55 protein-coding genes and 1 tRNA gene (1 of these 56 running past the window's edge) are annotated in these 57671 nt (G+C 39.3%); 17 read left to right on the top strand and 39 right to left on the bottom strand.

Annotated elements, in window-relative coordinates; genetic code table 11:
* Positions 1-722, bottom strand: the 5' portion of a protein-coding gene (locus tag SGI74_08755) for a lysylphosphatidylglycerol synthase transmembrane domain-containing protein (protein ID MDZ4677586.1). It extends 271 nt beyond the left edge of the window; the window shows 722 of its 993 coding nt (coding positions 1-722); its start codon is at positions 720-722; its stop codon lies off the left edge, out of view.
* 98 nt (positions 723-820) lie between these two features.
* Between SGI74_08755 and SGI74_08750 the strand changes: the two genes are divergently transcribed.
* Together SGI74_08750 and SGI74_08745 are read left to right on the top strand one after the other, a co-directional pair.
* Positions 821-2125, top strand: a complete 1305-nt coding sequence (locus tag SGI74_08750) for a UDP-glucose/GDP-mannose dehydrogenase family protein (protein ID MDZ4677585.1) — start codon at positions 821-823, stop codon at positions 2123-2125.
* A complete protein-coding gene (locus tag SGI74_08745; GenBank protein MDZ4677584.1) occupies positions 2122-3057 on the top strand; it encodes a UDP-glucuronic acid decarboxylase family protein in 936 nt (311 codons plus the stop codon). Before SGI74_08750 ends, SGI74_08745 begins: the two co-directional genes overlap by 4 nt.
* A gap of 28 nt (positions 3058-3085) precedes the next feature.
* On the opposite strand, the gene SGI74_08740 is transcribed toward SGI74_08745, so the two are convergent.
* Positions 3086-4492 carry an undecaprenyl-phosphate glucose phosphotransferase gene (locus SGI74_08740; GenBank protein ID MDZ4677583.1) on the bottom strand — a complete coding sequence of 469 codons (1407 nt, stop codon included), beginning with the start codon at positions 4490-4492 and terminating at the stop codon, positions 3086-3088.
* Positions 4485-5606 carry a glycosyltransferase family 9 protein gene (locus SGI74_08735; protein MDZ4677582.1) on the bottom strand — a complete coding sequence of 374 codons (1122 nt, stop codon included), beginning with the start codon at positions 5604-5606 and terminating at the stop codon, positions 4485-4487. Before SGI74_08735 ends, SGI74_08740 begins: the two co-directional genes overlap by 8 nt.
* Before the next feature lie 81 nt (positions 5607-5687).
* Between SGI74_08735 and SGI74_08730 the strand changes: the two genes are divergently transcribed.
* Both SGI74_08730 and SGI74_08725 read left to right on the top strand, forming a co-directional pair.
* Entirely contained in the window at positions 5688-7016 is a 1329-nt protein-coding gene (locus tag SGI74_08730) for a S8 family peptidase (protein MDZ4677581.1), read from the top strand.
* A 48-nt stretch (positions 7017-7064) separates the two neighbouring features.
* On the top strand, positions 7065-8153 hold the full coding sequence (locus tag SGI74_08725; GenBank protein MDZ4677580.1) for a glycosyltransferase family 1 protein: 1089 nt from the start codon (positions 7065-7067) through the stop codon (positions 8151-8153).
* On the opposite strand, the gene SGI74_08720 is transcribed toward SGI74_08725, so the two are convergent.
* Positions 8129-9292 (bottom strand): glycosyltransferase family 9 protein, encoded by a 1164-nt coding sequence (locus tag SGI74_08720; GenBank protein MDZ4677579.1) that lies wholly within the window; start codon positions 9290-9292, stop codon positions 8129-8131. The two genes, SGI74_08725 and SGI74_08720, sit on opposite strands and share 25 nt — an antisense overlap.
* 79 nt (positions 9293-9371) lie before the next feature.
* Here SGI74_08720 and lat point away from each other — a divergent pair, with 79 nt between their 5' ends.
* Positions 9372-10691, top strand: a complete 1320-nt coding sequence (gene lat, locus SGI74_08715; protein MDZ4677578.1) for an L-lysine 6-transaminase — start codon at positions 9372-9374, stop codon at positions 10689-10691.
* Between the two features lie 19 nt (positions 10692-10710).
* Positions 10711-12336, top strand: coding sequence for an aldehyde dehydrogenase family protein (locus tag SGI74_08710; GenBank protein MDZ4677577.1), 1626 nt, complete (start codon positions 10711-10713; stop codon positions 12334-12336).
* On the opposite strand, the gene SGI74_08705 is transcribed toward SGI74_08710, so the two are convergent.
* From SGI74_08705 to nuoB (SGI74_08645), 13 genes are all read right to left on the bottom strand, one after another.
* On the bottom strand, positions 12337-14838 hold the full coding sequence (locus tag SGI74_08705) for a hypothetical protein (protein ID MDZ4677576.1): 2502 nt from the start codon (positions 14836-14838) through the stop codon (positions 12337-12339). It abuts the gene before it with no gap.
* A 228-nt stretch (positions 14839-15066) separates the two neighbouring features.
* Positions 15067-16152 (bottom strand): hypothetical protein, encoded by a 1086-nt coding sequence (locus tag SGI74_08700; GenBank protein ID MDZ4677575.1) that lies wholly within the window; start codon positions 16150-16152, stop codon positions 15067-15069.
* A 119-nt stretch (positions 16153-16271) separates the two neighbouring features.
* Positions 16272-17285, bottom strand: coding sequence for a hypothetical protein (locus SGI74_08695; GenBank protein ID MDZ4677574.1), 1014 nt, complete (start codon positions 17283-17285; stop codon positions 16272-16274).
* Entirely contained in the window at positions 17275-17718 is a 444-nt protein-coding gene (locus SGI74_08690) for a 4Fe-4S binding protein (protein MDZ4677573.1), read from the bottom strand. Before SGI74_08690 ends, SGI74_08695 begins: the two co-directional genes overlap by 11 nt.
* A 2-nt stretch (positions 17719-17720) precedes the next feature.
* On the bottom strand, positions 17721-18761 hold the full coding sequence (locus tag SGI74_08685; GenBank protein ID MDZ4677572.1) for a hypothetical protein: 1041 nt from the start codon (positions 18759-18761) through the stop codon (positions 17721-17723).
* Positions 18761-19042, bottom strand: coding sequence for a hypothetical protein (locus SGI74_08680; protein MDZ4677571.1), 282 nt, complete (start codon positions 19040-19042; stop codon positions 18761-18763). The genes SGI74_08685 and SGI74_08680 overlap by 1 nt, the downstream gene beginning before the upstream one ends.
* A complete protein-coding gene (nuoB, locus tag SGI74_08675) occupies positions 19023-19508 on the bottom strand; it encodes an NADH-quinone oxidoreductase subunit NuoB (protein MDZ4677570.1) in 486 nt (161 codons plus the stop codon). The genes SGI74_08680 and nuoB (SGI74_08675) overlap by 20 nt, the downstream gene beginning before the upstream one ends.
* Positions 19505-20029, bottom strand: coding sequence for an NADH-quinone oxidoreductase subunit I (locus SGI74_08670; GenBank protein MDZ4677569.1), 525 nt, complete (start codon positions 20027-20029; stop codon positions 19505-19507). Before SGI74_08670 ends, nuoB (SGI74_08675) begins: the two co-directional genes overlap by 4 nt.
* Positions 20026-21522: a 2Fe-2S iron-sulfur cluster-binding protein gene (locus SGI74_08665; protein MDZ4677568.1), complete on the bottom strand. Its 1497-nt coding sequence runs from the start codon at positions 21520-21522 to the stop codon at positions 20026-20028. Before SGI74_08665 ends, SGI74_08670 begins: the two co-directional genes overlap by 4 nt.
* Positions 21503-22792, bottom strand: a complete 1290-nt coding sequence (gene nuoF / locus SGI74_08660; GenBank protein ID MDZ4677567.1) for an NADH-quinone oxidoreductase subunit NuoF — start codon at positions 22790-22792, stop codon at positions 21503-21505. The genes SGI74_08665 and nuoF overlap by 20 nt, the downstream gene beginning before the upstream one ends.
* Entirely contained in the window at positions 22792-23271 is a 480-nt protein-coding gene (locus tag SGI74_08655; protein ID MDZ4677566.1) for an NAD(P)H-dependent oxidoreductase subunit E, read from the bottom strand. The genes nuoF and SGI74_08655 overlap by 1 nt, the downstream gene beginning before the upstream one ends.
* Positions 23268-24947 (bottom strand): NADH dehydrogenase (quinone) subunit D, encoded by a 1680-nt coding sequence (gene nuoD, locus SGI74_08650; protein ID MDZ4677565.1) that lies wholly within the window; start codon positions 24945-24947, stop codon positions 23268-23270. Before nuoD ends, SGI74_08655 begins: the two co-directional genes overlap by 4 nt.
* A gap of 13 nt (positions 24948-24960) precedes the next feature.
* A complete protein-coding gene (gene nuoB, locus SGI74_08645) occupies positions 24961-25440 on the bottom strand; it encodes an NADH-quinone oxidoreductase subunit NuoB (GenBank protein MDZ4677564.1) in 480 nt (159 codons plus the stop codon).
* Between the two features lie 266 nt (positions 25441-25706).
* Between nuoB (SGI74_08645) and SGI74_08640 the strand changes: the two genes are divergently transcribed.
* From SGI74_08640 to SGI74_08630, 3 genes are read left to right on the top strand one after another with little or no spacing between them, the layout of a single operon-like run.
* Positions 25707-26030 (top strand): hypothetical protein, encoded by a 324-nt coding sequence (locus SGI74_08640; GenBank protein ID MDZ4677563.1) that lies wholly within the window; start codon positions 25707-25709, stop codon positions 26028-26030.
* A 9-nt stretch (positions 26031-26039) separates the two neighbouring features.
* Positions 26040-27803, top strand: a complete 1764-nt coding sequence (locus SGI74_08635; GenBank protein MDZ4677562.1) for an ABC transporter ATP-binding protein — start codon at positions 26040-26042, stop codon at positions 27801-27803.
* A complete protein-coding gene (locus SGI74_08630) occupies positions 27800-29596 on the top strand; it encodes an ABC transporter ATP-binding protein (protein MDZ4677561.1) in 1797 nt (598 codons plus the stop codon). Before SGI74_08635 ends, SGI74_08630 begins: the two co-directional genes overlap by 4 nt.
* A gap of 3 nt (positions 29597-29599) precedes the next feature.
* On the opposite strand, the gene SGI74_08625 is transcribed toward SGI74_08630, so the two are convergent.
* Positions 29600-30685 carry a hypothetical protein gene (locus SGI74_08625; protein MDZ4677560.1) on the bottom strand — a complete coding sequence of 362 codons (1086 nt, stop codon included), beginning with the start codon at positions 30683-30685 and terminating at the stop codon, positions 29600-29602.
* A gap of 338 nt (positions 30686-31023) precedes the next feature.
* Here SGI74_08625 and SGI74_08620 point away from each other — a divergent pair, with 338 nt between their 5' ends.
* Positions 31024-32388, top strand: a complete 1365-nt coding sequence (locus SGI74_08620; GenBank protein MDZ4677559.1) for a M14 family zinc carboxypeptidase — start codon at positions 31024-31026, stop codon at positions 32386-32388.
* Here the strand turns inward: SGI74_08620 and SGI74_08615 are convergent.
* From SGI74_08615 to SGI74_08605, 3 genes are all read right to left on the bottom strand, one after another.
* The gene (locus SGI74_08615) at positions 32363-33139 is read right to left on the bottom strand and encodes a hypothetical protein (GenBank protein ID MDZ4677558.1); all 777 of its coding nucleotides are present in this window, start codon (positions 33137-33139) and stop codon (positions 32363-32365) included. The genes SGI74_08620 and SGI74_08615 overlap by 26 nt on opposite strands.
* Positions 33140-33301: 162 nt before the next feature.
* Positions 33302-33565, bottom strand: coding sequence for a HigA family addiction module antitoxin (locus SGI74_08610; GenBank protein MDZ4677557.1), 264 nt, complete (start codon positions 33563-33565; stop codon positions 33302-33304).
* A gap of 3 nt (positions 33566-33568) precedes the next feature.
* Entirely contained in the window at positions 33569-33937 is a 369-nt protein-coding gene (locus tag SGI74_08605; protein MDZ4677556.1) for a type II toxin-antitoxin system RelE/ParE family toxin, read from the bottom strand.
* 13 nt (positions 33938-33950) lie between these two features.
* Here SGI74_08605 and SGI74_08600 point away from each other — a divergent pair, with 13 nt between their 5' ends.
* Both SGI74_08600 and SGI74_08595 read left to right on the top strand, forming a co-directional pair.
* Positions 33951-34985, top strand: coding sequence for a hypothetical protein (locus SGI74_08600; protein ID MDZ4677555.1), 1035 nt, complete (start codon positions 33951-33953; stop codon positions 34983-34985).
* A gap of 107 nt (positions 34986-35092) precedes the next feature.
* A complete protein-coding gene (locus tag SGI74_08595; protein ID MDZ4677554.1) occupies positions 35093-35749 on the top strand; it encodes a class I SAM-dependent methyltransferase in 657 nt (218 codons plus the stop codon).
* An 11-nt stretch (positions 35750-35760) separates the two neighbouring features.
* On the opposite strand, the gene ung is transcribed toward SGI74_08595, so the two are convergent.
* The 17 genes from ung to SGI74_08510 all read right to left on the bottom strand — a co-directional run bounded on the left by ung (position 35761) and on the right by SGI74_08510 (position 52912).
* The gene (gene ung / locus SGI74_08590) at positions 35761-36450 is read right to left on the bottom strand and encodes a uracil-DNA glycosylase (protein MDZ4677553.1); all 690 of its coding nucleotides are present in this window, start codon (positions 36448-36450) and stop codon (positions 35761-35763) included.
* Positions 36451-36505: 55 nt separating this feature from the next.
* Positions 36506-37144 carry a hypothetical protein gene (locus SGI74_08585; GenBank protein MDZ4677552.1) on the bottom strand — a complete coding sequence of 213 codons (639 nt, stop codon included), beginning with the start codon at positions 37142-37144 and terminating at the stop codon, positions 36506-36508.
* A 3-nt stretch (positions 37145-37147) separates the two neighbouring features.
* Positions 37148-39562 carry a hypothetical protein gene (locus SGI74_08580; protein MDZ4677551.1) on the bottom strand — a complete coding sequence of 805 codons (2415 nt, stop codon included), beginning with the start codon at positions 39560-39562 and terminating at the stop codon, positions 37148-37150.
* 24 nt (positions 39563-39586) lie between these two features.
* Positions 39587-40429, bottom strand: coding sequence for an outer membrane beta-barrel domain-containing protein (locus SGI74_08575; GenBank protein MDZ4677550.1), 843 nt, complete (start codon positions 40427-40429; stop codon positions 39587-39589).
* A gap of 24 nt (positions 40430-40453) precedes the next feature.
* The gene (locus tag SGI74_08570) at positions 40454-41854 is read right to left on the bottom strand and encodes an AgmX/PglI C-terminal domain-containing protein (GenBank protein MDZ4677549.1); all 1401 of its coding nucleotides are present in this window, start codon (positions 41852-41854) and stop codon (positions 40454-40456) included.
* A gap of 10 nt (positions 41855-41864) precedes the next feature.
* Complete coding sequence (locus tag SGI74_08565) at positions 41865-42116, bottom strand: hypothetical protein (GenBank protein ID MDZ4677548.1); 252 nt, start codon at positions 42114-42116, stop codon at positions 41865-41867.
* Positions 42113-43051, bottom strand: a complete 939-nt coding sequence (locus SGI74_08560) for a tetratricopeptide repeat protein (GenBank protein MDZ4677547.1) — start codon at positions 43049-43051, stop codon at positions 42113-42115. The genes SGI74_08565 and SGI74_08560 overlap by 4 nt, the downstream gene beginning before the upstream one ends.
* Positions 43052-46012, bottom strand: a complete 2961-nt coding sequence (locus SGI74_08555) for a hypothetical protein (protein ID MDZ4677546.1) — start codon at positions 46010-46012, stop codon at positions 43052-43054.
* Positions 46013-46021: 9 nt separating this feature from the next.
* Complete coding sequence (locus SGI74_08550) at positions 46022-46531, bottom strand: biopolymer transporter ExbD (protein ID MDZ4677545.1); 510 nt, start codon at positions 46529-46531, stop codon at positions 46022-46024.
* A gap of 4 nt (positions 46532-46535) precedes the next feature.
* Entirely contained in the window at positions 46536-47066 is a 531-nt protein-coding gene (locus SGI74_08545) for a biopolymer transporter ExbD (GenBank protein MDZ4677544.1), read from the bottom strand.
* Positions 47067-47075: 9 nt separating this feature from the next.
* Positions 47076-47798 (bottom strand): MotA/TolQ/ExbB proton channel family protein, encoded by a 723-nt coding sequence (locus tag SGI74_08540; protein ID MDZ4677543.1) that lies wholly within the window; start codon positions 47796-47798, stop codon positions 47076-47078.
* A 20-nt stretch (positions 47799-47818) separates the two neighbouring features.
* Positions 47819-48817 (bottom strand): VWA domain-containing protein, encoded by a 999-nt coding sequence (locus SGI74_08535; protein MDZ4677542.1) that lies wholly within the window; start codon positions 48815-48817, stop codon positions 47819-47821.
* Positions 48818-48913: 96 nt separating this feature from the next.
* Positions 48914-49756 (bottom strand): GYF domain-containing protein, encoded by an 843-nt coding sequence (locus tag SGI74_08530; protein ID MDZ4677541.1) that lies wholly within the window; start codon positions 49754-49756, stop codon positions 48914-48916.
* Positions 49757-50120: 364 nt separating this feature from the next.
* Positions 50121-50423, bottom strand: coding sequence for a hypothetical protein (locus SGI74_08525; GenBank protein ID MDZ4677540.1), 303 nt, complete (start codon positions 50421-50423; stop codon positions 50121-50123).
* A complete protein-coding gene (phnE, locus tag SGI74_08520; GenBank protein MDZ4677539.1) occupies positions 50420-51289 on the bottom strand; it encodes a phosphonate ABC transporter, permease protein PhnE in 870 nt (289 codons plus the stop codon). Before phnE ends, SGI74_08525 begins: the two co-directional genes overlap by 4 nt.
* Positions 51282-52013, bottom strand: coding sequence for a phosphonate ABC transporter ATP-binding protein (gene phnC / locus SGI74_08515; GenBank protein MDZ4677538.1), 732 nt, complete (start codon positions 52011-52013; stop codon positions 51282-51284). The genes phnE and phnC overlap by 8 nt, the downstream gene beginning before the upstream one ends.
* Positions 52010-52912, bottom strand: coding sequence for a phosphate/phosphite/phosphonate ABC transporter substrate-binding protein (locus SGI74_08510; GenBank protein MDZ4677537.1), 903 nt, complete (start codon positions 52910-52912; stop codon positions 52010-52012). The genes phnC and SGI74_08510 overlap by 4 nt, the downstream gene beginning before the upstream one ends.
* A gap of 91 nt (positions 52913-53003) precedes the next feature.
* On the opposite strand from SGI74_08510, the gene SGI74_08505 reads away from it, so the two are divergent.
* Complete coding sequence (locus SGI74_08505; protein ID MDZ4677536.1) at positions 53004-53741, top strand: HAD family hydrolase; 738 nt, start codon at positions 53004-53006, stop codon at positions 53739-53741.
* A 7-nt stretch (positions 53742-53748) separates the two neighbouring features.
* On the opposite strand, the gene SGI74_08500 is transcribed toward SGI74_08505, so the two are convergent.
* The gene (locus tag SGI74_08500) at positions 53749-54303 is read right to left on the bottom strand and encodes an NUDIX hydrolase (protein MDZ4677535.1); all 555 of its coding nucleotides are present in this window, start codon (positions 54301-54303) and stop codon (positions 53749-53751) included.
* A 74-nt stretch (positions 54304-54377) separates the two neighbouring features.
* Here SGI74_08500 and ttcA point away from each other — a divergent pair, with 74 nt between their 5' ends.
* From ttcA to SGI74_08480, 4 genes are all read left to right on the top strand, one after another.
* Positions 54378-55217: a tRNA 2-thiocytidine(32) synthetase TtcA gene (gene ttcA, locus SGI74_08495; protein ID MDZ4677534.1), complete on the top strand. Its 840-nt coding sequence runs from the start codon at positions 54378-54380 to the stop codon at positions 55215-55217.
* Positions 55214-55864 carry an SAM-dependent methyltransferase gene (locus tag SGI74_08490; GenBank protein MDZ4677533.1) on the top strand — a complete coding sequence of 217 codons (651 nt, stop codon included), beginning with the start codon at positions 55214-55216 and terminating at the stop codon, positions 55862-55864. Before ttcA ends, SGI74_08490 begins: the two co-directional genes overlap by 4 nt.
* A gap of 244 nt (positions 55865-56108) precedes the next feature.
* Positions 56109-56185: transfer RNA gene (locus SGI74_08485), tRNA-Pro, on the top strand.
* Between the two features lie 159 nt (positions 56186-56344).
* Complete coding sequence (locus SGI74_08480) at positions 56345-57448, top strand: Fic family protein (protein ID MDZ4677532.1); 1104 nt, start codon at positions 56345-56347, stop codon at positions 57446-57448.
* Positions 57449-57671: the final 223 nt, after the last annotated feature.

Raw genomic sequence — 57671 nt, 5'->3', positions numbered from 1 at the left:
TCAAAACCCAAAGCTCTAGCTAAAATATAAAGTGAGGTGATGTTAAGACCTTGAACCCCGATACTAAGAAGAATTCCAAGTGCAAATTGTGTTTTTCCATTTCGAAATCCGTGAACGGCATCATAAATGCGTTCTATTAATTTGCCTCCAGGAGTTTTGTCTAAAATTTTATGCATCAAACTGTGGTTACGAACGCGTCTTGAAAAACCAATCATGAAAAAAACCGTGAAGGCTCCAACTAGAGCAATAATAAATAAAGCGAGTATACGAAGCTGGGGAATACTTCCGATTTTTTCATAATTAATAATCACTGAAGTTAAAGCAACAAGCCCCATAGCATAGAGCCCTACAACGCGATCCATCAAAACGCTAGTTGCGGCCCTCAAACGTGTACCCGGTTGCTCTTTCACAATATAAAAGGCCTTAATCACATCGCCACCAACGCTCCCTGGCATGGCGAGATTAAAAAAGAGTCCGATAAATGTAAGAGACAAAGTTTGCTTCACTGAAGATGCGATTTGTTGCCCTTGCAGGAGCAATAACCAACGATAATTATTAATAAAAATAAGACAAAATACCGTGGCAAACATAAACGGTATGAGCCATGGCTTATCCCATAAGCGTAAAAAAGGCTCAGCCGTAATCTTTTCTGTGGCTACGAGCCAATAGATAAGCCCGACTGCTAAAGCAAATTTTAAAAAAGAAGTGATTGTTTTCTTCAAAACCGTTCCCTAAGGCCTTAACGAGTATGGTTGACTTGCACCTTTAAGTGATAGTTTAATTAATCACTCAAGTCAATTATACGATCAAGGAGTTATTTTTGAAAATCTCAGTGTTTGGAACAGGTTATGTAGGTTTAGTTGCAGGAGTTTGTTTTGCAGATGCAGGAAATAACGTCATTGGCATCGACATCGATGCTAAAAAGATTCAAGCCCTGCAAGACGGTATTGTACCTATCTATGAACCGGGGCTTGATGACTTACTTAAAAGCACACTTAAAGCTGGAAGAATTGAATTCACTACTGACGGTAAAAAAGCAGTTAAAGAATCACAAGTTATTTTTATTGCAGTAGGCACTCCCGAAGGAGAAGACGGATCAGCCGATCTTAGTCATGTTCTAAACGTTGCCGAATTTATTGGTCAAAATATGACTGATGAAAAAATTATTGTAATGAAAAGTACAGTTCCAGTGGGTACAGCTGAGAAAATTTCAAAAACAGTTTCAAAATTCACGAAAATTAAATTTGATGTGGTGAGTAACCCTGAGTTTCTTAAAGAGGGTGCTTCCATTGATGATTTTTTGCGTCCTGATCGCGTGGTAATTGGCTGCTCTTCTGATGCTGCACGAAAAGCAATGGAACAAATCTATGCACCGTTTGTTAAAAACGGCAGGCCAATTTTATTCATGTCAAACAAAGCTGCGGAAATTACGAAATACGCTGCAAATGCATTCTTAGCTACCAAAATCAGTTTCATCAATGAGCTTGCACTTTTTTGTGATGCAGTTGGTGCTGACGTTTCTGAAGTTAAAAATGGTTTTACCTCAGATTCACGTATTGGATCAGCGTTCTTTTACCCAGGTGTTGGCTATGGGGGCAGTTGTTTTCCTAAAGACGTTAAGGCACTTGTGAAAACTGCTGATGAGTACGGTGTAAGTCTCAATGTGGTTAAAGCCACAGACACAGCAAATGAAAATCAAAAAACAGTTATAATTAAAAAGATTAAAAAACATTATCCAAAACTATCGGGCTTAACACTTTCACTTTGGGGTTTGGCATTTAAACCCAGAACCGATGATATTCGTGAGGCTCCGGCTGCTGTTATCATCGACGCCCTTCTTAAAGAGGGTGTAAAGATTCAAGCGTATGATCCAGCTGCTATCGATAATATGAAAAAAACTTATGGCGATAAAGTAAACTGGACTGCTGATGCCATGAGTGCTCTTAAAGGGAGCGATGGTCTTGTCATCGTTACTGAATGGAATGAATTTAGAAGCCCTGACTTTAATTCGATGAAAGCTCTTATGAAACAAAAAGTTGTTTTTGATGGGCGAAATATTTATGAACCAGAAAATATGAGAAGCCTTGGTTTTACCTATTTCAGTATTGGTAGAGAAAAAACATGAAAGTTGCTTTAGTCGCCGGTGGTGCTGGCTTTATTGGAAGCCATCTTTGTGAACTTTTGCTTGCAAAAAACTACCGCGTTTATGCCATTGATAATCTTGTCACCGGTAGACGTAGCAATATCGAACATCTTATTAATAATAAAAGTTTTAGTTGGATAGAACACGATATAAACAACCCCCTACACATGAATGTTGCTTGCGATGAAATTTACAACCTTGCAAGCCCAGCAAGCCCCATAGATTTTGAAAAAATTCCTGATTTTATTTTGCGTACCGGTTCTATTGGGCATCTCAATCTTTTACAGTGGGCTCAACAACAAAATGCCCGTATTTTAATCGCTTCTACTTCTGAAGTTTATGGTGATCCCCTAGAACACCCGCAAAAAGAAACATATCTAGGCAATGTTGATTGCACGGGTATTCGCGGTTGTTACGATGAAGCAAAACGATTTGCTGAAGCGATGACCATGGCCTACCATCGACGATACAAAATCGACACAAAGATCATGCGCATTTTTAATACTTATGGTCCACGCATGCGACCTGAAGACGGCCGTGTTATTCCTAACTTTTTTATGCAAGCGTTAAAAAAGCAACCATTTACCATTTATGGTGATGGCAAACAAACGCGCAGTCTTTGTTATGTAACTGATTTAGTTGAAGGTATGCATATGCTTATGCAAAGTTCAATTAACACACCAACTAATATTGGTAATCCTGATGAATATACGATTTTAGATATCGCCAAAAATGTTGGACTTGCTTGTAAGGTTGATTTTAAGACAGAGCATAAACCACTTCCTCCGTCTGATCCTAAACAGCGTCGACCTGACATTACAAAAGCTAAACGCGAATTAAAATGGGAACCAAAAGTTTCATTGCGTGAAGGTTTTGAAAAGACGTTGGAGTATTTTAAATCAACGCTTGTATAAGTAAGCTCCTGTTAGGTGAGAGCCTTTTTTAATACGCGTTCTTAGAAACAAAGCCTTTGAACAAAGTCATGATCATGATTTTGAAATCGAAAAACAAAGACCAATTTGAAATATAATAAAGATCATACTCGATGCGTTTTTCAAGGCTGGTGTCGCCTCTTAAGCCATTCACTTGAGCCCAACCTGTGATTCCAGCTTTTACTTTATGCCTGAGCATATACTTTGGTATATCGTGTTTAAATTTTTGTACAAGTTCGGGCCGCTCAGGACGTGGCCCTACACAACTCATTTCACCCTTAAGCACATTAATAAACTGAGGAAGCTCATCAAGAGAGGTGCGACGTAAGATTTTACCGATCCATGTAACTCTATTATCATTTTTTGTCGCCCACACTGCACCTGTGGCGCTCTCTGCATCTACGCGCATGGTGCGAAACTTCAGCATTTGAAAAACACGACCATCAAGCCCCATACGTTGTTGACGGTGGATGATGGGGCCTGGTGAAAATATTTTTATCGCTAGAGCGATCAAAGCCATCAAGGGCGAAAAAATTAAAAATGCGAGGCTGGCATATAAAATATCAGAAATTCGTTTAGCCACACTATTCCAACCGACAATGGGGCTTTGATTTAGAGAAATAAGGGGCATGCCCTCAAACTCCTCAACATCACAACCTAATGTAATAAATTGATGTAGATCTGGAATAATACGTACATCAACATTTTGCTCCATCACACTTGAAAGAATCATATCGAGTTGATCGCGATCAGCGTTTCGAAGTGCCAAAAATACTTGATCGATTTTATGAAGCGTTAATACCTTCGTTAAATCAGCACAAGTGCCTAATACTTGTAAACCTGTGCGACTTGATTCAGGTAATTCATCCAGACGGATAACCCCCATTACGGCAAGCCCCAATTCAGGATGATAATGTAATCTCTCTAAAAATGCTTTTGCGATTTCATTATCCCCAACGATAAGTACGTTTCGTCGATTAAAACCTTTTCTTCGTAAATTTTTAAGAAAAAATCGAAGTGCGATACGTTCAACTACGAAAAAAACATTTACGAGAACAAAGAAAACAAGCAAAACACCACGGGAAAACATGACCGCTGTAGTTAAAAAAGTGAGTGCAGCAAAAATAATAAAAGCAACTGTTTGTGCACGAGCAAGTGCTAAAAGTTCGGGCCAAAGACTTTGTGTGCGACGAGATTTATAAACACCAGTAAGATTAAAAACGGCATACCAAATAATAACTATAACACCTGTGATGTAAAAATATTCATCATAAAGTGGATAACCTTTACGTACAGGTATTATATCCGCGAGATAAATAAATCGTAGCGGATAAGACAACACCCAGGCGAGTGCTACAATGAACATGTCAAAGAATTGAAAAAACATATTAAAATAACGCTGATGTTCTTTAAGCATTGCTAGCCTCAAAAACCAGTTGTGGAGTCATTATCTTTACACATACAGGGTCAGAACAACCATAGTCATTTCCCCACGTCAAGCAAGGAGCACAAGCCACTGGCGAGTTAAGTGTAAGGCCACCCCAAAGTGGTTTCCAAAGCACAGAATTTGTAGGTCCATTAAGAACAATGACCCGATTACCCAAAAAACTAGCAAGATGCATTATACCTGTGTTTGAAGAATAGACTCGTTTTGCTCTTGTTAAGATCTCAATAAGTTCTTGAAAACTTACTTTTCCAGCAATTGATGTTCCACCGGCTTGGGAAATTGATTGCGCCAATGCCACCTCATAATCGCCCTGCCCTGTAATTAGAATTTCAGTGGGGTTGAATTTCTGGGTGAGCATGATCACCAAATTTTTCCATGAGTCGATAGGCCATTGTCTATAGACTCCATTTTCTCCGCACCCTGGATGTATGACGATAAAATTTTCTGGCAAATGTTTCATTGTGGGTTTGTGGGTAAAAGTTTTCAGCCATTCTTTTTGAACTTTATCGCAATCTTCTTCAAAAGTACTCGTGACTGAATTGCCCAATTTCGTAAGTAGTTTTTTTGTAAGATTCCAAAAATTACTGCCTGTGTGAATGTTTTTTGAAAATTCAACGATCTCATCATGGGCAAAATGTCGATATTGACTAGGTGATTTAAAACCGACACTAAACGAAGTTTTCATAAGTGCGGCAATAATAGCCGTAGTTCTCACCCACTGATCAAAATCTATAACGGCTGTGAAAAATTCTTTACGTAGTTTAAAAATATTTTTAATCGAAAATGTTTCAAACTTAGAAATCATGGGAACACTCAGACACATTTCTTTATTAGAAGAACTTCCCAAAAAAACAATTTCACTATCAGGATATTGATTTTTTAAAAGTCTGAGTGCAGGCAGCATCACAACCACATCACCAAGGGCAGATAATTTAATAATAAGAAATCGTTTTTTACCTTGAGGCTCTAGACCTTGGACAAGTTTCAACAAAGGCCGAATGCAGCTTAATAAAAAGACAAGCAGGATTCCAATTTTTCTATCTAAAAATTTTGGTAAATCGCTTTGACGATTGTCCAGTTTCAACGAAATGCTCCCTCAGTCGGATGAGTCGTTGTTATGATAAGGCGACGGGTAGCCAAGAGCAATCTTAAATAAGGGGGATCCGTGCTCGCGAGTGCCATTTATATGGTAGTGCTTATTGCAATGCTGCCTGCTTATGCTTTAAGTAAAAGCTACTCACATGAAGGTTTTTTCGTAAAACTTGAGAGTGGTAAAAAAGCAGACATCCTCAAAATAAATGGCATCAAAAGCATTGAATCCTTCACTTATGCCACTGGTCTTTATTACGTTGAGCTAGCTTCAAGCACAACACTTGAAGAAACTAAAAATCAACTTACAAAATTACAAGGCATTCAATACACTTCGTATAATTACTTTCGCACTGTAGATACAAAAGCTATCTCTACAAAATCTACCGAGGCTCCCTACCCAATAGAAAAACCCCAAACACAAGCAAAATGGATTGATGATCCAAACGGGCCCGTGCAAGCGGCGTTGATGTCTTCGGTTCCAGATATTTGGGAGAAATACACAATTGGCGATTCAAAAATCATTATTGCCGATATTGATACAGGTGTTGATTACAATCATAAAGATTTGGCAGCAAATATGTGGAGAAACTCTGGAGAAGAAGGTTTAGATCAACAGGGTAACGATAAACGTAAAAATAAAACCGATGATGATAAAAATGGTTACATCGATGATTTCATTGGTTGGAATTATGTCGATAAAAACAATCTTCCCTGGGATGACCACGGCCATGGCACACACACGTCTGGCGTTGCAGCAGCTGTGGGGGGAAATGGATTTGGCATCAGCGGCGTTTGCCCTCGGTGCTCAATAATGCCCCTTAGATTCATTGGTGCTAACGGAAGTGGCGAAGACATAGACGCTGTTCGCTCAGTTGAATATGCCATTAAGATGAAAGCCCAAATAATTAATTGTTCATGGGGCGGAAAAGAAGAAAGCCTCCCCCTATTAGAAATTTTTCAAGCTGCAGATCGCGCAGGAATAATTTTAGCCGTGGCTGCTGGCAATGCGGGTACAGATATTAATCTCTCAGGATATTATCCTGCAGGGTTTGATTTACCAAATCAATTAACCACAGCAGCTCTCTACACGACTGATGTTTATCTTCCTTGGTGGTCAAATTATGGGAATATAAAAGTACATACCTCAATTGCTGGCGACATGATTGAAAGCACAATACCAGGTGATGAGTTTTCACCCATGAGTGGCACCAGTATGGCTGCTCCCGGTATTGCCGGAACGGCTGGGTTAATTTTAAGTTACAGACCCAATTTATCGGGCATTGAAATAAAAGCACTGATGAAAAAGTACAATATTCCGGATAAAGGAAGTGTGAGTAAAGTTGCGTTTAAAGGCAGGCCTGACACTAAAAAAATCATCAAAGAGCTCTCTGAACTAAGATAAAAAGTTTTTGGTTGCACGTAAGAATCAAGACACGTCATATTGTGGTCTATGATAAATAATTTTCGAATTTTAATCGATGCCCGCATGGTTTATCAAAATACCCATGGTATTGGCCGCTATGTTGTGAATCTTGTGCAGGGGCTTTCACTTTTGGGCCAAAACGTTTCTATATTAACTAATTCAATGCAGACCAAAGAAATAATTGGCGAAAAATTTATAACCGACGTCATCACTTGCAAAAAAGATTTTGTAAGCCCACTCGCCCCCCTTGATCTCAGCATAGCACTTCGAAAAAAGAAGTTTGATATCATTCATTTCCCTTCATTTGATTTACCTTTGGTTATGCCTGAGAATTGTGTTGTTACATTGCATGACATGACTCATCTGCATAAACCCGCTAAACCCCGTAATATTCTTTATTATAGCTCTATTGTTCGCCACGGTTTGAGTCGTGCCAAAAAAGTAATCGCTGTTTCTGAATGGACAAAAAATGAAATTCATAAATATTTAAAAACCCCTTTAGATAAAATCTCTGTTGTGCGAAACGGGCTTGAAGAAAAATGGTTTGAAAGTGACCAGCAAAACAAATCTTTGTATAATTCAAAACTTACCCTCAGTAATTCTTACTTTTTATGCCTCAGTAATCCCAAACCTCATAAAAACGTGATTACTTTGATTCGCTCTTGTCAAAAACTTTGGAGTGATGGAAAAGATTTTTCTTTAGTACTTTCATTAGGAGGAGAAAAAATTCCTGACGATTGGGATCTCACTCCATCACAATTGAAAAAAATAGTTTTACTCAATCAAGCATCTGATCAAGAACTCATGACCTATTATAAAAATTCAGTGGCACTTATTAGCCCTAGTCTACTTGAAGGGTATAACTACCCCGTTGCTGAAGCGCTTGCAGTGGGATGCCCCGCAATTGTTGCAGATACTTCGGCGAATGCTGAATTTCGTGGGGGTAATATTGCATTTTACAGGCCTGCTGAAAGTTCTGATGCTCTGACAAAACTTATGATACACGCATTAGATAATCAGCATTCCAAAAATGAAAATACAAATCACAATGTAATCACGAGGCAGAAAATGGCTGAAGAAACTTTGGCGATTTATGCTGGGAACTTTGCGATTTGAGCAAGCGCTTGCCATACATGTTGTGGCGAAATAGATTTCACACAAACATTATCACTACAACTCCAATTAAAATTTCCATCATCTTTATAACATGGCGAGCATGGTATTTGAGCATCAAGACAAATTACGGTTTTTCCTAAACCAGGAGGATGATTTGTCTTTGAACTTGTGGGCCCATGAATAACAACGGAGGGCACACCCACAGCACCAGCAACATGACTCAAACCTGAGTCACACCCTACAAAAGCATACGCCTCACCGATAATCGATAAAGCTTCTTCACGGGTTGTGCTTCCGACCCATGAAAAAATACGCCCCGGCTCTATATGCATGAGTGGCGGCACAAGATCACGGTCTGTTTCACCGCCAAGAAGTAAAATAGGTAATCCCGTTTTTTGACAAAATAGTCGTAAGAACTCAGAAAAATAAGTCCAACGTTTGTGATAAAATTTTCGTTGAGCATTTTCTCCGCCACCGGGACTCACCACCAAGTAGCCTTTTGATCTTAGGCCCTCACCTGCTAAGCGAAGCATGACTTCATCATGCACACCTTGTCTGACTTTTAGTTTGAAATTGAGTTTTTCAGGCTTCACATCAATGGCGGCTAAAACATCAAGATAGCGATCCATTTCACTGACATTTTTTCGAAGTAAAACAGGCTTATCAAATGCATGAAATTTTTCTGTTAATTCTTTGGGGACTAAAGAAAAAAGTGGATTAAGCATACTTGGGAGATGCCTTGCCAACGAATCTTTTGGTGTAACGGCATCCTCTCGAATAAGGCCCACTGTATGTTTCACACCAGCTGCCTTCATAAGTACTGCAAAATGCCATGAATTATGAAGACTGATTCCTAGATCAAAATTTCTTTGTTTAATTTTAAATACAAGTGACGCCGACTCCGCCGCCTGTTGTAGGGGGCTTTTGGAATAAAAGAGTTTGTCGTTTACCAAAATCACATCGTCATAGTGAAGAGAACTTGCCCAATCTGAAAGGGACTTACCCAGAAGCAAGGTGATCTTTGCCTCAGGGTATTTTTCTTTAAGTGCTGGCGCCACAAAGCTTGAAAGCACCGTGTCAGCCCAGCCTCCAAGCTTTATAACCAATATGCTTTTTACGACACCACTTTTGGCCGTCATTATAGGTACCCTCAGGGGTTGTATTTTTGAAGCTCACCCATCATAATGATCGGCTACATTAACTAAGGAGTCAAAGCCCATGGCCGAAAAAATCACGGCGACGAACACTATTGATGTCTTGCGTCGTCACATCCTCGTAGATGGCTACCCCGTTGTCGTCGATTTTGAGAAAAGCAAAGGTTCACATCTAATTGATGCCCAAAGTGGTAAAAAGTATTTCGACTTCTTTAGTTTTTTTGCCAGTAACCCACTTGGTTACAACCATCCCCGCATGAATGAACCTGAATTTATAAAAACACTCACACGTGTCGCAAAAATTAAACCCGTACTAGCTGATATCTACACGCCTGAGTATGCCCAATTTGTTGAAACATTTGCGCAAAGTGCAGGACAAAATCATTTTTCAAAATATTTCTTCGTTGAGGGTGGTGCACTTGCGGTTGAAAATGCCATCAAAGCGGCCTTTGACTGGAAAGTTAGAAAAAACCTGGCAAAGGGGAAGGGCGAAAAAGGAATGCAAGTCATTCACTTTGAACAGGCCTTTCATGGTCGAAGTGGATACACAATGTCTTTGACCAATACTGATCCTAAAAAAATTATGTATTTCCCGAAATTTAAATGGCCACGCATAACAAATCCAAAACTTACATTTCCACTCACTGAAACAGTTCGCAAACAAGTGATTGAAAATGAGAACAAAGCACTTAAACAAATTAAAGATGCCTTTGAACAAAATCCTGACGACATTGCCTGTATACTCATTGAGCCCATTCAATCTGAAGGTGGTGATAACCACTTTAGACCTGAATTTTTGCAAGCACTTCGAAAGGCTTGTGATGAAAACGAAGCACTTTTGATTTTTGATGAAGTGCAAACTGGGTTTTGTCTTACAGGTTCGTTTTGGGCTTATGAACAATTTGGTGTAAAACCTGATTTGATTGCGTTTGGCAAAAAAGCCCAAGTCGGCGGTATCGCCACTTCTGAAAAAATCAATGAGGTTGATAGCGTATTTAAAATTTCAAGTCGCATTAATTCAACATTTGGCGGCAATCTCACCGACATGGTTAGATGCACCCAGTATTTAAAAATTATTAAAGATGAGAAATTAGAAAAAAACGCAGCGATGCAAGGTGAGTACATCTTAAGCCAGTTTCATGAGTTAAGTAAAAAATATCCACAAATGACCAATATTCGCGGTCGTGGATTACTCATCGCTTTTGATTTACCCACGACACAAGAGCGAGATCACTATCGGCGAGTTGCCTGGGATCTCGGTCTTCTAGTTTTAGTCTGTGGAGATAAATCAATTCGACTGCGCCCTGTGCTTGATATTTCTAAAAATGATATTGATGAAGCAATGGGACTCTTTGAAGATACGTTTAAAAAACTTCAAAAATAATTTTTGAAAGGTACAAACAATGAAATTTACTGAGAACACCGAAAAAGGTCGCAAATACGGAAAAACCCTTGTGGGTGCCAATATCATTGGCGGCCAAGAAGATACAAATGGTGAAATATTTAAAGCACTCAACGCTTCAGATAATAATGATGTTGTTGGAACTTTCCCCATCGCAGGTGAAAATGAAATTCTTAGAAGTGTTGAAGCCGCACGTAAAGCTTATGAAAAATGGAGCAATACTCCTGCACCTATTCGCGGTGAAATCATTGGTCGCTTTGGGCAACTGCTTACACAAAATAAAGAAGAATTAGCCTGGGTTGTCACTCGTGAAATCGGAAAAACAAAACGCGAAGCCTTAGGTTCAGTGCAAGAGGTTATTGACACTGCACAGTTTTTTCAAAGTGAAGGTCGAAGACTCTACGGGCAAACTGTTTGGTCTGAGATGCGTAATAAAGAATGCATGACCTATCGAAGACCTTATGGTGTTGTGGGCATTATCACAGCGGGTAACTTCCCGATTGCTGTACCAAGTTGGAAAATTATTCCAGCTCTTCTTTGTGGTAATACAGTTGTTTGGAAACCCTCAGAAGATGCACCAACAATTGCTTACCTTTTTGCTAAACTTTTTGAAGAAGCTGGTTTACCAGCGGGCGCAATCAATGTCGTCAATGGCTTTGGAGCAAAAAGCACTGGCGAAATGATGATCAAAGGAATTGATAAAGGTTATTTTCAAAAATTCAGTTTCACTGGCAGTACAGCCATCGGCCGTATTATTGGTGAGGCCTGTGGCCGCCAATTGCAAGTTCCATCACTTGAACTCGGCGGAAAAAACCCACTTGTGATTATGGAAGATGCCAATTTGACAAAAGCCGTTGAAGCCACTCTTTTTTCTTGTTACGGAACCGGTGGCCAACGCTGCACAAGTACAGGAAACATCATCATTCACGAAAAGGTTTATGATAAATTTTTAAGCGACTTCGCCAGCGGTGCTGAAAAATTAAGAATAGGTAATCCTTGTTTAGACAGCAAAGCTTACTATGGCCCATTGATTAACGAACGCTTTGGCCAACGATTTGTTGAGCATTTTGAGATGGCTAAAAAAGACGGCGCTGAAATGGTTATGGGTAAAGGTCGAATCACTGATCAAAATAAGCCAAAAGATTTCGTAGGTGATGTAAATTCAGGTTACTACGTGTATCCAACTTTATGGACAAACGTGAATATGAAAATGAATATTGCACAAACAGAAGTTTTTGGCCCTACAGTTAATATTGTAAAAGTAAAAGGCTTTGAAGAGGCTCTCACCGCTGCAAATAATGTAGCCTACGGTTTATCAAGTGCGATCTTCACAAATAATCCACAGTACATGTATCTCTTTAAAAACGGTATTGATGCGGGCATGACCTCAATCAATAACTCAACAACAGGTGCAGAAGCACATCTCCCCTTTGGCGGCACAAAAGGTTCAGGTAATGGAACCCGTGAATCAGGAGTTTGGGTAATTGATGCTTACACAAAATGGCAGGCGGTGAATGTTGATATGAGCGGGCAATTACAACTTGCACAAATTGATACTGAACAAGCTCATAGCCAGTCTACAGGGGCTAGTGTTTTGAAAGATTATTTCACGCCAACTTGGAATTAATTAAAAGGGCGGCAACGGCACAGGTGGCAATGCCAATTTAGGAAATGCAATAGCTTTAAATATTTCTTTGCCATTTTCACCTGTGTATTTTATTACGGCATCCCCACGATCAGACCCAGTGTAAACACCACGGATATAACCTTGACCTTTTGGATTCGGAATCAAAACCGTTTCTCCAACAGAGATTTCTATTCGTTGGAATGTTTTTCCCAATGACTTCACGGGTGCGCTGATTTTATCGTACGGAATTTGTTTCCCACCAATACTAAATATCGGCATTTTTGTACCAGTATATAAAACTCGTCCATTGTACATACCATTTACAACCGTACCATCGGGCAAGACATAACTTGCAGCCTCAAAAACATGAGCGTTACCTGATACACCCTCGGTAACAGGGCCGTCAGATTTTCGCATCGCTGCTGCAAGATCATCAGCGATTTGCTTTTGGTTATCAGTATACTCAACTCTTGTTCGTTCACCGGGGCCTCTGACAAAAGTCCCTGGTTTACCAGGTGCATCACTTGAGTCTATATTTTTTGCAGGTCTTATTTTAGCGGCATTTGCCTTAGCCGCCGCTTCATCATTTAATTTTAATTCTGCCAAAGTTTTTTGAAATTTTATTTCAGCTTCAGTTAATTTTTTTGGTGAAACATAGGGTTCAACGATCTTAATACGATAACCAGGTTCAATCACCACTCTACTATAAATACCACCCACATTAGACTCGCCACTTAGCGGGGGAATTTGGCGTAACAACGTATTACCATTTTGATCTACTCCATCTAAGTAACCCTCGCCGACTAGTTTATTTGAACGATTGTAAATTCTGACTTTGTCTAAATTCGCAGGTATTAACTTAAAAGCTCCCGGTACTTTACCACCAGGGGGTATCACGATTCCGTTTGGTCCACTCATTCGATGACTTCCTGGATAAAGCCCTTTTTCGAGAGTATAAATTACGCCACTTTCATCGGTATATCTTCTCCCAGCTAGGGGCATACTTGGCGTGGAACTTTTGTTAGCTCGCGCTATTTGAACCAATTCTTCTGGCACATTATTTACTGACAAGCGTGCTGCATTAACTGCATCATCTGCAACCGCAGGATTAAGTGGAGCAACTGGAGCTTTTATATTACTTACTTTAAGTGCATTACCCAGACCACCCGCAGTTTGTACTGCAAGTGGAGCTGCAATGAGTGCAAATTCCCCTGCAGCTTCGAGTATACAGTTGCGAGATTCGTTCATGCTTCGATATAGCTCAAGACTTTTGCTTGAACACCCCACACTGCTTACGCCTTTAATTTGTAGATCGAAGTTGCGATTTAAGGAATCACACTTTGCATAATTTTTTCCTATTTCATTTGCTGCATATGCACCAAGACCCAAGTTTGCTAAAGTTAATGAAACTCCAACAGGGCCCGCCACAAAACCACTTGCCACTGTAAAAGCACTCATACCAACAGCGACTCCAATAGTTTTGATACTTTGCTTTCGCTCGCGTTTTGCATTGAGTTTACCCGACTTACAAGCAGAGTATTTCATATGGTCTCGAATATCACCGCCAGCTGACGATAATTTATCAAGGTCAGAGAGATTTACATCTGGTGTAGATGCCAATGTATTGGAAAATGTATCAATTCCAGCGCAATCCCCTGAAGGGGTTCCTGGTTTTTCATTAAGACAGGATTTAGCTTGGCGATAATCATGAAATACGCGCCTAGCAAGTTTTTCTCTCTCAATATTTAGTTCTGTACTCGTTGCATTTAACAAAACTTCGTTTAACAAAGCCTCGCTTGCATAGCTGGTAAGATCTTTTTTTCTTAGTGAATCAAATGAACGACCTACAACCCAAGGAACAACACTTAAGATAGCCCGATCTGAATCATTTAACTTTTCAGCTGTTTGGGCATCTAATGCATTGGCATTGATTGAACCTTTTTCTTTATAGGACACTTTTGTATTTCGTAATTTTTCTCGAACCCGTTCATTATGTTGAAGTTTCTCTAATGCCTGTTTTGTTTGTTTAACAAAACTATTCATCAATTCTTTTCTGTGATTGTTGTTACAACTTGAATCATTGGCATATTTATTTATGCGTGCTTCTAATTGTGGGTTGTCAGGACTAATATTTGATTTGATTCCACGGAGTGGCTTAATACCAAGGGCAATATCTAATGTCGCAATCTCATCGACTGTTCGAAGTTCTCCCTGATTGATTCTATTCATGTAGTAATAATAATCTGCCACAATAGTATTTGTACTTTGTCTCTCGCAATATTCTTTTGCATAACTAACTGGAGGATTTTGCCCAACAGAAAAAATAGCACTTTGTCTTAATTGACATTCAAAACGTGGGGAATATATAGAGGAACTATCTGTAATTGAATTTGGCTTGCAACTCGTGTCAGCAGATTCTTCACTTAACTTGCCTAAAAAACTTGATGAACATTTGAGACCATTTTTTTGACGCTCTAACATTTCATCATTTAGACTGTTCATGCAATTTATGTCTGAAACGCCATTGTTTATGGCAGAAGATTGCGAGCGCGCTCGATTTTCTGCATGCACTTTCGTGCAAAGTAGAACGTGAGCCACTGTGAAAACTAAAATCAAAGTATGAATTGCCCGTAACCGCATACAGACTTATCGGTGTTTATTAAATAAAATCAATAGCTTGGAATCAATTTTATATCTCATAAACCATTGAAATATTTAATGATTATGTAATTACTTAGGATTTATTGAAAATTTGGGCATATCTTGAGAATAAGCGACTCCACAGGCGCGTACTTCGCGAGTATTTTCAATGATTTTGCCAACACAGCCAATTGCCTTTCGCAGCCCTGGTTGGCGAAAAAATCTTACGACTCTATCACGATTAGGAGGGTGCACAAAATTAGTTGACTCACTTGTGATGCCGTCACAGAAAAATTTCACAGCATTTTGAGCATATCTTTTTTTATTCAATGCATCTGCAATTCTTAACAGTCGTTGTTCTAAAATTATTGAAGCCACCCAATCGGCAAATTCTTCCATTTGAAATGAGCCAAGATAATGTGACTGTGCAAAACATCTAATTGATTCAATTGGCCAAAAAACTTTTTGTACTCTGTAATCTTTATTTATATTGATAGGATCCAAATGATGCCCAATTTCATGGGCTAAAACAAAAAACAAAGTAGCTTCAGAAAGCAAAGGTTCATTGAGCATGGCAGTACTACCTAATACGGTTTGAGACTCTGGATGATAATAGGCTCCTGGGCTTATATTTTGATGATTATGTTTTAGATTTTTGCATCTAAGCGCATGATCAATGTGCCAAAATTTTTCTTGGATTCTTTGCGAGAAATTTTTCTCTCCATTATCCAGAAAATAATTATTAAATTCGCGACTACTTAAACCAAGTTCAGCGAGTCGACGATTTAACGCGGATCTATTTTCTGGAACAAGTCGAGTAAATAAATAAACATACTCTTGATTGACACTTTTATAGATTTGATTGAAACGACGAGCACCTTCTATTGATATCAATTCTTCTTGAGGTTTTTTATAAGACCGGTAATTTTGCCTTTCACGAAGTTGTAAATACGTAAAGCCAATACCGGTACTGTCAAAAGTTGTTGGTGTACGAAAACCACCTTCACCACAAACGCGCCTAAGCACTTCTTCGTTGTCGCATTGCTGTTCTATGAAGTTTTCATTTACTGAAATCGGTGTTGGTTGAAAATTACGTGAATCGATATTAGCAAGGCTACTACTTGCTAAAATTTGAATAAATATAAAAACATATCCCCAACCTATTTGATTCCACATCCCGAATCTTAATAAAGCATAATCCATACCGCCTAAAAACTTCTATACTGTGGATGACAAGATTATGGAGATAAAAATTCCATAGTTTTTTGAGAGTCAGGATAATTTAGTTAACAGATTTATTTGAAATTAGAAATTTTACGAAGTTCAGAGACACACTTTAAAAGCTGTGTTGAAAATGCAGCATTATGAAGTGTTTTGAGTGGAACAATCAGACTAGTTTGCACCATTTCTATACTAATACCTGTTGGTGGAAGCCAGTTATTCAAATAGGGGCTGTTCCAACTACAAGCTGCACCCGTCATTGTTTCAAAACCTAATTCTTTGAGTTTATGTAACAACGCATCACCATTCACTCCATTGATAAATAATACAGCTCGATCAAAAATTCTCGCACACGCGTCGGGTAACAAAACAACCGTATTGTTTAATGATTTACTTAGATCTTTTTCAAATCTTTGTACCAAGGTTTTATCTTCAGTTTGAGACGATTCTTCACCTCGGCCTGACATAAGCGTATCACCTAATAGCTTAATACCTTCTTCAGAGAAATGCACAACTCCCCAAAGTAACCCCTCACCCTGACAACGCTCACCTTTTAAGACCAACGACAATGTATGCTCTTCATCCCAAAGTGGATCAGCGACTATTCCCTCCCAAGGAGTACTTGGTAGGATAAATTTTTTCTTTAAAGCATCAGGAGAATAATACATGAGTGAAAAAATATTTTTCTTAGGCGCTTCACGCCGAATCCATTCAAAAGGATAAATGCAACCTGTGAGTGGTTCTACCGCAGAACCCAATACAAAAAGTGTGTCTTTTTTTAATTTTTCCCAGGCTTCCGCTAATGGTTTTTCATCTGGATTCATAAATGAAACAGGAAGTTCCTGAATCACAAACCCTTCCGTACTAAAACCTTTAATAATATCTTTTATGGGTTGTGGTTGAGGCCCTAAAATAGCGATAGAAATTTTATGCGGATGAAGTTGCGCTACTGAACGTGTCAGTTCATTGAGTCCGTGTACAAGATCAAGAGCAACTTCAATTTGCACATTCTCAGGAATATGTAATTTTTCACGAAGATTGAATTTATGTTGTTCAAGCTTCTCAAACGGATAAAGATTAATCTTCATAACCTTGATCTTTTCTCAAGGCACGTGGGCGATGAACAAGGTCTATTTTTAAATGGCGCTCATCTTGTCTTGGGGTAATAAAGGTGCGCTCGTTGGTTAAACTACCCGTTGGGCAAATTCCAACACACAAACCACAATTCACACATTGATTAAAATCAATCACATAACTTGTGACTCGCTTTTCAAACAAAACGCCTTTTGATGTGCGAGGAACTTTTTCTTGAGTAGGAAAATTCTCAGAAGTAATATCGATACACTGAACAGGGCATACAGCTTCACACTTAAGACACCCTATACATTCTGAAAAATTATTTCGTAAACTCACCCGCGCACCTTGCGGTGCATGTCGAATCGCATACGGAAACTCAACTGTAGCTGATGGTTCTTGGCTAAGTGCTTTGAGGCGATTTGCAATGATACGACTTAAACGCATGATCAAAGTTCAGCCTCCTCAGGATCTAATCCTAAAGATGCTAATGCCAATTGAAAATCTTCGACTCTTGTACCTTCAAACATCTCATCGATAGTGGGCCACACTCTTTGACCCGAAGTAAAGAGTCTAACCGAAGCGATGACACCCTTATCTGTAACTTCAAGAGCACTAATCACAGGCCCCTTTGCTGATTCAGCAGAGCCAAAATAAAAACCTGGAGAGAAAGTTTTATACTCAGGAGTAGGTTCAATTTCTGATGGAATTATGCGCAACAAGTTTTCAATAATCGAAAGACTATTATTAATTTCATCTATCGCAACTTCAAAGCGAGAATGTGCATCGCTTGCACTACGTGTAGGAATTGTAAAATCAATAAAAGGATAAGCCCCATGAGGACGATGGCGACGACTATCGTAATTTACACCACCCGCCTTACCCACTACTCCCCACCAAGACATGCGCTCGATATATTCATGAGGAATCACGAGTAACCCAGTGAGACGACTACGTACGAGCGGATCATCGGCTACAAGATTGAGCCATTTCTCCCATGAAAATCTTAAGCCCTGAATGAATTGTCTAACTTTTTGCACATCACCAATAGCAAGCTCTCGACGACATCCACCCAAATTAAACGCTTGAGGAAGAATTCTTCCACCGGTGAGCTCTTCTTGTCTTTGATAAACTTGTTCACGTAAAAGAAGAGCATGTTGAGTCAAACCACGTTGACCTAAAGCATGAGTAAAACGGCCCAGGTAAGTCGTAAGCCATACAAGTCGATTGATCTCGCACAATATGGTGCGCACAAACTGTGCGCGTTTCGGAATTTTAATTTTTGCTGAAGCTTCAAGCGCTTGGCAAAGTGCCCATTCACTTGCGATCGGACACAGACTATCAAATCGATCAGCCCATAAAATCATATGTTCAGGGTGAAGGGATTCCATCTTGGCCCATAGTGGGCGAATATTTGCACCGCGCTTAATTTGAACAGAAGCAATCAGATCACCATCATATGCTAATGAGGCATTGATTGAATCTAACATCAATAAACTCCCTGCACTGGCATGACGAGTTCTAAGGTTTCAAATGTTCGAGTTAAAGCTTTTGAAGCTTCTGATCCGATAACTAAAAAAGCGATGTCTTTATTAAAACGCGGAGAAAATAATAATATCAGCATTCCTTTTGTCGTCATCATAGCACCCAGATAACTACTCACATCATGTTCTACGCGCCATTTTTTTAAAAAGGCGGTGAGCTCATTGATATTCACCTCAATTGGCTTTTGAACAGTTACTTCATTAAAATCAACCTCGGAGGGCTTCATGTAAGACCTCTCTAGCGGACGGACCGGGTTTTAGTTTTTTCTGCAATTCTAGTATCGCAGATAAAATAGCCTCAGGTCTTGGAGGACAACCCACAACATTAATGTCGACAGGAACAAGATCAGACGCCCTGATGACCTCTGATTTATTGCGTGTTAAACTATAGGGGCTGCCTGAAAGTACACATGCTCCAATAGCAATTACAGATGTTGGTTTTCGCATTTGATCGTAGATAAATTTAATTTCTTCAGCGCGTTTTTCGTTGATCCATCCAGCAATGAGAAGAAGGTTAGACTGACTTGGGTCTGTGGCAATGTCATCAACACCTAATCGTTGCCAGTCGTATGTTGCCAGCCCTGCATTTTCTAATTCAGTTGTGCAACAACCTTCTGACATTACCCAAGGAAAGTGATGTTTGTTTTCAAGACGTGTGACAATGGTTTCATACCGCGTTGTCAGCCAGCTCATAGGCCTTTCTTACGACGTTCCTCATCATCTACCTTACTCAAAGTTCCACCCTTGAGTTGTGGTCGATACGCGAGGCGATTGATATCATAGATGAAATTTTCTCCAGCAATAGCTGCTGTTTGGTGCTCAGGGCCCATGCGAATCGCATCCACGGGGCAAGCTTCTTCACAAAGCCCACAAAATACACATCGCAAAATATCGATTTCATATGAAATAGGATATTTTTCAACATTAGGATCATCATGCTCAGCCGCAGTAATTGAAATACATTCTGCTGGGCAATATGTCGCACACAACATGCAAGCCGTACAACGAAGTGAACCATCTTTTTTAACAGTGAGAATATGATTCCCTTTAAAGCGATCACTGTAGGGATATCTTTCTTCAGGGTACTCAATAGTAAAGATATCTTTTCTGTGCGTGAGATTAAAAATCATGTGCTTCATTGTAATGGCCATACCAGTGAGAATACCTGGGAGGTACCACTTTGATTTTGCACTCGGCCTTTTGACTACGCTCATTGAGCTACTCCCATACTTTCTTTCAAGCCTGCGGCCACTTCTTTTAATGAAATGGCACTTGGAATAATTTTTACGCCGGCTTTAATTTTTTGTTCAATTCCTTTGAAGTTTACAAAAGTTCCTTCTTTTTCAACAAAACTCTTCATGGGGATTTGCCATTTAAAATCATTAAATTTTTCATTCTTACAACTCGTGAGCCAAACCATTTCACCTGCTTTTTTAAATACAGGTAATTTAGCCTCTAAATCAGAATAGACCTCTTGATCTTCGGGGCCCGCAACAACAGTCATTTTTATTTCACCACTAGCGACTGCTTTTTCAAAATCTTGCCATGACCCTTTAATTTTATGCTGCGACATTACTTTCATGAGGCCATTGGTATTAGGATTTTTATCGCCCCTGAGTAATAGTCCGTCAAATGCATCAAAGGACTCTTCGTTATTCTTCCAGTAGTAAAATCGATTTACTTTTAATTTCTGACTGAAAAACTCAACAAAGGTTTCTAATTCTTCAACAGTGTATTGAGCTGTTAAGACGATGGCTACACTTTCAGAACCATGTTGAGAAATGTGATTTTTCATACTCTTTGCGATTTCTTGAATCGCTTGAGCTACGGGTTTACCTTTAACTGAGGCTCCCCCTAACTCATGATTTTTTTCAACAACCTGATCAAGACGGTATTCTTTATTGGTGTGTTTATAAACATCGCGTCCTAGATCACACATCCAAAAGCCATTTACTTCGTGATTTACTTTTGGTTTTACTCTGAAAACGCCATTTTGATTATAGCTAACAGTCACATTGCAACCTGTGGAGCACCGATTACAAACGGAATCAAATTCTTTTAAAAACCAAACGCGTTGTTTAAATCTAAAATCTTTACTCGTGAGTGCTCCCACAGGGCAAATATCAACGGTATTTACGCTGTAATTATTATTGAGCGGGCGATTTTCAAATGTGCCAATAACACTTCGATCACCACGATTAAAAATACCGAGTTCGTGAGTTTTAGAAACTTCTGACGTAAATCTCACGCAACGTGAGCAAAGAATGCAACGCTCTTGATCTAAAACAACGCGATCACCTAAACCGATGACTTTTTCTTTTTTAACTTTATCCTGATTCATCTCAGGTGTGTAAAGACCATAGGTCATGTAATAGTCTTGAAGTTTACACTCACCGGCTTGATCACAAATTGGGCAATCAAGTGGATGATTGATCAAATGAAAATCAAGGGCCCATTTAACAGCGTCTTTAACTTTTTCAGTATCTGTACGAACAATCATTCCATCAGTGATGGGAGTATTGCAGGCCACTTGGAGTTTTGGCATTTTCTCAACTTCAACCATACACATGCGGCAAGCACCAGCGATGCTCAAGCCCTCATGCCAACAGTAGTGAGCAATGGGAATATTTAATTTTTGTGCTGCCTGAATAACCATCCATCCATTGGGGACTTCGACGGTTTGATCGTTAATGGTGATTTTGGGCATGACATGTTCCCTTCACTTTGCAACGCTTCTCGTGAATATGAAATTCAAACTCATCACGAAACTTTGAGACAAAACTTATAACAGGCATAGCCGCTGCATCAGACAAGGCACAAATTGTTGTACCCATCATGTGCCTAGCCACTTTGTCGAGTAATGTTACTTCTGCTAATTTTGCTTTTCCGGTACCAATAGATGTAGTTAATTTTTCAAGCCAGCCTGTGCCTTCGCGACAAGGTGTGCATTGCCCACAGCTTTCATGATGATAAAATTTCATCAATATTGAGAGCAGATCCACCATGCACTGTTTGTCATCGATAACAATAACACCACCTGAGCCCAGCATTGAACCCATTGTCTGCATGCATTCGTAATCCATGGTGGCACGCATGGCTTCTTCAGCAGTAAGCACCGGACACGATGGCCCTCCAGGAATGAGTGCTTTTAATTTATAGCCAGGCTTCATCCCACCGCATTCATTTTCTAAAAGATCTTTAAATGGATAAGCCAGTGGAACCTCATAAACACCTGGTTTATTCACATTTCCGCTGACTGAATAAAGTTTTGAACCTGTTGATTTTTCGGTGCCATATTTTCTGAAAGCTTGAGCACCGTTATTGAGAATCCAAGTAACCGTTGCAAGAGTTTCAACATTGTTAACAATTGTAGGTTTAGTTAAATAACCTTTAACAGCAGGAAATGGCGGTTTTAATTTTGGCTGACCCTTTTTACCTTCAAGAGAACTGATAAGGGCTGTCTCTTCACCGACGATGTAGGCACCAGCGCCTCGGTATACATCCATATCGTGGTCAAAACCTGAACCTAAAATATTTTTACCCAAATAACCTGCGTCGTAAGCTTCTTGAAGTGCTTTTTCAATAATTTTGTAACAGTGATAATATTCACCGCGAATATAGATGTAAGATTTTTTAGATGAAATTGCATAAGCTGAAATGATCATGCCTTCAATTAATTGATGGGGAGCACGCTCCATCATCATGCGGTCTTTAAATGTGCCTGGCTCTCCTTCATCAGCATTACAAAGTAAATAACGAGGTTCATCATTTTTAGGTAAAAATCCCCATTTCATACCCGTCATAAAACCAGCACCACCGCGACCGCGAAGCCCTGAGGCTTTTACTTCCGCAATTACTTCTTCAGGCTTCATCTTGAATGCTTTTTTAATGGCCGTGTAGCCATCGTTTTTCTTGTAGCCTTCAAGGGTTACAAATTGTGGATTTTCGTAATGTTCAGAGAGAAGTTTTGTTTCCATTATTTAAGCTTCTCCAATAATTTATCGATTTTTTCATGAGTTAAATTCTCATGATACTCATCATTGATTTGTGCCATAGGAGCTGTTCCGCATGAACCCAAACATTCAACTGCTGAAACGGTGAATCGCCCATCATTACTAATTTCTTCAGGCTTACTGCCTGTTTTTTCACAAATATAATCCATTGTTTCTCGAGCACCGACCATGGCACAACTGATGTTTGTACAAACTTGAATATGAAATTTGCCCACAGGTTTTTTATTAAACATCGTGTAGAAATTTGCCACTTCAGAAATCCGTGCTTGAGGGATGTCCATTTCCATAGCCAAAATATCGATGACCTCAGGTGTGATATGCCCAAATACTTTTTGCGCTTCAAAAAGTGCAGGTATTAATGCTGACTCACGCACTTCGTAACGCTTTAATTCTTTTTGAATATAAGTTTTACTTTTTAAAGGTAACTCTGACTTTTGTGTCATCGATCTAATTCTCCAGCTACAATATTAAGACTTCCCAGAGCCGCAACAACGTCGGCCACATAGGAGCCCTTCATCATCGCGGGGAAAGATTGATAAATCGGAAAACACGGCGGTCGCACTTTTAAGCGATACGGTTTGGGGCCACCATCGCTGATGAGATAAAAACCCAACTCACCATTTGCGGCTTCGGTGTAATCATAAATTTCACCAACCGGAGGTCTCACACCCTTAATGACAAGCATGAAGTGATTCATCAGACCTTCGATATTTCCCCAAACATCTTTTTTGTCAGGCAATACAATATTTTTATCGCGAATTGTGTAATCACCTGCGGGCATGTTTTTACAAACTTGCTCGACGATTTTAAGTGATTGGCGCATTTCTTCCATACGAACAAGATAGCGATCATAGGTGTCGCCGTTTGTTCCGATGGGAACATCAAAATCAAGTTGATCATAACCGTAATAAGGTTCAGCTTTTCTTAAATCTAAATTAACACCACTTGCGCGTAAGCAGGGGCCTGTGTAGCCGTATGCGATGGCGTCTTCAGCTGAGATTTTCCCAACACCTTGTGTACGGCCAATAAAAATTTTATTTTCTGTGAGAAGATTGTCTAATTCTTCAACAGCTTTTTTGATTCCAGCTACGGTCTCAAGACATTCTTTTTCCCAGCCAGGAGGATTATCATAAGCCATCCCGCCAATACGTGTGAGTGCTACTGTGAGGCGCGCACCACAAAGTTTTTCAAACAAAGTGTAAACCCGTTCGCGCTGTTCAAAGATATACCAAAAAACAGTGAGTGCACCCAAATCAACAGCGTTGGTACCAATGCAAACCAGATGATCAATCACACGGGAAAGTTCAGAGAGTACTACTCTCATGGCAATTGCTTTTGGTGGAAGCTCAACATCAAGCATACGCTCAACTGTTTTACAAAAACCAACATTGTTCATAGGAGCTGAGCAGTAATTCAAACGATCTGTGTATGGAATAATTTGGTTATACAGATGTGTCTCAGCCATTTTTTCAAAACAGCGGTGAAGATAACCAATTTCCACGTTACAGCGAGTGACAGTTTCTCCGTCGAGCTCTGCCATAATTCTAAGTGTGCCGTGTGTTGCCGGATGACTTGGGCCAATATTAATCGGCACCAACGGTTTTTCAGGATCAAATTTATATTCTGGATCCGGGTTAAACCAAATAGGTTCAACTGAATTTGTCGATTGCTGATGATTGGCGTCGTAATCTTTTCTTAACGGATGACCAACGAAATTTTGATGGGTGAGAAGTTTTCTTAAATTGGGATGATTTTTAAATATCAAACCAAACATGTCGTAAGCTTCACGCTCAAACCAATTTGCGCCCTTCCAAACAGTGCAAATAGAATCAATGGTTTCATTTTCACCAACTTCAGTCTTTAGGCGCACACGGGCTTTTGTAGACGGAGCATAGAGGTGATAAACCACATCAAATCGTTTTGTTCTATTGGGGTAATCAACGCCGCAGAGATCGAGCATAAAATCAAATTTATGGCGCTCTTTAAGATACTTCATCAAGGGTACAACTTTTTCTTTGGGAAAGTTGATTACAAAATCGCCAAAGGATTCTGAAAATTTCAATTCCTGTTGAAAATTTCGCGATAGATCTTCTTGGATTCTTTTTAAAATCTCTTTCATTTCTACCCTTTACTTATGATCTTGCGTAGGAACGTTTTTTACCTGAGCCAATGAGTTCTTGAATTTTCATAATGCCATCTATAACAGCTTCAGGAGTCGGTGGACACCCGGGGACATAAACATCAACTGGAATAATTTTATCTGCTCCCTGAAGAACATGGTATGCACGATAAAAACCGCCACTCGAAGCACAAGCTCCCATACTCAAAACCCATTTAGGGTCGAGCATTTGATCGTAGATAAGTTTAAGTACAGGTGCCATTTTTTCAGTAATGGTTCCTGCGACAATAAGCAGATCACTTTGGCGAGGAGAAAACCTAACAACCTCTGCACCAAAACGAGCAACGTCATAGCGAGGTCCAACAACTGACATGAATTCGATTCCGCAACAGGCAGTACCAAAAGGGAGTGGCCAAAGTGCGTTTTTTCTTCCCCAACTAATAAACTGCTGGGCCTTAGTCGTGAGAACCCCTGTATTTAACATTTGATCCATGTCATTTGGGTTCACTTCAATTTGAATATTATTTGTCGTATTCTGTACTGGCACTTGTCTTACCTTTTTGAATTGCCGTGCATTACTTATATACCCTACACGCTTAGTGTTTTCGAAATATGATGTATCGACTTACTTTGACATAGACCTATCTTTCTAGACCACTGAAATCTTAGTAACGCTGGGAGTTATTTTTAACTCTTAAACCGGTCTTGTACTGATGTTTAGTGCCCCTTCATAATTGAGAATAAGCCGAGGAATAATGTATGAGCAAAATTGCAGAAAAATCTAAATCGCCCGCTCAAAAGGCCGTCGAGGCAAAGCCACTCTCCGACGGACCACATCATAGTACTAAAAGAAAAAAATCAAAGACCCAAGATTCATCAGAATCAGCCACCAGCCCCGCTTTCGTCGTCGCAGTGAGTAAACAAGAAAAAACTCAAGATGAACAACCTACAGGCACCAAACAATTAAAACATGATCCCGAAGAACAACGCGCCAAGGCTCGCAGCCTTTTAAAAAGTACGGTAATATCTCCAGAAGATCGCAAAGTTTTAGAACAAATTTTAGGACCAGACAAAGAGACTTAATTCACATCTATGCAATATTACAGATACTTACGTTTTTATATGGCACTTTATGGCCGCTATTTTTGGATCGGTATAGGTTTTCTCGTCCTTACCAATATCCTTGATGTGCTACCTCCGCTGATCATCATGCGTGGAGTTGATCAAATCACAAATAAAGCACCTCTTAATGAATTGGGAAAAACCGCAGCACTTTTTGCCATAATTACTTTTGCTTTGGCCATTGTGAGATTTCATTGGCGCATGCAATTTGGAAAATTTCATCAAAACCTCGCAAAAGATTTGCGTGAGCGGGTATTTAAAAAACTCACAGAATTAGGGCCAACATTTTATTCTAAAAATCCAATTGGTGAACTCATGAGTTTAGTCACCAATGATGTTGAAACTATTCGCATGGGAATGGGTCCGGGGCTTTTGGTACTCACCGATGCATTTCTTTATTTTTTAACTATACCACCAATCATGATGGCGCTATCGATTCCACTGACTTTTAAAACTTTAGCGCTCTTGCCGATTCTTCCATTTTTTATTCATTGGTTAGGAAACGTGATTCACCGACGATTTCTCGAAGTTCAAGAAAGATTCAGTGAATTATCAGGCATCACGCAAGAAGGTATAACCGGAATTCGTATCATTAAAAGTTATGTTCAAGAAGAAAATCAGGTGAAGGTATTTAATACCGCAAGTTGCAAGTGGCAAGATCATAGCCAGACGGTCGCTTGGGCTGAGAGCTTTATGCACCCCGTGATGGAATTTTGCGTATCAGTTGGTGTTGTTGTTTTACTTTATCTTGGTTCAAAAGATGTTCTCGGCGGTGTTCTCACCATTGGTGGGTTTGTCGCATTCCAACGTTACATCATAAAAATGGTTTGGCCAATGACGGCTGTAGGTTGGGGGTTTTCACTTATCTCACAAGCACGCGCTAGTCTTGAGCGCATCGATGAGTTTTTAAATACAGCACCTGATGTTCAACTACACGCGCATAAACTTAACAATTCAATGCCGACTGTTAAAATCGATCAAGTTGTTGAGCCTCAATTAAATGGTCTCATTGAAATTAAAAATTTAAATTTTAGTTACCCCTACTCAACTCGATTAGCACTTAAAGATATTTCTTTGAATATTTACCCAGGGGACACATTAGGAATTGTCGGCCCCGTGGGTTCTGGAAAAACAACAATAGCACAACTTCTATGCCATCTCTATGCCGTTGAGCGCGGAAAAATTTTTATTAACTCAATCGATATCAATGACATTTCACTTCAAACTTTGAGACGACATATTTCTCTGGTTCCACAAGACACATTTTTATTTAGCGCAAGTATCACAGAAAATATGTCATTTGGAATGGAAGCCACTGCATCGGTTGATCACCTCACACGTGTTGCTCAAATTGCAAAACTTGAAGATGAAATCGAAGCCCTTCCTCAGCGTTACGACACAATGCTTGGTGAAAGGGGTGTAAATTTATCGGGTGGGCAAAAACAACGCATGACCATTACCCGAGCACTTTTACGTAAAAGCCCGGTCATTATTTTTGATGATTCACTTTCTGCTGTTGACGCCGAAACTGAAACCCTGATTTTGCGTCGTCTTAAAGAAGAAACGCAAAAACACACAACAATTATTATTAGTCATCGCCTGAGCACACTCTCACTTTGTAATCGCATTATGGTTTTAAAAGATGGAGCCATTGAAGGTTTTGGCACACCAGAAGAACTGCGCACTACAAGTAGTACATATCGTGAACTCCTTCAACTTCAGGGGTACACATGAGCGAACAAAATAGCGGCATGCAAGAAGACGTACTTTCTGCACGTACACGCTACAAAGATTTAGTCGTACGTATTTGGCCTTACATTGCTGAGTATAAATGGCACCTTCTTTTTGTAACGGGCCTTGTGATTGTTCACACTATCGTTGGCCGTATATTACCAAATCTTGTTGGTTATGCCGTCGATAATGTAATCTTGCCCAAAAATTTAGAACTTCTCTGGAAAATTTGTGCCGTATATTTTTCTTTAGAAGTCTTAAGACTTTTGATGGTTATTGCAGAAACTTATTTCTTTCAAGTTTTAGGTCTTAAAGTCATATATGATCTGCGCTCAAACGTTTACTCACATATTCAAAAACTACCCATCAGATTTTTTGATCGTACCCCGGTGGGTAGACTTGTGACTCGCGTAACAAATGATTTTAGTTCACTTGCTGATCTTTTTACTGCGGGTCTAGTGAGCGTATTTACAGATTCAATCAGCCTTATAGCTATCGTTGGTGCCATGGCTTTTATCAGTGTGAAACTCACGTTGGTTGTTTTGGCAATTTCTCCTGTGATGCTTTGGGTTTCAATTTGGCTGAGTCAAAAAGCGCGAGACACTTTACGTCGCCTTAAAAAACGTCTAGCCATGATTAATTCTTTTGTCGCAGAAAATATTTCTGGAATGAAAGTCATTCAACTCTACGTTCAAGAAAATCGGCACATCGATAGATTTAAAAAACTCAATACCGATTATCGAGACGTGCAATTAGAAAACTTAAAGTATCTGGCATGGCTAAACCCCGTGCTTAGCGGGTTTAATGCTATAACTGTGACAGTTGCACTTTATTATGGCGGAATGCTCAATGATCAATCAGCAATTGCTGTTGGGTCTTTGATTGCATTTTTGATGCACGTACAAGATTTTTTATCACCGTTAAGAAATATTTTAGAAAAATACCAAACCTTTCAAGCAAGCCTTGCCAGTGCAGAAAGAATCTTTACTGTACTTGATGAAAAACAAGAACGCATTGATGGTAAACTCATGCCGGCAAAAGTCATGGGGCACATTGAATTTAAAAATGTTCACTTTGCCTACACAAGTGATGTGGGCAATGTTCTTGAGGAAATTAATTTTTCAATAAAGCCTGGGCAAAGCATTGCCATCGTAGGAGCAACTGGAAGTGGCAAAAGCACTATCGTGAGTTTACTACAAGGATTTTATGAACTCGACACTGATAGTGGCGGAAGTATTTTATTAGATGGTCAAGATGTGCGTACGGTGCATAAACATGAACTCAGACGCCGTATTGGTGTAGTTCAACAAGATTACTTAGTGTTTAAAGGAACCATCGCTTCAAATATTTCGTTGAATGATCCACTTATTTCACGGGAACGAGTCAGACAAGCTGCAATAAAAGCAAACTGCGAAGAGCTCATAAGTAAACACGCTCATGGGCTTGATGCAGAAATTCAAGAACGTGGTGCAAATCTATCAACAGGAGAAAAACAACTCCTCAGCTTTGCTCGCGTGTTAGCGTTTAATCCCGATGTCTTGATTTTAGATGAGGCCACAGCTCACATTGATTCACAAAGTGAAATGCTCATTCAACAAGCCACAAAAGAAGTTACCAAAGGGCGAACGAGCATTATAATTGCGCATAGGCTTTCAACTATTTTGGAATGCGATCGTATTTTAGTTCTTGATGGCGGAAAACTCGCCGAACAAGGAAGTCATGATGAGCTACTCGCGTCTGGTGGAATTTACAACAAGCTTTATAATTTGCAGCTGAGTAAACAAGTCGCTCATTGAATTTCAATTCATGCTTACTTCTTTTGGAAGATGAAAGAGCCTTCGAATTTCTGCTTTTTGTGCATCACTCAACGATTTAGTTGTATTCAGAAAGTTGACCACATATCCAATTTGACTTTCATCCTCAATTTGGCGGTATGTCGCAACGATACGTAGGATTTCCATATATTGTTCAATATTTGTAATGCCGAATCCGTCGATCAGGTAAGGCATCAAAGCTTGCATAGATTCATTACTAAATTGGTTTGATCTTAATACACTCTCGATCTTTGCTTTTCTTTGAGCAAACGGCAAGTCAGACAAACCATATACAAGTATGGCGCCACCACGCACATAGGGCTCATGACTCTGGTTGGACACGTATTGATCAGCTAAGCCGATCAGGTTTGAAAATAAATCCGGCTTTATCAGCCCGACTATTAAAGTACAAGGAGGCATTAAATGGCCTCCTGTTGGATTTTTTTGAAGTCTTTGAATCGCCATTTTTCTTTCTTGAATAGGTAGATTTGACTTTGCGTATGCGTTCATAAGACCACAAATTTCAGATGAACCTAAATCAGGATGTTTTTCTATTCGACTGTAGAAACTACGAGTGGTTTCTAAACTATAACCAGCCCTACTTACATATTGTGCAAATGCTGAAAGCGCCTGAACTTCATTTGGTGTCACAGCCAAAACACGCAAGAAAAGAGATTCAGGCATATAGTTAATTTTTCGAGCTAGGGGGGACCATGCTAAATTTCGAATATGATCTGGTAAAATTTTGATATCAGTTTCAGTGCGAGATGTTTGAGCCTGAGCAAGAATCGTATTCACAACTTTTTCGTAAAGATGAGGCATAGTCATAGCACACAAAACTAGAACCGTATTTCTTGTACCAACTCCATTGGGATCTGCCTGCAGAATCAGATCAAGATGTCTTGTGATAAAATCAAGAATATAGCGTCTATTTGGCGGAATTTCATTTCCTAAGTAAAATGACGATGTAACAGTAATAAAAAAAGCCGAAGTTAAGAAACTAATGTTTTGAGCAGTGACACCCTTTTGCTCATAATACAAGATTAAATTCTTAATTGTTGAATCGACCACTTCACAAAAACATCGTCAAATTAAATAATCTGTAAATTGCACTTAATTTTGATGCCAGGTTTTCCCATAATTTATTTTAATGACAAGTTTTCTCTGCAGGTTGTTTTTATTTTTCCTGCGGCACTCACCCCTCAACCAGCCGCCACAAAATATTCATCAAACAATCATTACGCACCACGAAACCACCCATGCCCCTAATCTTCGAAAGCTCATTACACACACATCCCAAACATTAATCATTTGCTTCAAAAACCAATCTAGCCATACAATTTTCACAACACACATCAGGCACAGTCGCACGGGGCGACTTACTATGTGATGCATTTATGGGGGATATAATGAAACACGGACTCGTTGCATTACTCACGATACTCACTGTTGCGATAACAGCTTTTAGTACAGCAAATAAAGAATATGAAGTATTCGTACAAAGTGGTGTCTTTGTTCAAGATCCAGATAAACAGTTTCTTGGTGAATTTAAAAATAGCAAAAGTTTAGTTATCGATCACGTCAGCTCTAAAGGCTATGAACTTTATGGCCCTACAGGTTTTGAAAAGATGCTCGATGCAAAAAAGATTTCATACAAGCGCTTAGAAATTCCCATGGACCCACTTGACCCGATGGCTGATTATCCGACTTATGCACAAATCACAAAGGGCTTACAAGATCTCCAAGCAAAATATCCGAGTATCATGACACTGACTTCATTGGGCAAAAGTCACAGAGGCCGCGATCTTTGGATGGTGAAAATTTCAGACAATGTTCAAAGTGATGAAATAGAACCAGAAGTAAAATTTGTTTCAAGCATGCATGGCGATGAAATCACGGGTCGAGAACTCATGATGAGACTCATTGATGATTTAGGAAAAGGCTACGGAGTAAATCAAGAAATCACAACCCTCATCAATAATACTGAGGTTTATATCATGCCCAGCATGAACCCCGATGGTTCTGAAGCGCGCACTCGTTACAACGGACGAGGTCTTGATTTAAATAGAAACTTTCCTGACTTCTCAGTACTCAGCAATACCAACATCGCTGAAGGCCGCGAACCCGAAACACAAGCCATGATGAAATTTGAAGTAGCTCATCACTTTTCGATGTCTGCAAACTTTCACACTGGCGCCGAAGTGGTGAACTATGTTTGGGATACCGCACATGTTCGTCACCCACAAGATAGTCTTGCCCGCAAAATCAGCCTCGACTACGCAAGCCGCGTTCCCTACATGGCAAATTCTACTGAATTTCAAAATGGAATCACCAATGGTTATGATTGGTATGAAGTTAATGGCGGGATGCAAGATTACACCACCTATTGGTACAACGATCTTCACTTCACGGTAGAACTCTCTGGCGAGAAATGGCCACAATACTCAACCATTGATGGTTATTACCGCGATAACAAAGTCGCACTCTTAGCCTTCTTACAAACAGTTCATCAAGGCGCGGGTTTTAAGATTAACGAAGCTAATCAGGTTGGACTCGTTGAGGTTATCCATTTAAAAGCACAGCCTATTTCATTAGGAAAATTTCCTTTTTGGAATTCAGAATTTTTCAAAGTTCTTGAACCTGGAAAATATCGCTTTGTAGTAAAAGCTGTATCAGGTCGAAGTGCGGAATTTGAAACTACTGTCGGGCTTTTACAAGCTATTCCCAACAACGGGAATTACATGAACATCAGCCTTGGGAACATAGTTCCTTAATCATTGGTAAAGCATTCTTCATTCCGGCGGCCTCAAGTTCAAATCTATTTTTAAGAACTTGAGCCGTCGCTAATTCAAAATCAATTGAATAAACAGAGTCCCACCCCAAAGTCCACCATCGTGATTTTTTTGGTAAATCTTTAATGGCAATCCAATAAGCTTTAGGTACTTCCATATAACTTGAATGAACTTTCACAATAAATTTTCCTAAATTACCGCGGGCTTGTTTTCCTTTACTCTGTAAAACTTCGACATTAATATCGTCTAAATTGGCTTTGAATTGTTGCACATATTTCTTATGTGAATCGGCTGAGTGTCTGACCCAGAAAAATGCACCGCAAAAATTAACCGTGATCAAAACACCAGAAAGTGCAATGGCCATGGAATTTGAAAATCGCTGAGTAAAGATATACTTCCAAAAAATAAGGGTGCATAAAAGTGCCAAGCTAAAAGCAAAAAGGATTGTCGAAAAACTTGCGATCTTCCAAGCATGACTGCGCATTTTTGTAAGTTCATCAAGTTGAAGTTGCCGTGCATAAACCATAGTACCTGCATGCTTAGAGTGATCGTTAAGTACACTTTGTACGTGATTAACACATTTTGATGAATCAGTTTGTGGTGCGCTTTTGATGAAACGAGAGGTCGCAAACTGAGGCGTTACAGACAAACCAAATGAGGATTTTGAAATAACAAGTACAGTTAAAACCGTAAAGGCTATGGAAGTCAGAGTAAAAATTCGGTACTTCATCATACTAACCCTCTTATAATCAGGTAATTCACAAAATTAAAATGCAAAGCCTGAGCCTATAGATTCAATCGTCAGCTACCCCTTGATTACATTAGAGCGCAGCTATACTGTTAAGCTCCTTGCCAAAAGACGAAATTGGGCCAAGATTTCACATTAAATTGCGGATTAAGAAGCTGCCTGCTGACGAGCCCGCCAAAGATCAAACTCTGCTTGCATGCGAACCCACATCTCTGCCGTGATACCAAGAACTTTTTCTAGCTCAATGGCAAACTCAGGGGAAATCGCGCGCTTGCCGTTGACGATCTCATTGATCTTTCTTGGTGAGCAACCACACTTGTTAGCTAACTGAGTTTGGTTAAGACCCATTTCAGTCATATAAATTTCACTCAAGATTTGTCCTGGATGCATCGGTTTTGGATTTTTAATCATATTCTATCCTTTGTGATAATTTTCAATTCTAACATTCGAAAACTCTCCACTTTTAAACTCGAAGGTGATGCACCAAGGGAGTTTAATTGTAACACTCCACTGATGTTTTCGATCCCCTTTGAGTTTATGCAAACGTACATTTGACGGCTGTCCTCGAATCTTCAAATCATCTAATGTTGAAGTGCTATGCATGATGGTTAAAAGGGCTTTAGCTCGAAGCCAAAATTCATTCGGCAAAGTCTTGGAAGAATCTGTCTCCCATATTTCTTGAGCTGCCTTATTACCAAAGTCTTTGATCATGCTGCTATCCTCAATTATTACATTATACGGTATAACGGTATTTTTAGCCAGTTTTTTAAATTGATGCAACAACAGTGTTTCTTCATTGGCATGTGAACAACAGCAGTTTACATCCAGAACTATTGCAACAGTTAGCGCATCAGATTCATTTACCCCAACCCCACAACTTTGGCCTGATGAGAAACCGTATCCTGCCCATCTTGGATCTTATGACTATGGCCCCACAATTCTTTTTGATACTAGCGACTCAAAATGGAAATCTTGGTGGTGCGGTACCGATAATGCTACTGGAAATCGTGATAGTATTTGGCACTCATGGACATATGACAGAATAAATTGGTCAGCCCCACAAGAGGTTTTTAAAAGCAGTGGGGGTGCAAGCTTTGATGGCTATCATGTCTGTGATCCCTCCGTTTTAAAAAACGTCGCTATTGGGGGAACAACATACAATTATGTAATGTATTACACTGGTGGGCCTTACTCTGCAAATACTGATAATGATGGTAAGATTGGAATTGCTGTATCGTCAAATGGCACATCTTGGACCAGGCTTTCTGGTCCTCTAAATTTGAATTGTACCTCTTCAAGCAGTCTGGGCTGTCAGCATTTTAGAATCATAAAGATTCCAAATGATAGATTTGTCGCTGTGTATACCCAAGTCAAAAACAACTCGACTGATGCCGTATATAATGTCGAATCTTGGGATGGTGTAAATTGGACGGGTCCCAACAACGAAATTACTCCAAAGCGATTATGTTTTGAAAATTATCAGGGCGGATGCCATGCCACGCCCGGGGTTGACATCATGTATGATCCTTCAGGATACCAAGGATATTTATTTACTTTTACTGCTTTTGGACATGAAAAATTATATAAAGCTGATGCCACATGGTTTGGAACACTGGGTGGAAATCCAACAACACTCATAGCAGATTTTTGGTATCCGGGGCCTTCAGGTAATGGAACATTTGGGCCGGGTTTTCATAGAACAGAAAATGGATTCAGACCTGAAAATCAGGATATATTTAGTACAACAGGCAACAGAAATCCCCATGATTTTCCACAGCATGAGGTGGAGTTGATTCAGATCCGCTGGACCCATTTGCACATTAATAACTAGTTTTAATACCGCCTTGCTCACATCTGAGCTTATAGTGGGTTTAAGCTGGATTTTAAAAAGACCGAATTTACTTTAAATATTTCAGATTCCTGCATATTTTAGCTCTTATGGATCTCACAAAACAGGGCACATCAAGCTCACTCTTTCAAAAAAAACCTGAGTACTTCGAAAGTCGGCGCGATGATCTTATTGCCATGATACCACCAGGCTGTAAAAAAATATTAGACGTTGGTTGCGGAGCTGCTGAAGGCTGGAAAAACTTTAAGGGTGAAGTCTCAGGAATCGAATTAAATTCTGAAGCCGCAGAAAAAGCGCGTAAGAATATTAAAGAAGTCGTTGTCGGTGATATTGAAAATACTAAGCTTCCTTTCAGCGAAGCAAGCTTTGACTGTATTGTCTTTGCTGATGTGCTTGAGCATCTCTATGATCCGTGGGGAATTTTACTTAAGTTTCGCCCCTATCTAAAAGCAGGTGGCCATATTTTAATTTCTATTCCAAATATTCGCCATTATCGTATTTTGCGATCTTTGATTTTCAAAGGTGAATTCACCTACCAAGATTCTGGAATTTTAGACATTGATCATATTCGATTTTTCACGCGCAAAGAAGTTTCTCAAATGGTTAATCGCACAGGGTTTGAAATCGAATCACTCCAACGAAAAATCATGGCTTCTTCAAAATATAGCGTTTTGAATTCCCTGCTTTTTGGGGCCTTCACTGATTTTCTCACGGGACAATTTTACGTTTTAGCTAAAAAGAAATAACTCCAAACGCATCAATAATTCGTTGCCCAATCAATGGGCTTTTCTCCCCATTTTACCAAACAAGAATTGATTTTAGAAAAATGCTTATTGCCTAAAAACCCGCGGTGAGCTGACAGTGGTGAAGGATGAGGAGATTTTAAAATCACATGTTTTTTATTCGTAATCAGCTCTGCTTTTTTCTGAGCGGGGCTTCCCCACAGAACAAAAATCAAAGGTTTCTCGCTGTGGTTTAGAGTTTGAATCACCCGATCAGTGAATCGCTCCCAGCCTTTGCCATGATGAGAACCGGCTTTGGCATTTTCGACAGTTAAAACTGTATTTAAAAGTAAAACACCTTGATCGGCCCAATAGGTAAGCTCGCCATTTGTAGGGCGCGAAATTTTCACATCTGTTTCGATTTCTTTAAATATATTTTGCAAAGATGGCGGAGGCTTCACTCCTTTACGCACTGAAAAGCAAAGCCCGTGAGCTTGACCTGGGCCGTGATAAGGGTCTTGCCCTAGAATCACGACTTTTACTTTGCTATAAGGAGTATGTTTAAAAGCATTAAAAATCTCTGAAGGCTTTGGATAAATAATTTTCTTTTTGGACAATTGCTCTTTAAGAAATGCCCTAAGCTCTACCATGTAAGGCATCGCAAACTCATATTTAAGCAGTGCTTTCCACTCAGGTTCAATTTTAATGCGATCAACTTGAGCCACTCATTACCTCTTCTTAAGAGATAGATAGACTCAAAGTTACACCCATGTCGAATAGTTATTTATTAAGTTTCTCGTATTTCTTATGAAGCGCTTTATTCTCATTGGCCTCATTTTTCCATTTAGCAACTTCGGCTGAATAGGCTTGAGCTTTTTTCTTCCACTCACCTCTATCAGTCTGAGCTAATTTTTCTTTTTCATCGATTGATTTTTCAAGACTTTGAGCAGCCTTTTTTTGATTAAGCCATTCTTCTTTTTCTTTTGAAATGGTCTCAAGCTTGGTTTTATATGCCAGAAGATTCTCATCACGTTTTTTGATGTTTTTATTTACCTGATCCATCTTAACTTGAAGTTGCTCAATTTGTTTTTTCTCTGTGTCAATTGTCACTTTCTCTTTTTTAACTAACTCTTGAATTTGCAATTCTTGTTTGCCCATTGTTAATACATTTTGATCTGCTTTTTTACTATTTTCACGAATTTGATTACGTTGCTCTGAAAGTGTTTTTAAATTATCGTCGATAGTTTTTAAATTTTGCTCTGCAGTCTTTTGATTCTTTTCATAGTTTTCTTTATTTTTCTCACTATTCACAGCATTGGTATTCATTTGCTCAAGTTGACTTTTAACCTCTTGGCTCCAAGCAGCGCGTGTAAAAAACAATATAATACTTAATGAGACAAAAAATTTCACCATAACCATAAACTACTCCTTTTTAGCCTGCACAGCACTATTGGCTTGGCAGTTATTCTTTAATGACGATCTGTAATTTCCAATTTCATCTTCCCAAAATTCACCGTCGAAATCCCAATTCATACCTGTGGGTTTTCGACTTTCACTCAATTTGCTTGGCCCCCCGACTTTTCCACCAGCAACTTGATACCTAATATTTTCGCCACTATCTGCATAGATTTCATACTTAATAAGTTCATTATTATCTAAGTTCTTTTTTAAATCGCGAATGAGTTGTGTAAAATTTTGTTTTAAAATTTTACCAGCTTGCACTCGAATTTCATTTTTTGATTTTGCAATACGCTCTTGAGCAACTGGCGCTAGGCGTTCAATCCCCGTCAAACTTTCTTTAAGAGTTAACACTTTAAATTCATAAATAGATAGAAAGTCTTCAAGATTAGTGAGTTCAAAGCGCCAAGCTTCTGATTGACGAGGGGCACTTGGAGTATTCTTAATCTTTTTAATTTTTTGTTGTATTTGAGCAATCTTAGTAATGGTAGCATTGCGTCTAGCCAAAAGATTTATTTTATCTTTTTCAATTAGCCTTTTAACGAACGCATAACCACCATGCTCATCAATAAGTTGATTTATACTATCTTGTGCGTTTAAAAAATCTCTTTGACGAGCTACCTCGCGAAGTGCCTGATAGGGTACATTATCAACATTCATACTAGATTTGCCCTGAAGATATGTAGCAACAGTTTGATATACCTTCTTTAAATCACTTTTCTTATTGTACTCTTCCATCTTAGCCAGCCAAGGAAGATACTTGTGCTCAAGATAAGCAAGTGACTTATATGCATCTGCATATTGGCAAATATTTAAATAGCCAATAGAACGCACGACATAACTTTCATGCTTAAACACCGATTCAAAATAAGGTGAATGTATGGAATGCATATTGCCAATGGCACCAGCTGCATCTTTATACTGAAGTTGCGCCCAAGCCTGCTCAGTAAGTGCTTGCATCCATACAGGATGGTCTTTCGGAACTTTTCTAAATGCCTCTAATGAATCTTTGTACTTTCCTTTTTGAAATGCAACGCGACCAGTATTTACCTGAATAAGAGCTAGAATATCTTTATTTGTATTCTTACGAATAAGTTCAGCGGCAATTTCATTCTGACGTTTTAATGAAGCATCTAATTTACCAACAACGTATTCAGCTACTGATGCGATATATTGAGCTTTATAATAATGAACATTCTTTGGCTGAACTTTCTGAGCATGATCAAGCGCTTTTTCTGGCTGATCTTTTTTGATAAAATATTTCGCTAACAAATAGTGCACGTCAGATATTTTATCTGCTGGGTATAACTTCACATCTTTTACAGATAAAATCGCCTCAGCCACATCATTCTCATGTTGAAGTTGAATCTCTTCAACACTCGCTGCGATGGCTGCCGCTGTGTAACGAACATCATTTGCTCTAATAATTTTTAAAAGATAATGCAAAGCTTCCGAAGGCAAGCGCATTTCATGAAGACAAAGCCCCAGGTAAAACCTACTACTTTCTTTTACTTGATAATTTTCAGAATTAGTCAGGTCTGAAAATATTCCTGAAGCAATATGACACTGATCTTTTTTTTCAAAAAGTATCATGGCACGAAGCATTTTTAACTCTTCTTCATTGAGCTTATTAACTGGCATTTCTACGACTTGAAATTCAGAATCAAGTTTATATACTAGCTTATCGATTTTTTCAGAAGTTACTTTCTCTTTTTCAGTAAGAATGGGGATGTCAATTACTACTTGATCTTTTGCCAAAATAACTGACTCGCCAAGTTCTTGTTTAAATTTTAGATCTGACAAAAGTTCGGGCGAATCAAGTGCTTTGATATCGGTAAATTTGACTAATGGTAAGGGCTCAACGACAAATTCTTTAAGTGTATCTGAATCTAAAACAGCTTCACTTCCGATATTTAGCTCTGGTATCTTTTTGATTTTCAAAGCCAATACACGGGCTTTAAACTTTTTAAATTCAAATACGGGCACATTATTACGCCCTAAAATTAGATTTTCATCTTTAAATGGAACTCCTTTGGTAGCAACCTTCACTACCTGCAAGACTTTCACTTGTTCAACAGCCTTTTTCATACTGACTTTTGCCGCTTCAAAACTAGCAATGGAGCGTGCTGATGAATCAATTTCTGTATCAGCAGATTTCACAATTGAATTCACAATAGGAGATTTATTAAACCAACTGTTCATTTTATTAGTCACTTTAGCCTTTAAAGTATTCCATGACCATACTGACTTTATTTGAGGCGATTCAATTTTTACTGTTTGGGCGTGATCTGACAAATTGCCTTCATGATCCATCATGCGGGCTTGAACCACAGATGAAGCCATTATACTCACAATAATGAAACCAATTAAATTACCCATGCACTTCCCCGTACCCTTCTACATTTATTGAAAGATCGTCACACCCAACATAATTGAACCGTAGTACGTCGATTTACTTTGCACTTCTGTTTGAAGATCTGCTTTATAAATCTTCTCTTGGTAAAAATGATTACGAAGATCTAAGCGAAGTGCAAAGTGTTCAGAGATGAATACTTGCTGTGCAAAATCCAGTGACAATGTTATTGGCGTTTGTGCTCTTGCAGCTGAATTAGAAACAGTAGTCGCAAATGTATTTGAATTCATAAAACTAACACCCAAACCTGGAGAAAGAGACATATCAAAATAAAATATCTTTTTTTCAAGTAAGCTTAGTTTTGCATAAACTGGAATCCAATTATAAGAAACCCCGATAAAACCTGAGTGAATATTATAATCAGGTTGCACAGCAAATCGATTGGTAAAATAACTCGTTGTACTCGAAGGAGTCGAAGCAGTTTTCCACCCTGTCACCTCAACACCCTCTCGTTCGGTAAAATAATAGTTCAACGCCACACCGTAGTTCCAGGACGTGTTAAATGAATCAGTTAATAAGGGCCCAGTTGTAGGTGTAACAGAAAACTTTTTTGCTTTAGTATACAGACGGTTTTGAACAACATTGAATTCAGTATCTTTTGCTGTCCAATACTTATTTTCAAGATCACTGATATCGATCTTTTTCTCAGCATTACCCGGAGAAGACGTCGCCGAAGTGGCCTTATCAGTTTCAGCGGGTGCTGAATCTTTTAGAGCACTATCACTTTTCTTAGAACTTCCACGATCATACTTATTAGTTCGAGCCTCTGTGGACTCACATACAAGTACGAGTAAAAGACACACAAGTGTGCCTAATATATTGAGAGTACGCATATATCCTCCAATGCTCTATGACTCTTACTGAACGCTCTTAAATAAGAACGGGTAAGAGACAAGAACTTTTGTCCCGCCTTTTGGCTTAGGGAACTTCCATGTGGCGATGCGCCTCAAAATACATTCCTCTACCATCGCGTTTTTTAAAGTTGTTTGACCAATGGATTGCGTGTCAACAAGTCCACCAGCATCAATACTAAATTTAATTTTTACTTTTCCATAAAGATCAGGGCTTGCAGAGAGTTGTCGCTCATAACAGTAGCGAATCTGCCCTAAATGTTCTCGTATTACTGCAGCAATGACTTCACGATCAAGTCCACCTTCTACTATTGATTCTTCATCGTCGATTCCAACCTCACCATTACCGACACTACCGGTACCTAACCCTGTGCCAGCTTTGTATCCACCTGTGCCGCCACCCTTGCCTCCGGTGCCAATGGCGCCCATTTTAAAACCTTTATTATTTCCTGTGATGCCTTGCTTGTTATCGATAACACTGGAGGGTGCGATTCCACCCATTTGCGACGGTATACTCGCATCTGCTTGTGGAGTTCCCGCAAGAACAGCAATGAGTTTTGCATTGGCTGCTGCACGAGAAGCAATTTTACTAATCACTGATTGCAAACCTGCTTTACGTAATGAGCTCACAGCTTTATTAACCTGAGCCTTTGCACCTTTTTGGCCTTCAGACAAACTGCCGTTGCCAGCACCAGTACCTGTTTGAGTTTTCACACCATGACTGACAAGTTGTTTACGTTTTTGATTAAGCACTTTGCTGTCAAAAATCATGCGTGTATAAACATTATCTTTTGGTTTTTCGAGTTCTTTTTTAGGCATCGGTATGCCAATCAGAAAAACAAAAAACAACAGTATAGCCAAAAAGGTTCCCTGCATCGGGCGTTTAAGATGCGGATCAATCGTAAAATTTTCTTTTTCAATGACCTTAGGTATTGGCAAATTAAACTGTGAGATTTCAACATTATCTAATGACTTATAAGGAATCAGCTCCGAAGCATTTTGGGTTGTAGTTAATATACGACCGCGCCACTTCATAACTGATAACTTGTGATTACCTTGAAGATCTTGTTGATCAGTGAAGATTTCACGGCGTTTCTTTTGAAGATTAAACTCCAAATTATTTTCACCGATTTGTAGAACGCATTTCTCAGTAATCATATGTTCGACAAAGGGCTTTCCATCGATTTTTACGTCTGGCTGACTCCCAAGATCTACGATAAACCATCCTTGAGGACGTCTTTCAATCATGCACACAACACCTGAGATACCCTTTGTAAGCAATCGAATGTCAGAACCCCGCGCAGTACCAATCATACGCTCAGGGCCACGAAATTGATGAACGCGCACCTGACGGCCTTTTACCGTATGTCGCACCATCAAGGGCATTCTAATTTTCAATGCATGCATGACTTCATCCTCATTTTAGGTAGTCAATACTAGCTTTAATATTCTTATCAAAATGCTCACGTATTTTGTAGAGTGGTATAAAATCAACTGAGCGTTTTTGTACTAAATAGGCGCCATCAGGATTTCGACCTTTACCATCAACGGTGTCGCCATCAAAATCAACTGATTGGGTTTTTCTCATAATGACAGTTTTTTTATTCTCAGCAATTGCTGAGGAATTAAAAACTTGAACTATGAAAATAATCATTACTAAGTACTTCATTTAATCTGACTTCCTTTCTCGTCGGAGGCTGCCAGAGTTCTCTTTTCTTGAGTGCTGAGTTCTAATTCTTTGATCTTTGCATCAAGTGAAATTTCACTATTTTTAGTAATGCGACCACTTTGAATGAGGCCGTGTAATTTTCTGTAAGCACTTAATGCTTTGGGAATATCGTGCAAGACAGTTTCATAGATTTCACCAATGCGAGCTAAATACAAGCCGTCGTTTGAATAAGAATCAGCAAGTCTTGAGTAGGCATCTAGGGCCCCTTGAACATTATTTTCTCTCAACTGACTTTCAGCCAGACCAGAAAGCGCTATTGGATGTCTCGGAATTATTTTTAATACCGCATAAAAATGTTTTGAAGCAGCGGTATAATCTTGATCACGATAATAAATTTGCCCTAAGAAAAGATGCGCTGGAACAATGGAAGAATCAAGCTCAGTACTTTTCTCAAAACTGGCAACTGCTGCACCGTATTCTTTTTTATCCCATAAAACTTGCGCTCTTAGATAATGTAAAATCCCAACTTCATGAGCACGCTTCATTGCAAGTTCGCTCATCCATAGAGCTCGCTCAAGCTCACCGCGTTCACGAGCAACACTCGCTAAGAAATACGGCCCCCATGGCCCTGCTGGTTCTCGAGTAGAGAGTTCATTTCCAATTTCTTCAGCCATTGCAAATTGACGTGTCTTCATACAGCTATCAGCTACTTCGATAGCTTGTTTCCAATTCCATTGAGCCTTAATTTTACCAGCATTTTTAGTGCAAAGATCTGATTTTACCTCAGCCATGGTAATGGATTGAATTGATTTTTTGTAAACATATGCCGCTTCAGATACCCTTGCATCGTATTGTGGCTGCGTCTGAGTTGATGAACAACCCGTCATTAAAATCTGTACAGCCAATAATGCAAAAACCAAAACTAAGTACTTCATTTAGTTCACCATCGGTAAAACGTTTTCAGGCGTTGTTAAATCTATAGCTATGCGGCTGGAGACTGCTCGGCGCGACAAACGATTGAGTTCCATTTGAATATTTCCAATACTTCCATCTCGAAGTTTAATATCTTTGGCTTGTTTAAGTGCTATCTGTAAAGTTTCAGCATTTTTCTCTTCAATAGGCATGGCCATATTGTCGAGCTCTTGATAAAATTTCTTTTTATCAGCATCTGGTGCATCAACTGGGGCTTCAATTGAATGAATGGCAATGGAGAATTTTTCATAACATTTTGCTAATCGAATAAGTGCTTCAACAGCTGTGGGTCTATCGCCAAAACTAATAACTTCTTGATAGGCCTTTTGCGCGTTATCTAATTTTTCTGTTTTAATTTGAAGAACATAACTGAGTCGCTCAGGTCTAGCCTTTACACCAACCATATCAAATTCTGCTTCTAATATTTTGCCTTGAATCAAACGGGCCTGAGCCAAAGCGTATGTTGAAACTTTGCCATCATTCTTCATGCTTACAACTTGTTTTGCTAACTTAAATGCTTTCTCACTATTTTTCTCAACATTGTATGCATGCAAAACTAACTTTAACAGAGCAAGACTTGCCTGTGGCTGAACTCTAAGTTCGATAAGTTGCTCAAATATTTTGCGCGATTTATCCCATTTATTAAAACGCTCGTTGTAACCAGCGAGCCGTTCTAATGCGATTTTACCTTCTATTTTATTACCAGCCTTCAAAGAAAGTTGATGATAAATCTGAACAGCTTTATCCCACTCATTATTAAGCGCTTTATAATCTGCACCTGTGAGAAGATAAGCTAATCTTTTTTCTGTATCCCAATCAGCAAGGCGAATAAGCATTTGCCCAGCGGGCCCAAGCTGAGCTTGCGCTTCATAAAGAGTTACCAGTGCTCGAGCAAGTTCAAGTTTGTAAGTGGATTGTGGATAATCTTTAATTACTCGCTCTCCAAGTTTTGAAGCCTGAAGTAAATCGCCAGCCAAATTAGCAGAACGCACAGCATTGTATAGCGCTCTATCAGCTAGGACTGATTTTGGATCTCCATTTACAAAATTAATATAACCTTTTACCGCTTCTTGATACTTACCCTTAGATTCAAGATCTTGAATTACAATAAATGATGCCTGCTGGTATATCTTCATAAACTCAGCCTTCATCGGCGCATCGAGTGTAAGTTTTTGTACAAACAAAAAACTCTCATCGCGCAATTGACTGTATTTTTTCTGGATATTAAGAATATCTAAATATAAATGCGCAGCTTTTCTACCGCGCTCTGAATTGTTGTAACCCAGTGCAAGATCTTTGAGCTGAGGCGCAGCTTCTTCGTAACGACCTTTATCATAAGCAATAAACGCCTTTTTGAATTTTACATCGGTGAGAAACTGGCCTTTAGGATTAAGCGATATATAATCATGTGCTAAGATTGCAAATAAACGCTCATCAGAATCAGACCATTTATCGCCCACTGCTTTTTCAACACTCACTAGTGCTGCGTATGAAGAGTCGTGACGAAGTTTGAGATCTTTGGTGATATATGCAACTTTTGAATACTGAGAACTTGCACGACGGTAATCATTTTGTTGAAATAAGAGCTCAGCGTAACTGAAACGAGTTTTGTCTTCATCACTAATTTTTTGTTCATTCTTTAACAATGATTCATAGGAACGTGCTGTAAGATGCGCTAGTTCAGCGTTTGGTGATTTCTTATAATCCTTATGCCATTTGCTTGCGTATTTTTTGCCTGTTTGCTCAAGATGTTCCCAGCATGATTTTTGAATTTCAATTTTTTGAAGTTTTGACCATTTGCTTTTTTCTTGGCAAATATCTGATAGCGTTTCTAAATGGACCACTGCTTTTGTTCGTTGTTTTGTAATTTCAAAACTTTCAATAAGATCTCGATGTATCTCAGGTCGCTCGGGTGTACCCGGCACAGTATCAAGAAGATCTATAAATACAATTTCAAGATGCCCATGACGTGAATGACGTTGATATATTTTACCAAGCTTTAATAACAGATTACCGGCTTTATCATCTCCACCTTGTTTTCGAAAGTAACTCACAGCCTCAGTAGGTTTTTTTACGTCTTCAAAAAATACGACCATATCATCAAGCGCTTCTCGCGTGAGATCAAGACGACTCCTCGTCTCTTCTGAAGGTAAAAGCTTTGAATAAGAAACAACTTCTTCTAATACACTTAGGCCCTCTGCTGTACGACGCAGGCTGTACAGTGCCCATGCCGCTTTATAAAGGCCGTATGGATAAACTCGTGAATCGTTAAACTGTCTAATTTTTTGAAATTCATCAAATGCCGCTTGAAATGACTTTGAATTAAAAAGTGATTCACCAATTGCTAGATGACAATCTGGAACTAACGCTGACTCAGCAAAGTCTGTAATCACTTTACGATAACGAATCAATGCTTGCTTTTCTTCACCAATCATTTGGCGCGCAAATGCATTGTTAAATAAAACAAGATCCATATCGCGATAATGGGTAAAACGTTTTTCAATTAAGTCATATACACCTACTGCTTTGGTGATCCAACCACGACTTGATGCCGATTTAGTTTCTTTTGGCGTGAAGTGTACGATTTGTGAATTATCTCTATGGATTTCAAAAAACCGGGCTGTTTTAGCGCGTCTCATATAAAGCTCTGCTAATCGAAAATTAAGAGAGGCTTCGAGGGCGGTGCCTTTATATTTTTGTAAAAGCTTTGTGAGTTGCCGTAATGCTTTTTCATCATTGCTATTAATAAGCAGCTCAGTTTTTAGCGATTTAATCTCATTACCTACTTCATCGCCGATATTTAATTTTAGTTCTTCATTTAGGTTAGTAGATTTATTTTGCGCGTAAGCAAAGTCGTAGCCACTGACAAGACTTAGAGCCAGGAGAGTAATTAGAATTGTAGGCAAGCGAAACAAAAGTCTCATCGCCGTCCCTTACTGCTGCGCTACTACAGCGAATTTAAAATCGCTATAACCGGCTATAGTAGCTGTGTACATTACCTTTTTGATCAGCTGATAATTCAAAGATTGATCAGCCTGAAATACTATTTTTCCATCAAACGTTACATTCTCATTTTGCTTAGCAATATTTTTTGATTTTTGCGCCAGTGTATTAAGCGCTTCAAACAACGGCTTAATAAAACGAGTATCAGAAGCGTCAGTTGCACTCTTAGGTAGTTGTCCGTTTTCAAAAACTACAATTGATTTATCATCAACATAAATTCCGTCTTTAGACACAGCCAATTTAAGCGCTTCTACAGGTGATACGGTTGCGGTTGATGAAGGAAGTCGAAGATCTTTCATAGGAGCCATATCAACGACGCTTGATGAATAGCTCTTTAATAAGAAAACAAGAATAATAGTGAACATATCGATCATACTTGTGATCTGAAGCGCAAATGTTCCACTTTGATTTTGCCTTAATGCTCTTACTGCAGCATTCATACTCTTACCCCATCACATTGGACAAAATTACGTCCGGAAACAAAAGTGGTGACTCAGTTTTATCAATCATGATCTTTGGATCATTTTTTTCAATACTTCGAGATGCATCCATGGCTTGAACGATTGATTTATAATCAACGCTGTCATCTGGATTAAGCTCAACTCTGAAAACTTTTGGAAATCTCTGCTTAACTTCAACTAGTTTTTTATGTAACCCAACATAGTCAAAATCAGATCCAATTTTACCTACTGATAATCGCGTGTTACGACCCCGCTCATCTTTTACATCAATGGCAAAACCAAGTTTGTTTTCCATTTTAATGCTGATTGCAACTTCTCGCTTTGTTTGTGCACGATCATCCGCAAGTGCTTGCGACACTGGAACTGGCAATGGAACATCGATGAGCATAATCTGCATAAAAGAAACTGAAAGCATCATGAAAGGAATAATTGAAACAAACATATCCATCATCGGAGCCAAATTTAGCTCAAATGTCGCATGTGCTGCATTGTCTCTAAAACGTGATATGCGCATATCTACTCCTTAAGCCGATTTACGTTTAGCTGAGCTATTGCCTACTTTAGATACAGGAGGAATTGTTTCTCCTGGTGCAAAGGCTGCGTTTTCGTCATAAGCGTGGTAATTTCTAGACATCAAAAGATCAACTACCTTGGCACTCACACCAATAATATCTTCTAACATCTTGTTTTGGCGCGCTTGCAAAAAGCTGTAAATAATCATCACAGGAATGGCAACGAGTAGACCAAGAGCTGTGGTATTCATAGAAATTGAAATACCTTGCGCAAGTAATGTTTGCTTTTGTACCGGGTCAGCAAAACTTACAGCTTGGAATGATTGAATCAAACCGTGAATTGTACCCAAGAGACCAATGAGTGTCGCAACGTTGGCCACCATAACCAGATAACCCATACGTTGAGTGATCAAAGGTACAATTTCCATTGTAGAAATATCTTGAGCGTTTTTAATGCTCTCATCATCACGGTCTGAGCGTTCAAGAATCTGCTTAACTACTTTTGGGAGCAGAGCTTGGCCTTGTGCTGAACAAAATGCAATCGCCTCTTCAATGCGATCGCCAACAATCATGGCTTTAATTTGCGCCAAGAAAGCGTCTGTTTTTAAGCCGTATCTAAAGTAAAGAGCTTGGACTCTTTCATAGATAATTGCACCAGAGAAACCAGCTAACAACAACATGCTGTATACTGCTACTCCACCGTCAATAATAAATTTTCCAAACTCGCTAAACATAACTTCTCCCTTAGCCTGGCCTATGCTCTAGCCTTTTTTGGTTTATATGAAATTTGAACTTTTGCATTAGCTGGAGGTATAGAACTCCCGTGAAATGTTATCGTGTATCCACGTGAATCGTAGGTCCAACCATTGCTAGGATCATTTGCAATTAATTTTCCATTTATAAAAATACGAATTGTCTCTACATCTGCATCAGATGCTAGATGGTATTGTGTGAGTACTTCAGTGATGCGCGCTTTGATATTTGCACTTGCTTGGATGAGATCAGGTGAGCATATCGATTCAATAATTCCATTACTCGCATCAGATAAACCTACGTAACGATAACCTGGTGATGCAAATTGATTAAGTGAAGTGCACTGCTGACTTAATTCTTTTACAACAATACTACTTGCAAGCCAGCCACGTGACCCACCAATAAATAAAGGTTTTTTCTGATCAAGAAGCTCAATATAGTACTGTGTGTTGTTAGCACTTGCATCTTCTTCGTCAGTTAGGAAAATAACAGCAAGTAATGCTTCTTTTCTCCAAAATCCAGAATTTTCACCGGCAAGTTTTGAATCACTAATGGCAAAAGCCATAGCCTCTAATCCACGGCTGAGATCACTACCTCGAGTACCCTGTGAAATATTTCGAATAAATGCGTTGCGAAGATCAGGAGTTGATTTTGTAAGTACATTTGGTGAACCCACAAAACTTCCCCTTGCACCGCTACCACTCATATCCATCGTTGTAACTGCTATGCGAAAATCAAAACCACTTGTAACCAAGTAATCGATGAATGGTAAAAGCTGTTGTGAGAGTTGGGTTTGTTTTGTTCCCATGGAGCCAGAGTTATCAACAACAAGAAGCATGTCGACTTGAGTATTGTAAGTAACAACTTGTCCAAATGATTCAGTCTGTTCATTAAGACCAAACTGCGCAGGTGTTCCACAAGCAGTGCTAAAAAGAAGCCCAACCACAGTTAAAACTGCAGGTAAGTACTTTAGCTTTTGAATATGTAAACCCCTCAACACTTGTCCCCCACGAAGCAAAACAAAGCTTCGCACTTAACAATTTATGTGTGGTCGGAGTGTACATACTGCAAATGACCGCTATTTTACTGTGACAGCTTATGCCACAGCATGAACCGTTTTTAACTCTTCTTTATGAAGCTTTTGTATATTGATAAATTTAATTCCATAAACAAGAGGCGTATTTTTATCTTTAATGCCTTTGACGTATCTCTTGCTTACTACTTCACATAATACATTAAATGATTTTGAATGTGGCCCGGGTTTAAAATGCAAATAAACATTTTGACCAGGCAATACCATGGCGTTTTCCATGATGATTCCAGCACCACCATCACTAACCTCAATGCTATGGCCTTTCCATACGCGTGAGTTATCATGAATAATCACGGGGCATTCATAAGGTGAACGTGTGTGTTTACGTCTAAAAAATATTTCGCTAGCCTCAATTACACTCATGCTTTTGATTATCGTGCGAATATGCTCAGGTTGAAAATCTGCAACTTCAGCGATACGCATCCATGACGCCATTCCTTGATGCCAAATGTAGTCAAATTCAAATAAAATTTTCTGCTGAAGCATTTTGATCATGCCTGAATAGAGATATGGCCCGTGACGATCTTTGCCTTTAAGCACAAACCATTCATCACCACTGATACTTAAAGGTAATATTGCAGCAACTTGATCTGCGGAAACTGAAGTTTCACTAACCTGTATTTTAGATACTGGTGATTCAGTGTTTTTTGTATTTTCCATGAGCTTCTGAGTATTTGAGTATTTTGCGTATTCAGTATGTTGACTAATAGGAATCCATTCATCTTTATCACCAAGATAAATATGATCTGTAGTTTTTAATTCAGATGTAGAAACCTTTTGGAATATGGATTCCATATCTAAAGGCCCAATGTTTTGGCCACCATTATTGATAAAAAACTTCTTCATAAAACTCCTGAAAAAGTAATCCCTATATATTAAGGCTACACTTATCTTTGGTGCTAGTCAAACGCACCTATCCCACATTCATTCAGAGCGAGCATTCTTTTGGCTGTCAAAAACTTCGTCAATAAAACTTAAATTAATCTGACATACCATTTTGCTACAAAACTCTATCGGCCGAACGACCGGAAACATGAGAATTTTTATTGAAAGAAATTTGAGTTAAATTGTCGAGAAATTGCACACTAATTGCGTAACACTAGATAACCCGCGACTCTCATTACCGTTGAGAAAATAACCAGTAAATGATTCTCGCTCTACTAATGAAATACGCTTTGGCAAAAGTAGATAGTAATATGCTCCGCGCTGTCTATAGGGGGGTAAAATTAAATCGATAAAATTCTTTAAAGCGTGGATTTCGAAGATTGTAACCGGATTCAGCATTAGCGATTTTTTGATATAAATTTAAACCACGCTCACCTTTTATAGCCACATCCGTAAGACTACTTGAAGTTAATGTGTAGTGAGCTGTGATTTGCAATTGCGGGCTTTTACTGCTTTTAGTGCATACAAATCGAAATGTATCACTGGTAGCATCATTAGAACTAAACCCATAAGATGGAATGAGTAAGATCCCAAACAGAACCATTCTTATTTGTTTTTTGTTTATCATGTCCCGATAAGTTTTTTGCGAAGATGAGTGCTAAAAGCATCAAGACTCATTACCAACACCAAAATGACTAACACAACAGTGCAGGTTCTTTGATACTGGAATAGCTTCATATAACTTTGGAGCAAGAATCCGATACCACCGGCTCCAACGACTCCGAGAACAACAGCGGATCTGATATTTAATTCAAAGCGAAATAAGAAGTAAGTTATGAAATAAGGAATGACTTGAGGAATAACAGCCCAACGAATCATCGAAAGTCTGCCGGCACCCACACTTTCAACAGCCTCGATTGGCCCCTTATCAACGGTTTCAATCGCTTCATAGAAAAGTTTTCCGAGCATTCCGATTGAGTGAATAGCTAATGCTAATGTGCCGGCAAAAGGCCCCAGCCCTACTGCTCCTGCGAAAAACAATGCCAATATAACAGCATCAATGGCACGGTCAGCGTTGAGTAGAAATCTTGTGGCTGCGACAATAGATTTGCCGGTCTTAGTTTGAGGCATCACATTTGATGCCGCCATAAAACCCAGGGGTATTGAAATAATAGTCGCTATCACTGTACCCACAAATGCCAATTGTATTGTTACGACTACTTCGTCAAAAACTTGTTTTGCAATTTCCATATCCGGAGGAAACATTCCGGTGATGAAATCCCAGAGCTGAGAGCGATTAGCCCATAAAATCGCAAGATCAAACTCGACTGCACGAGCAGACCAAAGAAATAAAGCCGTGCCTGAAATAATAATGAAATATTTTAGAGTCATAAAACGTTCAAATATATGAGATTCAGCGTGCTCTTGAAGTTCTTTATTTCCAACAGTTCTTTTTTCAGCTGAAGGCAATGGTGGGATAGTTGTGTCAGTCATAGATGAGCCTCAACTTTTCATCGGTTAACCCATCAATAGGACCATCATAGATGAGGCGCCCCGCTTTAAGACCAATAATTCTAGTCGCATATTTTTTTGCTAACTCTAGAACGTGAATATTAACGATTACTGTAATTTTCTTTTTCTCATTAAATAATTTTAGAAGATCAAGCACCACTTCACTTAGTTTTGGATCAAGACTTGCCATCGGTTCATCTGCCAAAATAATTTTAGGATCTTGTACTAGGGCACGAGCAATAGCGACTCTTTGTTGTTGCCCGCCAGAAAGTTGATCTGCACGAGAATTAAATCGACCATCAAGCCCCACTTCTTGCAAATAATGACGGGCAAGATTTTTATCTTCATCAGTAAATAGACCCATGCTTCCACCAACGTCACCATGATACCCAAGGCGCCCGATCAAAACATTTTCCATAACTGTGAGACTTTTTACTAAATTAAACTGCTGAAAAATAAATCCGATATGCCTGCGTAATTTTTTAATCTCATAAAGTGAAGCTTCTCTGACTTTACAACCCAATACTTCAAGTTTTCCATCAGTGGGAAGTATTGTTCCATTCACTTGCCTTAAAAAAGTACTTTTCCCCGCACCACTACGCCCGATGATTGCTACAAACTCACCCTGCTCAATTTTTACGTTAAGCGCATCTAGGCCTTTTGTACCATCGGGATATTGCTTAGAAAGGTTTTGAGCCAGGATCATTTTTTCTTTCCACCGATATCAATTTTAATCACGTCTGCAGCCTTACGAAGAGGTTCAAAATCTTCTGACTTTGCTTCGATGAGTGAATCAATGCGGTAAAGATCTTTTAGTGCTTTTTTACCTTCTTCTGTTGTCTCAAGAGATTTAACGGCTTCCATTACCTTAGCTACAACTTCAGGATGTGCTTTGTTGAAATTATCAGTTGTTGCAAACGTATCATTTGGAATCGGCTGTGAAACATACACTGTTCTGATTTTTTCTTTATACTCTGGCTTTGCGTTTGTGAGCATTGTCCATGAACCTGTTAATCCCTCAGGTTCATTTGTAAAAGTAGCTCCTGCATCAACTGAGCCCATGATTACTCCAAGAACTACTGAATCATGGCCGCCTGCGAATACTTGTTTTTTAAAAAACTTATCAGCATCTATGCCGTCGTTAAGAAGTGATGCCTTAGGAACGATGTAACCGCTTGCACTTGCGGGGTCAACCCAGGCAATGTTTTTACCTTTTAGATCTTCAATTTTTCGAAAGGGTTTATCACTACGTGTGATAATTGCTGAGTAGAAATATGGTTTTCCATGTCTTACTGATTTTAAGAGAACCTTGGCTCCTGCATGTTTTTCAGCAAGTACGAATCCGAAAGAGGCTAACCATCCAAACTGAACAGTGCCACCCTTCATTGATTCGATGAGGGCAGTGTAATCACTGGCAACATATGTTTTAATTTTAATGCCTGTTTTTTTAAAAATTATATCTGCTATTACTTTACCGTTTGTATTAACAGTTTCGGCGTTTTCAGCCGGTGTAAAACCCATTGTATAAATAACTTCGTCAGATTTTTTGGTACAAGCCGTAAGACCCAATGCTACACATATTAAAAGAAGAAGTGATTTCTGCACAATGACCCCTTTATTTGTTGAAGCAAATTCTGGACTTTTCTACCAACAAAGACTTTGCAAATCGAGAACAAAGAAGTTACTTCCTCTAAGAATGAGTAAAAGACCTGCAATTCTTAACGAAATCCTAAAGGAAGCCGTTACCCTCAAATCATCTGGTACAAGGCTTAAAGCCATCTTTGATCTCGACAGCACTCTCTTTGACGTGAGTCCGAGGATCACGAAAATTTTACATGCTTTTGCTGAACTACCCGAAATCAAAGCCAAATACCGGAAGGAATCTGAATTATTATTAACAGTGAAGCCTCATCCAGAAGACTATGGTGTCAAACGAACACTAGCTCGCTACGGGTTTTCCTTGTCTCCATCAGCCGAATTCGCCCAACAGCTTGTTGATTATTGGAAGAAGTATTTTTTTGGCAGTGATTACTTGTTTCATGATGTGCCCTACGAGGGTGCCGTAGGATTTGTGAATGATCTCCATAATGCTGGGGCTGATATTTATTATCTCACAGGGCGCGATGTGCCTCGCATGCAAACAGGCTCTGTGGCGTCTTTAAAGCAATGGGGTTTTCCACTGAACGAAGATCATGCAAATTTAATTTTAAAACCCAGTACAGGAATTGAAGATTATAATTTTAAAAAAGAATTCTTCATGAAGATGGATAAAACCGACGGAAGTGTTTGGTTTTTTGAAAATGAGCCTATCAATATTCGATTGGTTTTGGAAAATTGCCCACATATTAAATTAGTCTACGTAGATACCGTTCATTCTGAATCAGAAGCTCCACCCCCGCCTCAGGTTTTACGTATTAAAGGATACTCTACTTAAGGGAAGTTTATTTCACGTGTGCAAGTGCTACATAAATCGAAGCAATACAAAGCGAGTGGGTGAATTCGCCGACTTTAATCATATTTAGTGTTTCATCAATCGTCGCTGTGAATACATCTATGTCTTCATACGGATCAAGATTTTGATCTTGTGTTTTCTCACAACCCAAAGCGAGAAAAGTCCATAGTTTGTTACTCTGAATTGCAGGATTCGGATATTGCGCTAATATGAGTTTCATTTCACTGGGCACATAACCTGTTTCTTCAACCAATTCACGCCTTGCAGCTGTTTCAGGAGTTTCGTTTGTGCGCGGATCCATAGCGCCACCAGGAATTTCAATGCATGTTTGATCAATGGGGTAACGAAACTGTTTTATTAAAATTAATTCACCTTTTGTTGTGAGGGCAACGATATTTACCCAATCTACAAAATCTAAAATATAGTAGCGCGGACACACTTTTCCGTTAGGCAACCTTGCTTCTTCGCAACGAAGTCTAAAAAAAGACGTTTTAAGTAGCTCTTGAGAGCTGATTTTGACCCATTTCTTATCATTTGCTGACATCGAGGTTCACTTTAAGTGGATGTTAGTTTAGGATCAAGCCCTTAAGCGTAAAAACATTGAACGGATATATATTAATGCAACCAACACTTGAAAATATAAAAGCTCAAACGCCTACCAGCAAAAGGGCTCCGGGTGATTATGAACTTACACCTGAGCGACTTGAACGCCGTATTTTTAAAGCTGTTGGTCAAGCCATCGTTGATTTTAATATGATCGAAGAAGGCGATAAAATCATGGTGGCCGTGAGTGGTGGAAAAGACTCATGGGTTATGCTTTCGGTTTTAAATGATTTAAAAAAACGCGCTCCTGTAAATTTCGATATTATCGCCGTAAATCTAGATCAAGGCTACGAAGGTTATGAAACTCATATCATCGAAGATTATCTTGAAAAACACGGCATCAGTTATCATATGGCTGCAAAAAATATTAATAAAATTGTACAAGAAAAAAACCAAGGCGGTTCTACGTGGTGCTCAATGTGCAGTCGATTACGCCGCGGAAGTCTCTATGGCCTCGCTGAAGAATTAAAATGTAATAAAATTGCACTAGGACACCACCAAGATGACATGATTGAAACTTTACTTTTAAATGCTTTTTTTATTGGGCGTTTAGGAGCAATGGCGCCAAAACTTCAAGCCGATGATGGTAAAAACGTTGTCATCAGACCACTCATTTATGTTTTAGAGGAAGAGATTAAACAATACACACGGCAAAAAAACTTTCCAGTTGTCTGTTGTCAATGCCCGCTCATGTGCGGAGAAACAGTTCACGGTGATTACAAACGTCGACGTGTGAAAGAACTTATCAGGCAATTAGAAAAAGAAATCCCGGATATTAGAAACTCTTTACTCGCCAGTCTTAAAAACGTCAAAGCTTCACATCTACTTGATAAAAGCATGTGGAAGTTTGAATGAGCCTCGTTGTAGTAAGCACTCCCATCGGAAATTATGAAGACATCACTTTACGCGCCATTAAAACTCTAAAAAATGCCGACGTTATAATTTGTGAAGAACTTAAACCCGCTCGCATATTACTCAAACGCCTTGAGATTGGCGAAAAAGAACTTTTTCAACTCAATGAACACTCACAAGAAAAAGATTTACCCGAACTCGTTGAACTATGCCGCTCCAAAAATGTGGCACTCATTTCTGATTGTGGAACTCCAGGTTTTTGTGACCCAGGAGCAAAACTTGTAGAGGCTTGTGCAAAAAATAAAATAACGATCGATGTAAACCCGGGTGCCTCAAGTTTGATGAGTTTATTCGCACTTTCTGGTGTTGAGCTTAATGAATTTCATTTTGTAGGTTTTTTACCCGCTGAAAAAGAAGCTCGACATAAAAAAATAGCAACGCTGAAAAATCTAAGATCCCCCTTTGTGATCATGGATACACCTTATCGATTACAAGCAACGCTTAATGAATTAGCTGTGGATTTCGGCTCACGCCTTGGCGTTTTAGGTTTAGATTTAACAGGGGAAAAACATCAAGTGATGCGCGCACGCATTTCAGAACTAGCCAGCCGCACATTGGGTAAGACCCCATTTGTACTCTTAGTTGTATAAGACATACCTAAAATGCAGAGCTTAAAACTCAACCTGCAAGGAGTATGGTCTTAATACCCATAGCTAGCGCACCTGCTAGGGCGAGTGCCGTTAGAAATGTGAGTACTCGTACAGTCCTATTGATTTTCACAATTGTATGTTGGTTCATATAGTTTAAAGATCATTGACCTTTGATGTGATGGCAACATAAAACTAAATCACAGGCACTGAGCTCGACCAAAGTTCAGTAGTTTATACCCGCATTCGGCGCGTGGCTCAGCCTGGTAGAGCACTTGCTTCGGGAGCAAGGGGTCGCTGGTTCGAATCCAGTCGCGCCGACCATCTTCGATCTCTTCGGTACCCGGTACCTTTTTCGTTAGCACTGCGTCAGCAAAGTTCGGTTTCGAGCCAATTACCCTAGAAGGCTGCTTAATTGGGTTGTTTTATGCCCCAAATATACGGTATAATTGGGTCATAGATTAACCCAAATAGGAGGCCTAAATGGGTCATAAATATATATGGCAACAGCCTGAGTGGCCGGCTTTAAAATGGCAAAGTGATAAGCTTTTAGAACTCTTGGGAAGGGCACGAAAAGCTCAAGGTAAAATTATCGCTCAAGCTGACTTCATAGGCCTTGAGGAGCAAGCCAAGATTTTGGTTGAAGAAGCCTTCACTACTTCTGCCATCGAAGGCGAAAAGCTAGATCGAAATTCAATCCGCTCCTCTGTGGCAAGACGATTGGGGTTACCTACTGCGGGATTACCCCCATCCCAAAGAAATATAGATGGCCTCGTCAATATGCTCACCGATGCGGTGAGTGGTAATGAAAAACCATTGAATGAAAAAAGACTTTTTGGATGGCATACCGCTTTATTTCCGACAGGCTATTCAGATCTGGAGGAGATCGCTGTTGGAAAGTGGCGAAAAGGTAAAGAGCCCATGCAGGTGGTTTCTGGGCCCATGGGAAAAAGAAAAGTCCACTATGAGGCTCCGCCTTCGACCCAAATGAATAGCCAAATAAAAGGTTTATTGAAGTGGTGGAATAATCCACCTCCGTTAGATGGAATCATTCGCGCAGGTCTTGCTCACTTTTGGTTTGTAACGATACATCCATTTGAAGATGGTAATGGCCGGATCGCACGTGCTTTGACAGATATGGCTTTAGCGCAAGATGAAAAGACGGGTCGCAGACTTTACAGTTTATCTTCTCAAATAAGTAAAGAGCGTGACGATTACTATGACGTTCTTGAGAAAAGCCAAAAAGATACATGTGATGTAACAAGGTGGCTAGAATGGTTTTTAGAAATGTTTATTCGAGCGATTGATAACTCACAAGACATCGTAAGCAAAGCCATGATGATTGCAAGATTTTGGCAAACTCACACACAGGCAGATTTAAATGAACGACAACTAAAAGTTGTAAATCGTTTGCTTGAAGCAGGTCGAGACGGTTTTGAAGGCGGAATGACTAATCGAAAGTATGTGAGTTTAAATAAAGTAAGCCGAGAAATTGCAAAACGTGATTTGGCTGATCTTGAAAAGCGCGGCATCCTACAGCGTAACGATGGTGGCGGTCGGTCTATTAGCTACTCGTTGAAATGGTGAAGGCATCTTGTTTACATTAATGAAAAGCTCAAGACTGACCATCAACGCAGGAGCGTCCTCAAGCTCTGCTGCCATCTGGAAAGTAGGGTCTCCTTTTGAGTACTTAAGTGCTCAAAACATTTAGCCATTTTGTTGACTGTCAATCATTCTTTTGAGATTTTTGGAGCGTTTTGAAGGCGTAAATACGCGAAATGTCCATCAAGAAAAAGCCTAAAACCAAAAC

This window comes from Oligoflexia bacterium (genome assembly GCA_034439615.1).
Taxonomy (GTDB): Bacteria; Bdellovibrionota; Bdellovibrionia; order JABDDW01; family JABDDW01; genus JAWXAT01.
The sequence above is the reverse complement of the archived record's forward strand: the minus strand, read 5'-3'. Positions and strand labels throughout refer to the sequence as shown.

What these genes read in the sequence shown, in the direction of transcription:
- SGI74_08745 (MDZ4677584.1), top strand. Translation starts at nt 2,122, where the DNA reads ATGAAAGTTGCTTTAGTCGCCGGTGGTGCTGGCTTTATTGGAAGCCAT.
- SGI74_08740 (MDZ4677583.1), bottom strand. Translation starts at nt 4,492, where the DNA reads ATGCTTAAAGAACATCAGCGTTATTTTAATATGTTTTTTCAATTCTTT.
- SGI74_08725 (MDZ4677580.1), top strand. Translation starts at nt 7,065, where the DNA reads ATGATAAATAATTTTCGAATTTTAATCGATGCCCGCATGGTTTATCAA.
- SGI74_08720 (MDZ4677579.1), bottom strand. Translation starts at nt 9,292, where the DNA reads ATGACGGCCAAAAGTGGTGTCGTAAAAAGCATATTGGTTATAAAGCTT.
- lat (MDZ4677578.1), top strand. Translation starts at nt 9,372, where the DNA reads ATGGCCGAAAAAATCACGGCGACGAACACTATTGATGTCTTGCGTCGT.
- SGI74_08710 (MDZ4677577.1), top strand. Translation starts at nt 10,711, where the DNA reads ATGAAATTTACTGAGAACACCGAAAAAGGTCGCAAATACGGAAAAACC.
- SGI74_08705 (MDZ4677576.1), bottom strand. Translation starts at nt 14,838, where the DNA reads ATGAACAGTCTAAATGATGAAATGTTAGAGCGTCAAAAAAATGGTCTC.
- SGI74_08700 (MDZ4677575.1), bottom strand. Translation starts at nt 16,152, where the DNA reads ATGTGGAATCAAATAGGTTGGGGATATGTTTTTATATTTATTCAAATT.
- SGI74_08695 (MDZ4677574.1), bottom strand. Translation starts at nt 17,285, where the DNA reads ATGAAGATTAATCTTTATCCGTTTGAGAAGCTTGAACAACATAAATTC.
- SGI74_08690 (MDZ4677573.1), bottom strand. Translation starts at nt 17,718, where the DNA reads ATGCGTTTAAGTCGTATCATTGCAAATCGCCTCAAAGCACTTAGCCAA.
- SGI74_08685 (MDZ4677572.1), bottom strand. Translation starts at nt 18,761, where the DNA reads ATGTTAGATTCAATCAATGCCTCATTAGCATATGATGGTGATCTGATT.
- SGI74_08680 (MDZ4677571.1), bottom strand. Translation starts at nt 19,042, where the DNA reads ATGAAGCCCTCCGAGGTTGATTTTAATGAAGTAACTGTTCAAAAGCCA.
- nuoB (MDZ4677570.1), bottom strand. Translation starts at nt 19,508, where the DNA reads ATGAGCTGGCTGACAACGCGGTATGAAACCATTGTCACACGTCTTGAA.
- SGI74_08670 (MDZ4677569.1), bottom strand. Translation starts at nt 20,029, where the DNA reads ATGAGCGTAGTCAAAAGGCCGAGTGCAAAATCAAAGTGGTACCTCCCA.
- SGI74_08665 (MDZ4677568.1), bottom strand. Translation starts at nt 21,522, where the DNA reads ATGCCCAAAATCACCATTAACGATCAAACCGTCGAAGTCCCCAATGGA.
- nuoF (MDZ4677567.1), bottom strand. Translation starts at nt 22,792, where the DNA reads ATGGAAACAAAACTTCTCTCTGAACATTACGAAAATCCACAATTTGTA.
- SGI74_08655 (MDZ4677566.1), bottom strand. Translation starts at nt 23,271, where the DNA reads ATGACACAAAAGTCAGAGTTACCTTTAAAAAGTAAAACTTATATTCAA.
- nuoD (MDZ4677565.1), bottom strand. Translation starts at nt 24,947, where the DNA reads ATGAAAGAGATTTTAAAAAGAATCCAAGAAGATCTATCGCGAAATTTT.
- nuoB (MDZ4677564.1), bottom strand. Translation starts at nt 25,440, where the DNA reads ATGGATCAAATGTTAAATACAGGGGTTCTCACGACTAAGGCCCAGCAG.
- SGI74_08640 (MDZ4677563.1), top strand. Translation starts at nt 25,707, where the DNA reads ATGAGCAAAATTGCAGAAAAATCTAAATCGCCCGCTCAAAAGGCCGTC.
- SGI74_08635 (MDZ4677562.1), top strand. Translation starts at nt 26,040, where the DNA reads ATGCAATATTACAGATACTTACGTTTTTATATGGCACTTTATGGCCGC.
- SGI74_08630 (MDZ4677561.1), top strand. Translation starts at nt 27,800, where the DNA reads ATGAGCGAACAAAATAGCGGCATGCAAGAAGACGTACTTTCTGCACGT.
- SGI74_08620 (MDZ4677559.1), top strand. Translation starts at nt 31,024, where the DNA reads ATGAAACACGGACTCGTTGCATTACTCACGATACTCACTGTTGCGATA.
- SGI74_08615 (MDZ4677558.1), bottom strand. Translation starts at nt 33,139, where the DNA reads ATGATGAAGTACCGAATTTTTACTCTGACTTCCATAGCCTTTACGGTT.
- SGI74_08610 (MDZ4677557.1), bottom strand. Translation starts at nt 33,565, where the DNA reads ATGATTAAAAATCCAAAACCGATGCATCCAGGACAAATCTTGAGTGAA.
- SGI74_08595 (MDZ4677554.1), top strand. Translation starts at nt 35,093, where the DNA reads ATGGATCTCACAAAACAGGGCACATCAAGCTCACTCTTTCAAAAAAAA.
- SGI74_08585 (MDZ4677552.1), bottom strand. Translation starts at nt 37,144, where the DNA reads ATGGTTATGGTGAAATTTTTTGTCTCATTAAGTATTATATTGTTTTTT.
- SGI74_08580 (MDZ4677551.1), bottom strand. Translation starts at nt 39,562, where the DNA reads ATGGGTAATTTAATTGGTTTCATTATTGTGAGTATAATGGCTTCATCT.
- SGI74_08575 (MDZ4677550.1), bottom strand. Translation starts at nt 40,429, where the DNA reads ATGCGTACTCTCAATATATTAGGCACACTTGTGTGTCTTTTACTCGTA.
- SGI74_08570 (MDZ4677549.1), bottom strand. Translation starts at nt 41,854, where the DNA reads ATGCATGCATTGAAAATTAGAATGCCCTTGATGGTGCGACATACGGTA.
- SGI74_08565 (MDZ4677548.1), bottom strand. Translation starts at nt 42,116, where the DNA reads ATGAAGTACTTAGTAATGATTATTTTCATAGTTCAAGTTTTTAATTCC.
- SGI74_08560 (MDZ4677547.1), bottom strand. Translation starts at nt 43,051, where the DNA reads ATGAAGTACTTAGTTTTGGTTTTTGCATTATTGGCTGTACAGATTTTA.
- SGI74_08555 (MDZ4677546.1), bottom strand. Translation starts at nt 46,012, where the DNA reads ATGAGACTTTTGTTTCGCTTGCCTACAATTCTAATTACTCTCCTGGCT.
- SGI74_08550 (MDZ4677545.1), bottom strand. Translation starts at nt 46,531, where the DNA reads ATGAATGCTGCAGTAAGAGCATTAAGGCAAAATCAAAGTGGAACATTT.
- SGI74_08545 (MDZ4677544.1), bottom strand. Translation starts at nt 47,066, where the DNA reads ATGCGCATATCACGTTTTAGAGACAATGCAGCACATGCGACATTTGAG.
- SGI74_08540 (MDZ4677543.1), bottom strand. Translation starts at nt 47,798, where the DNA reads ATGTTTAGCGAGTTTGGAAAATTTATTATTGACGGTGGAGTAGCAGTA.
- SGI74_08530 (MDZ4677541.1), bottom strand. Translation starts at nt 49,756, where the DNA reads ATGAAGAAGTTTTTTATCAATAATGGTGGCCAAAACATTGGGCCTTTA.
- SGI74_08525 (MDZ4677540.1), bottom strand. Translation starts at nt 50,423, where the DNA reads ATGATAAACAAAAAACAAATAAGAATGGTTCTGTTTGGGATCTTACTC.
- phnE (MDZ4677539.1), bottom strand. Translation starts at nt 51,289, where the DNA reads ATGACTGACACAACTATCCCACCATTGCCTTCAGCTGAAAAAAGAACT.
- phnC (MDZ4677538.1), bottom strand. Translation starts at nt 52,013, where the DNA reads ATGATCCTGGCTCAAAACCTTTCTAAGCAATATCCCGATGGTACAAAA.
- SGI74_08505 (MDZ4677536.1), top strand. Translation starts at nt 53,004, where the DNA reads ATGAGTAAAAGACCTGCAATTCTTAACGAAATCCTAAAGGAAGCCGTT.
- SGI74_08500 (MDZ4677535.1), bottom strand. Translation starts at nt 54,303, where the DNA reads ATGTCAGCAAATGATAAGAAATGGGTCAAAATCAGCTCTCAAGAGCTA.
- ttcA (MDZ4677534.1), top strand. Translation starts at nt 54,378, where the DNA reads ATGCAACCAACACTTGAAAATATAAAAGCTCAAACGCCTACCAGCAAA.
- SGI74_08490 (MDZ4677533.1), top strand. Translation starts at nt 55,214, where the DNA reads ATGAGCCTCGTTGTAGTAAGCACTCCCATCGGAAATTATGAAGACATC.
- SGI74_08480 (MDZ4677532.1), top strand. Translation starts at nt 56,345, where the DNA reads ATGGGTCATAAATATATATGGCAACAGCCTGAGTGGCCGGCTTTAAAA.